Raw genomic sequence first — 53,320 nt, forward strand, 5'->3', positions numbered from 1 at the left:
CGGAAATCAAGCTCGGTGTCATCCCCGGCATCGGCGGTTCGCAGCGGCTGACCCGCGCGGTGGGTAAGGCCAAGGCCATGGAACTGTGCCTGACCGGCCGGAACATGGACGCCGAGGAGGCCGAACGTGCCGGGCTGGTGTCGCGGATCGTCCCTGCCGCGGAGCTGCTCGACGAGGCGCTGCAGACGGCGACCACCATCGCCGAGATGTCGCTTCCGGTCGCGATGATGGCGAAGGAAGCCGTGAACCGCTCGTTCGAGACCACCCTCACCGAGGGTGTCCGGTTCGAACGTCGGGTCTTCCATTCGACGTTCGCCACCGAGGATCAGAAGGAAGGCATGGCGGCGTTCGTCGAGAAGCGTGCGCCGGTGTTCAAGCACCGCTAGTTCGCCGCATGTCACTGTTGACCCGCACCGGAATCCGGTGCGGGTCAACAGTGGTTAGCCATTCCGAGCACTGGAGACTCCGAACAGGTAGCAGGTGGGCGGTGCGTTCACCCCGGACGCGATTGAGATCGTCCTCGAAGCCAGCGGCGGTTACCCGTACTTCCTGCAGGAGTTCGGCAAGGCGATCTGGCACACGGCTCCCGCCTCCCCCTTCGACACCGAGGACGCCCACCCCGCGGTCGAGGAGGGCCGTCGAGCGTTGGATGACGGGTTCATCCCATCCCGGTGGACCCAGGCCACCGACCGGGAGCGCCGGTACCTGCGCGCCATCGCCGAAACCGGGAACCCACTCCCCGGTCCGGGAAGGTCGCCGCGGCCATGGGGGTGGCGACGACCGCGGTCAGTGATGTCCGTGATTCCGGCATCAAAAAGGGGCTCGTCTGGTCACCCGAACCTGCCCATATCGCGGGCACCGATGATGCCCTTGCGCAGCGAGCGCCGACGCGCGAACGAGACCAGGCTCAGCTGGCGTTGATAAATCTATAGCGCTGCGCGCGAAACTCGCCTCACCGCATCGAATGGCAGGCCCGGATGCGCGGCGATACGCCCGTAGGTTCGGTTCTGCTGTGCGCGGCAGACCACATCCGACCGAACGCTTACAGCACTCGGTTACACTCCCTACTTCGCTGTATACATCGCTGCGCGTGCGGTATCGACCATGTCGTCGATTTCGGTGAACTTCACACGGGGGCGGCCTCGTTCACGTCCCCGGGACCGTTCCTCCGCATCGATTGCCAACCAGCCTTTCCGGTCGACGACCTCGGGGCGGCGCTCGTGGACCAACGTGGCCAGAGCCTCTCCGTCACCGAACTGCGGGTGCGGCAGCCGTCCCACGACCATGTCGTCGATCAACGCTGCCACGGTGTCGTGGGCGCATTGCCTGTTGGTGCCGATCACGCCCGACGGCCCGCGTTTGACCCATCCTGTGGTGTACAAGCCCGGAATCGTCGCCGCGGTGTTCGGATCGACGATCCTGCCGTCGACGTTGGGGATCCTCCCTGAGACGTCGTCGAAGGGCACATCCGGTACGGCGGTGCCGCGCAGACCGATCGACCTCAGTATCAGCCCGGCCTCCAGGACTTCCCGATGTTCGGTGGCCACGGCCGCGAGTGCACCATCCTCGGTCCGCACCAGCTCGTTACGGACAATCTCGACGCCCTCGACACGATCCTTTCCGAGAATCCGGGTCGGCGACGCCAGGTACCGCAGGACAATGCGCTTGTGCCCCGGCTTGGGAACGACCTCGGCGTACTCTCGGGCGATCCGAGTCTTGAGGTCCGCCGAAAAGGACCGGTCAGCGTCGGTCATGCCTCCGAGGTCGAACTCGCCTGTATCGGCCACGATGTCGACACCCGGGATGGAGCCGAGTGCCAGGAGTTCGGGCGTGGTGTACGCGGCGTGGGTGACCCCCCGCCTCCCCAGTACGACGACCTCTCGAATATTGCTCTTGCGCAAAGCTTCCACTGCGTGCTCGGCCATATCCGTTCGAACCAGCTCATCAGGATCCGTGACGAGAAGCCGGGCGACATCCAGGGCGACGTTCCCGTTCCCGACGATCACCGCACGCTCGCACCCCAAATCGAATGTCCGGTGCGCGAAATCGGGGTGCCCGTTGTACCAGGCAACGAACTCGGTGGCTCCTACACTGCCCGGCAGCTCCGTTCCAGGGATGTCGAGTTCGCGGTCCTCGAGTGCGCCGACGGCATAGATCACGGCATGGTGGTGGGCGAGCAGTTCGTCATTGGTCAGATGCCGGCCGATCTCCACGTTGAGGTGGAACCGGAACCCGGGCTTCGCAGCGATCTTGCGGAACACTTCGGTGATTGCCTTCGTGCCGAGATGATCGGGGGCGACCCCAGCGCGCACGAGACCCCACGGCGTGGGCAGACGATCGAACATCTCGATCTCGACGCCGCGGCTCGGCATTCTGCCGAGCAACTCGGCCGCGGCGTACACACCGGCCGGTCCCGAGCCGACGATGGCCACTCGCAGAGGCACCTTCGGCTTCGGCGCTTTTACCGGTGTCGGCTTGTCGAACGGTGGTACGGAGGAGTCGAGCGGATGGTAACGGAAGTACTCGGCGTTGATCTCGCGGTACCGCGACTGATGTTCCGGGAGTTCGTCCTCGTGGTAGATCGCCTCGACGGGGCACGCTTCCATGCACGCGCCGCAGTCGATGCAGGTCTGCGGATCGATGTAGAGCATTTCTGTCGTGCGAAAATCCGGATCGTCGGGGGTCGGGCGGATGCAGTTGACAGGGCACACCGGGACACAGCTGGCGTCGTTGCAGCATGGTTGTGTCACAACAAAAGACATGAAAACTCCTCAGACGAAAGCCACCGGATCGGTGACTCGGAATCCGGCACTCAGCGCACGCGCATCGCTACATCGGAAACCGAGAGGTAGGTCAACGCGTGATCTCGCGCGAAGTCGCTGACCTCTCCTTCGCTCGCCATCCTCGTCGCATCGATTGGGGAAACGAGTTCGCACATGGCGGCCATCGGTCGCATGCCGGCCGCTTGCACCAAGCGCACTATCGTTTCGGCGATGCCCGACCCGGCGTTTCGGGCAATGACCGGGGCCACGTGTCCCGGCCGGGACAGCCCGGACGGAACGGTACGCGGGTCTGCGATGGTCCTGATAGTGTGCGCTCGGTCGGCTGCCGAAATTCCGGTACCGATACCTTCCGCGGCGTCCACGGTCACCGCCGGGATCGAACTCACCACCGGTGCAACAAGTTGCCACATCTGGGGCAATTGGAGACGGACGCAGTCTTCCTCGGGTACCGCGACTTTCACGAACCCTGAGGTGTGCCGAATCATGAACGCCAGGGATTCGGTGGTCGCGAACTCGGCAGCAACGACAAGACTCGCTTCTCCGCAAGCGGGATCGAACAGAACGATCGATTCTCCCGCGGCGATATCGGCCACCGCCCGTTCGACGCGAGTCTGGACAGTGCACCGCGGATCGAGCCGGGGCATATAGATGATCTCAGCGATCGACATTGCCGCTCCTCTGGGTTTCGGAATCCGGCCGAGGGCGCTTGGCTGCGAAGGCCAGGATTGCGGAGCGGAAGTCGTCCCTGGTCGTCAATCTCATTTGGCCATCGCGCTCACGGGCAAACGCGTTCTCGAGTTCGCGCAGACTCGCATCGTTGATGGCGCGTTTGGTTTCGATGATCGAGTCGAAGGAGATTCCGCTCAGGCGTGTCGTGAGTTTTTCGAGTTCCGACTCGAACACGTCCTGCTCGTACACCGCCGCCACCAGTCCGGCCCGCTCGGCCTCCTGTGCGCTCAGGCGTTCTCCGAGCAGCGACATCCGCATCGAGATCGCGCGGCCGGCCGATGCGGCGACCAGTGCCGTCGCACCGCCGTCGGGCATCAACCCGATCGAGGTGAACGGCATCGAGAAGAAGGCGTCGGATCGGACGACAGTGAGATCGGCGGCGAGGGCAAGCGAGACCCCCACTCCTACAGCTGGTCCGCGGACGGCGGCGACGACCGGACGTGAGACTCGCGTGATCGCGGTGATGCACCGGGAAGCCGCGTCGGAGGTGCTGGCAGTGTTCTCGACCGACAGCGGGTCCTCGACATCGAGGTCTCCTCCGGCGCAGAAGGCCCGGCCGGACCCCGAGAGCACGATCACTCGCACGTCGGGATCCTCACCGGCACTCTGGACGGCATCGGAGACCTTGTGCAAGGTGTCCTTGTCGACGGCGTTCATGCGTTCGGGACGATCGATCAGGATGTGCCGCACCGATTTGTCGTCGACGATACTCACAGTCATGGAAGAACCTTCCGGAAGAAGTCAGCGATCTCGGCGACGCCGTCGCGTGCTCGAGGGAGAAAGTCGGTGAAGAGCGTCCACGCATGGCAGGTGTCCGGGTAGACGGACAGCGTGCTCGCGCCGCCCCCGGACTGCACCGCATGGTGGATCCGGACCGCATCGTCGAGCAGGATTTCGCTGTCGCTGGCCAGCAGCAGGATCGGAGGCAGGCCGGTGAGGTCGGCGAAGACCGGAGAGGCAAGGGGGTGGCCATGGTCGTGCCCGCGGAGGTATGTGGCGGCGAGCATGCCGAGCGAGCGTTCGGTGATGACCGGGTCGGTGTCCCGGTTGGTGGCCACGCTTTCTCCGGATACCGTGAAATCGGCGAGAGGAGACACCGCGACGGCGACCGCAGGCAGCGTGGCGCCGCGGTTGCGGGCGTCGACCAGGACGGACACCGTCAGGCCACCGCCGGCGGAATCACCGCCGACGGCCGTGTGCCCGGGTCCGTATTCGGCGATCAAGGCGTCCACCACGGCCGCCGCGTCCTCGAGTGCGGCGGGAAACGGATGTTCCGGAGCGAGCCGGTAGTCGGGCAGGATGACCGCGGACCCGAGCGCCCGGGACAGCGCTGCGGCGGCGTGGCGGTATCCGTGTGCGGAGCCCATGACGTAACCGCCACCATGGAACCAGACAAGGACGTTGTCGTCGATCGCGGATCCGGCCAGGACGCGCAAGGCCTCGACGCCGCCGACGACGAGTTCGTCGACCGAAACATCTTCGGCAAGATCGGATTCGAGCATCATGGCATCGAGGTTGTGCCGGAGTTGTTCGAGCGTGAGGCGGCCGTTGCCGAATACCGCGGCGAAGGAGTTTCGGGCACGTTCGAGCGCACCCTGGTGATCGACTGCGGAGTCGGCGATTTTCGAGTGAGTCATGCTTGCGCCCTGCCCGTGGTCGCGAGCGCCGCGTGGGTGCCGAAAGCCCTGCCGTGGTAGGTCAGGGGCGGAATCGTTTCGCTGGCGATGTCCACGACGCGCCCGAACACGACCGTGTGGTCGGCCACCTCCAGGGTTTCCATCACCTCGGCAGCGATCCAATGCGGGACATCGGCGATACGCGGCACTCCCCCGTCGACCCGCCACGCCACGTCCTGGAACTTGTCCTGCCCCTTGCGCGCGAACTGTCCGGCGAGCGCCGACTGCCCACTGCCGAGGACGTTCATCCCGAAGCGCCCCGATTCGAGGACCAGTGCGAGCAGATCCGATCCCCGATCGAGGGAGACCAGCACCGACGGCGGCGATATCGACAGCGACGCGAAGGCACTGACGGTCGTGCCGTGGGGACGGTCCCCGTCCATCGCGGTCACGACCGCGACCGGTGTGCACACCGCGGCCATGGCGTCGCGGAAGCGCGTTGCCAGTTCGTCGAGTTGCTGTGCGGGCATGTCGGATGCCTTTCGTACGTGGTGATGCCGGATGGAGGAGTGGAACGCGGGTGCCGCACCGCCGGTGCGGCACCCGCATGTCTGGTGGGACCCGACGAGGTGTCAGAGTCCGAGGTGCTTGCGGATGAAGGCTCCAGCTTCATCCGCGGCCTGAATGCCCTCCGGCAGGATCGACGAGAACAGCGGCCACACATGGACCATGTCGTCGTACGCCGAGACGCTCGCCGCTCCGCCCCTCGCCACGATCGCGGCGGCCGCTCGGCGGGAGTCGTCGAGGAGCACCTCGCCGGAACCGACCAGGAAGAGTGTCGGTGGCACGTCGTGCAGGTCGGCGAAGAGCGGAGATGCCAGCGGATCCTTCGGATCGTGACCCTGCAGGTACGCGTCGCCGACGTTGCCGATCGACCCGCGTGAGACCGCGACGTCTGTGCCGTCGAATTCGTCGATGCTGTCGCCGCTTGCCGTGAGGTCGAGGAGTGCTGAGATGAATACCGCTGCTGCGGGAAGCGAATCACCCTTGTCACGCACCGCGAGGAGAGCGGCGAGTCCGAGTCCGCCGCCGGCCGAGTCGCCACCGGCCGCGACATTGCCCGCACCATACTGCGAGACGAGTGCGGAGATCACGGCGATGCCGTCGTTGACGGCAGCGGGGAACGGATTCTCGGGTGCACGCCGGTAGTCGGGCAGGACGACGGTCACGCCGCTGGCGCGTGAGAGGTTGTGTCCGAGTTCCTGGAAGCCCCGCGCGCTGCCCATGATGTACCCGCCACCATGGAACCAGACGAGGACCTTGTCCTGCGCCGCTCCCTCAGCCGTGACGAACAGGACGGGGACGCCGCCGACCTCACTTTCGACCGGCTCGATGCCCTCGGGGAGGGGAAACTGCAGAAACAGCCGGTCGTATGCGTCGCGCAGATCGTCCACCGTCGCCGTCGCCGGGTCAGGGAAACCTTCCACCCACATCTTCTCGGCGCGCACGAGAGCTTCGGTCCTGGCCATGGGTCCTCCGAAAATCGAGTTCGAATCCCGACATCGCCTCGCGATGGGGTTGTGAGCGATGTTACATAGTTATCACTAACTGTGGAAGAGATTTCCCAGGAGTTTTTTCCGAAAGTACGAGGAACTGGCCATAACGAGGGTTCACAGGATAGATTTCAGCAGATAGTGGCACGGCTCGGTCACACCAGACCGTGCCGCAAAGACACCGCCGGTACCCGCACCCGCGGCCCCGGTCCTTTCCCCCGGCCTGATTTCTGGTCCGTCCCGACACATCCCGTGACGCGGACACATCGCCGGGCACTCGTCCAGACGTTCCCACTCTCGCCCGGAGGTCCACAACCATGACCCTCATCTCGGACGACGGTTCCTCCCGCACACAGGAGTCCGACGTTCGCCCCTCACCCTCTCTCGCACGCGTGCTGAACCCGTCGACCATCGCGGTTGTCGGGCTGAGCGACAAATCCCCCGTTGCGCCCTTCATCCAGCCGACGCTCGACAGCGACGCCGAGGTGTTCTTCGTCCACCCCACGGCACCCACCGTTCTGGGAAGACCGACCTACCGCTCCATCGCGGACATACCGGAACCCATCGATGCCGTCCTGTCCGTGATGTCGGCAGAACGGACGGTGACCCTGGCCGAGGAGTGCGCGACACTCGACTGCGGAGGACTCGTCATTTACGCCGCCGGCTTCTCCGAGGTAGGCGCCGACGGGGAGGACCTCCAGCGTCGACTCGCCGCCGCAGCGCAACGCGGCGGAATGGCCGTGATCGGACCGAACAGCCTGGGCTACATCAGTGTTCCCCGCAGTCTCAACCTGACCGCCTCGGCGGACTACCGGCCACCGGCGGGCGGGGTCTCGATCGTCTCCCACAGCGGCGCGATGATCGGCGGCATCGCCATCGCCGCCCGCGCCCGCACCGGCACGGGTATCTCACGATTGATCTCGGCCGGAAACGAAGTCACCACCGACATGGCCGACTACGTGGACTTCCTGGCCTCCGATCCGGAGACCGCCGCCGTGGGACTGATTGTGGAGGGCATCCGCCGGCCCGAGGAGTTCCTGCGCGCGGCCCGCCGATGCATCGCGGCAGGAAAGCCGATCGTGGCGCTCAAACTCGCACGCAACAGCCGGACCCAGCAGATGGCGGCCTCGCACACGGGAGCTCTTGCCGGGAACGCCTGGGCCTACGACGTGGCGTTCCGTCACGCAGGCATCCAACTCGCCCACGATCTCGAGGAACTCGTCGACCGGCTCTCGCTCGTCGGCCAACTCGACCCCGCCAAGTGGAACAAGGTCGAACGCCTCGGTGTCGTTGCCGGGACCGGAGGCTTCGCGTCCCTGGCCTACGACCTCGCCGAAGCGGAAGGTCTGGTCCTCCCGCCCCTGGACGACCTCGCTGACTGGGTACGCTCGACCATCCCGGGCATCACCGTCCCGAACCCCCTCGACACCACCGGCTTCGGCGCGACGTTCTGGACGGACATCGTCGACCGTTACGTCGGATCACCCGAACTCGACGCCGTCGTCTTCGTCAACATGTGGGGCGAGGGCGACGACTCCCCGATGTACCGCCGCCTCATTGACGACGTTGCCGTCGCTGCACGCCGATTCGGAAAGCCGGTGGCGATCGCGGCCGGCGCCGGCCCCGTCGGTGCCTATGCGGAGGAAGTCATCGGTTCCGATGGGAGCGTCGCACTCGGGTACGGGCTCCGCGGCACGCTGCGTGGACTGCACACGATGGGCACGTTCGTCCGCGACCGTGAGACGCCACGTCCGCCGGCCGACGTGATTACGCCCGTCCCGCGCCCGACCGGACCGCTCCCCGACGCCGGTGACGGCCGGAGTTTTCTGCCGTTCACCCAGGCCATGGCGCTGCTCGACCGGTTCGGCATACCCACAGCGCCGCATTGCACGGTCGACACCGGTGAGCAGGTCGAGCCCGGTTTCGCGGGACCGTACGCGGTGAAACTCGCCGATGTGCCCCACCGGACGGAGCTCGGAGCCGTCGCGCTGGACGTCGGTCGGGACGATCTCGAACGCGCCGTGGCCGACATGCGCGCGATCGCGCAGCAACACGGGCTGCCCGAGACCGTGGCCATCCAGCCGATGACGGCCGCGCGAGGTGAACTGCTGGTCGGCATCGAGGGGCGCAGCGAGCTCGGGCCGATGGTGGTCCTGGGTATCGGTGGCATCCTCGTCGAGGTACTCGAACGCGTCGGTGGTCGTCCGGCACCGTTGACCCGCACCGACGCCGTGGCTCTCATCGACGAGTTCCGCGACCTGCGCCTGATGCACGGTTATCGCGGATCCGATCCCTGGCACCTCGCGCAGCTCGCCGATCTTCTCGTCGGCTTCGGGCACCTGGCCGCCGCGTGCCACGGCTGGATCGAATCACTCGATGTCAATCCGCTCCTCGTCACCGAGGACGGTCTCGTCGCGGTCGACGCCCTCTGCATCGTGCGCGACACGGAAGGAATTCGATGACGACGACCGAAGCAGTCATCCGTTGCGGCAACGACGTCCGTACCCACTCGGAGATACGGGTGCGCGCCACTCGCCTGGCCTCGGCGTTGTCCGCGCTCGGTGTGGGGCACGGTGACCGATACGCGGTGGTGATGCGCAACGAGATCGGCTTCGTCGAGGCCACCCTCGCCGGTGCCGCGATCGGTGCGGTTCCGGTGCCTGCGAACTGGCACGGGAACTCCGACGACCTCGGTCACGTGCTCAGCGACAGCGCGGCCAAGGTGGTGCTGGTGCACACCGACCTGCTCCCGAAGGTCGAAGCGGTTCTCCCGCCGGGTACCACGATCGTCGAAGTGCGGACGCCGCAGGTCGTGGCGGACGCATACGGATTCGACCGTCCCGCCGCCTCGGGGCGATACCCGGACCTCGACGAACTACTCGACGTCCACGAGCCGCACACGGCCGGTATCACCGAACCGCCCATGAGCGTCATCTACACCTCCGGCACCACCGGGTTACCGAAGGGGATCCTGCGCAGCCCGACTGCTCTCCAGGACGTCACCGCGCTGCACGAGGTGGTGATCGCGGCGTTCGCGTTCGGCACTGCACATTCCACGCTCGTCGCCGCACCGATGTACCACACCGCCCCGAACACGCAGTTCCAGTTCGCGTTCGCGCTGGGTATGGATGTGGAGATCATGCCGCGCTTCGATCCGGAGGAACTCCTCCGGGTGATCGAGCAACGCCGGATCGAACACGTCCAGGCCGTTCCGACGATGTTCGTGCGCCTGCTGAAGTTGCCGGCACATGTCCGGGAGCGGTACGACCTGTCGTCGTTGACCGCCGTCGTCCACGCGGCCGCCCCGTGCCCACCCGACGTCAAGCGCGCGATCATCGACTGGTTCGGCCCGATCGTCCACGAGTACTACGGTGGTTCCGAATCCGGTGCCGCCGTGATCTGTTCGAGCGAGGAATGGCTCGCTCACCCCGGCACGGTAGGGAGACCGGTCTCCGACGCCGCCGTTCGGATCATCGCCGCAGACGGCAGCGAGGCCGCCGTCGGTGAGCCCGGCGACATCTACCTCCGGCCGTTCTCCGCATGGCCCGACTTCACGTACCTGGGGGACGACGCCAAACGCCGCGCCATGGAGAAGGACGGGTTCGTCACCGTCGGTGACATCGGCTATGTCGACGCGGACGGCTTCCTGCACCTGAGCGACCGCCGGAACGACATGATCATCTCCGGCGGGGTCAACATCTATCCGACCGAGATCGAATCGGTGGTACTCGGCCTCGACGGAGTGGCCGACGTCGCAGTGTTCGGCATTCCCGATCCGGATTTCGGTGAAGCCGTGGCGGCGCACGTTCAACCGGATCCCGGGGCGACCCTCGCCGAGGACGACGTCCGCGCGCACGTCGCCCGTCGCCTCGCCCGGTACAAGGTGCCCAAGGTTGTGGTGTTCGAGGACGTCCTGCCGCGGGAGGACACCGGCAAGTTGTTCAAGCGACGGTTGAAGGACCCGTACTGGGAGCAGCACACGTCCGAGGTGCCCACCGGACACGCATAACGCGGGTACCACACACGAGATGCGCGCCCGATCGATTCGATCGGGCGCGCATCTCGTTTCTCGGACGCTGTTGTCGTCAGAACGCGGCCTCGTCCAGGCCCATCACGGAATCGTCGACGGCACCGGCGATCCTGCCCTCGGCCACCACGACAGGAAGAACGTTGCGAGCGAAGAACCGCGCTGCCGCAACCTTGCCCTCGTAGAAGGACCTCTCGGCCGCGGGAAGCTCCGTGTCGAGCGCGCGGAGAGCGATTGCGGCACTGCGCAACAGCAGCCAGGCGACGAGGACGTCACCGAGCACGTAGAGCAGCCGGGTCGCGTTGAGCCCGACCTTGTAGACGTTCTTCTCGTCGCCGCCTTCGACAGTCGGACTCGACTTCTGCAAGTCGGCTGTCATCTTCGCGACGATCGACTTCACGCTGTCGGTCGCCTCGACGAGAAGGTCTCGTTCGAAGACAAGGTCTGTGACCGCGGCCGGATCGTCGGCGAATCCCGAGATCTCTCGCACGAGGTGCCCGAAAGCCACTCCCCGGTTCCGGGCGATCTTGCGGAAGAACAGGTCCTGCGCCTGGATGGCGGTCGTTCCCTCGTAGACGGTGTCGATCTTGGCGTCGCGCACGTACTGCTCGAGGGGATAGTCCTGGAGGTATCCCGATCCACCGAAGGTCTGCAGGGATTCTGTTCCCAGGATCGTCCACGAGCGTTCGGAGCCGTATCCCTTGACCACAGGCAGGAGCAGGTCGTTGACCGCCTCCGCGAGGGTCGTATCGGTGCCGGCAGCCTTCCCGATCGCGATCTCGTCCTGCCACGACGCGGTGTACAGCACCAGGGACCGGAGCCCCTCCGCAAACGACTTCTGTGTGAGCAGCGACCGGCGGATGTCGGGGTGGCGGGTGATGGGCACGCGGGGTGCCGCCTTGTCGGACGAACGCGTCAGGTCGGCACCCTGCAACCGGATCTTCGCGTACTCGAGCGCATTGAGATACCCGCTCGACAGGGTCGCGATCGCTTTGGAACCCACCATCATCCGGGCGTCTTCGATCACGTCGAACATCTGACCGATGCCGGCGTGGACCTCCCCGAGAAGCCAGCCGCGTGCCGGTTCGTTCTCACCCAACGTCATCTCACAGGTCGCGGAGACCTTCACGCCCATCTTCTTCTCGACGCCCGTGACGTAGACACCGTTGCGCTCGCCGGTGAGCTCACCGGTCTCGAGGTCGAAGTGGAACTTGGGGACGAGGAACAGACTGAGTCCCTTGGTGCCGGGCCCTCCGGCGCCCTCGACACCCGCGGGCCGGGCCAGAACCATGTGGATGATGTTGTCCGTCAGATCGTGTTCGCCCGCAGTGATGAACCGCTTGACACCCGTGATGTTCCAGGTGCCGTCGTCGTTGGGTGTGGCCTTGGTGCGACCGGCCCCGACGTCGGAACCGGCGTCCGGTTCGGTGAGCATCATCGTCGCGCCCCACTGCTTGTCCGCAGCGATTTCCGCGATCTTCTTGTCCCGGTCGGTGCCGTGACGCCACACCACCCGCGTGGCCGTCGGGAACCCCACATATGTCCACAGGGTCGGGTTCGAGCCCAGGACGAACTCGCCGAGAGCCCAGTTCAGGGAACTGGGCGCGTGGGTTCCGCCCAGTTCGGGAAGCACACGCAGGCGCCACCATTCGGCGTCCATCCAAGTCTTGTACGTCGCCGCATAGGACGGCGGGACGGTAACCGTGTGCGAAGCGGCATCGAAGACCGTAGGACTGCGATCGGAATCCTCGAACGATGCCGCGAGCTCCTCGCGAGCGAGACGATCGACCTCGCGCAGTGCGACCTTCGCGGTATCGAGGTCTACCTCCTCGAACGGCCCGGTCCCGAGTACACGGTCGCGCTCGAGAAGTTCGAACAGGTTGAACTCCACGTCGCGGAGATTGCTCTTGTAATGCCCCATGGTCGGGTACCTCTCACACTCGTCGGCCTGCCCCGGGCAGGCCGGAACACCGGCCGCGCCCGAAGGCGCGGCCGGACCGGAATCTCAGGATCGGGCCGGAATCTCGGATCAGGCTTCGGCTTCTGCGTAGATCGGGAGCAGAACCCCCGCGGCATTGACGAGCATGATCGGATCGACGAGCAGGTGCTGGGTTGCCACATTCATGTCGCGAACGAAACGGCCCAGCGTGCTCTTGCGGCCGATGCTCTGGCTGCCACCCCAACGATGGGCGAAAGTCACGACATCGGCCGCGACTTCGTGCACCCAGGACAGCATCTGGCTCACCCGGGCGATGTGTTCGGGGGTCACCGCCTGTCCGGAGTTCACGGCAGCTTCGGCAGCCTTGGTGACCTCGTAGCAGTACAAACGCGCGGCCTGGAGGTTGGCTTCCTTGCGCGCGAAGTCGATCCGGAAGATCTCGGCGTCCCCCACTGGGACAGTGTAGGTGGGACGGGTCTTGCCAGCCGTGATGCTCGCGACGATTTCCAATGCACGAGTTGCGATTCCGAGCGCGATCGGCGCATGCGGCAGGCCCCCGGCCAGTTCGTTCGTCAGCTTGTACATGGTTTCCGAGCGCGTCGGAGTACCACCGAAGGTGGGGGTGGTGTACTCGGCGGGAACGAACTGCTTCGAGATCGTGTAGTCGTTGCTGCCGGTGCCCGCCAGACCCCATACGTCCCAGTTCTTCTCGAATACGACCTGGTCCTTGTGCAGTAGTGCGATACGTGCCTGCGGCTGGCCGTTCTCACCCAGGATCGGGTTTCCCTGCTCATCGGCGACGAAGAACCCGGCGCCCACCCAGGTGGCGTGGTCGGAGCCGCTGGCGAAGGAGTACTTGCCGTCGATGATGTAACCGCCCTCGACCTGCACGCCCGGGTACCGCGGCAGGAGCTGACCGGCGACGATGAAGGGCTCGTCCTTGCTCATCAGTTCTTTCGTCACCGCGGGATCGAGGTAACCCACCACGCCGGCGGTGCCCCATTCGCTGGCCATCCATGCCCAGCCTGTCGAGGCGTCGGACTTGGTGATCTCCTCGAACACCCGCATCCCCTCGCTGGGGAGCAGGCCGCCACCGCCGAGTTCTGCGGGGACCAGCATTCCGTGCAGGCCCAATTCGACGAGCGCGTCCGCGACCGGTTTCGTGATCGTCCGGCCCTCTTCGATGGCGGCCGCTTCCTGCCTGATCAGCGGTGCGATGGAACGAGCGCGCTGCAGATAGTCGGCCCCCCTGTCGCTGCCGGCAACTGCGTCTCGGGTCAGCGTCTCGGTCATGTTCATGCCTTTCGTGGGGATGTCCGGAGGCGTGCCCAACATTCGAGTGTCTCCCACGCAACCGGTCTTCGTAGTCTCTACGGCGCTCCCGAAGCTGATCGAGAAGCATTCCGGTGTGAGTAAGCTAACATAGTTACCACTAATGTCAATACTCAATAGCGCAGGTCAATCGCCTCTGGTTCCTTGACCAGGGCCACAATGCTCATTTACAGACCTGCCCGAGACGAGGAAGTAGGCGCACCGGTGCGGGTTGCCCGACGGCGTCGGAAGAAAGATGCTCGTACGTCTCGGGGCGCACGCGACATCCAACTCCACCGCCACCCACCCCTCCGCAGTAGGGTACATAGTGACAACTAACTATTCGGCCATATATTGCAGTTCAGTATCCATTGACCGCCATGTCGATCCATAGTTAGCATTAACCCAGGCTCGATGAGCCACCTCGTCGAGCGGCTCACAGCGATCGATGTCCTTCGCTCTCCGATCGACCGAACCCCACCTACACACTCCGGAAGGAGAACCGTGAGCCTCACCGTCACCCCTAACCCGAATCTCGATCGTGCCACCGTGCACGCCGCAGTCACCGCAGGCAATATCCCCTGCCTGCTCCCCGTCCTCTATCAGTTGACCGGCGAAGAAAAGTGGCTGTCCTCACCGTATCTTCCAGCCTCCACCAAGGGATTCGAGGAGCTGAACGACGGCGGCCTCGACCCGGCGATCCAGGCGGAGATCCACAACGCGGTCACCGACGCGGTGCTCGACTGGTGCAACGGCAAGCCGATCGCACACCCCGCTCCCACCGGCAGCGAGCTGACCCGGTTGATGAGCACGGTCATGGGCGAACCGATCTCCGAGGTCTACGCACCGATGATCGCCGAACAACTCGGGTTCGCACCCTTCACCCCCGAGAACGTCGGTGACCTCGTCCGGACGTCGCGCCCCGACTTCGGTGTCGCGATCGTCGGCGCCGGAATCTCCGGCATAACCTGCGCTATCAACCTGGAGAAGGCCGGCATTCCCTACACCGTCCTCGAGCGTAACGACCACATCGGCGGTACCTGGTGGGAGAACCGGTACCCCGGCGCACGGGTCGACATCCCCAGCGACCTGTACTCGTTCTCGTTCCGACCCAAGAATTGGTCCGAGTACTTCGCCCGGCGCAACGAGATCTTCGACTACGTCTCCGATGTCGCCCGCGAGGCGGGAATCACCGATCGGATCCGGCTCGGTTACTCGGTCGACACCGCAGCATGGAACGCGGACGAGCAACTGTGGATCCTGTCGGTCACCGGACCCGATGGCACGCAACAGGAGTTGCGCGCTACCGCGTTGGTGACCGCCGCCGGTCTGCACAGCACGCCCAACGTCCCCGACTTCCCCGGCACGTCGGAGTTTCGCGGCGAGATCGTCCATTCCGCACAGTGGCCCGAGGATCTGGACCTGACCGGCAAGCGGGTCGCGGTGGTCGGCAGCGGCGCGAGCGCCATGCAGCTCGTCGTGGCGATCGCCGACCAGGTCGAGAGTATGGCAGTGCTGCAGCGCCAGCCGCAGTGGATCGCCCCCAACGAGCACTACTTCCAGCAGTCGGATGCCACCAAGCACTGGCTCTACGACAACATCCCGTTCTATCGGGGCTGGTACCGGTTCCGTCTGTACTGGCTCTACACCGAACGCACCTTCGCCGCGCTGCCGGTCGACCCGCGCCGCGAGGAGAAGGGCAAGCTCGTCAGCTCCCTCAACGACGCGTACCGGGCGCACTTCACCGCGTACCTGAAGCGCCAACTGGCCGGTGAGGAAGAACTGCAACGCAAGACGCTGCCCGACTACCCCCCGTTCGGCAAGCGGCTCCTCATCGACAACGGCTGGTTCGCCACACTCCGCAAGCCCCACGTCGAGCTCCTCACCGACAGCATCGAACGACTCACACCCGACGGAATCGTCACTGTCGACGGTGAACACCGCGACATCGACGTCCTCATCCTGTGCACCGGTTTCCAGCAGCAACGCTTCCTGTACCCGATGGACATTCGCGGGACCGACGGAACGTCGCTACGCGACATCTGGAACGACGACAACGGGCGCGCGTACCTCGGCATCACCACGCCGGGATTCCCGAATCTGTTCTTCCTCTACGGCCCGAACACGAACCCACCCGGCGGTAGTTACATCACCATCGCCGAAGCCCAGGTGCGGTACGTCGTCGAGTCGATCAGCCGGCTCGTCACCGAGGATCTCGCAGCCCTCGAATGCAAGCAGGAGCCGTATGAGCGCTACAACTCCGAGCTCGACGAGGCCAACGCCGCCATGGTGTACGCGATGGACGGCGTGAGCAGCTACTACCGTAACTCCAGCGGACGAGTGGTCACCAACTCGCCTTGGCCGGTACCCGAGTACTGGGCGCGCACCGCCAACCCCGAACCTGCGGACTTCACGGCGACGAAACGTCGCAGGGCCTGAAAGCCCACACGAGGCAATAGGAATTCGCCGGGTTTCCGAAGAAACCCGGCGAATTCCCTTGCCACTCGGTCAACCGTCGCTACTCAGTCGATCGTCGCGAAGACCTCCGACTCGAGGTCGGACTCGTCGAGGCAGATCGAGTTTCCGCCGTCACGGGCTTGCAGCTGCCCGTCTCGGACCTCACCGACGTAATAGCAGGTCGGGTAGGAACGGTCGGTGTCGGAGTACGTCAGCGGCGGAGCCAGCCCGCCGAGCGTGTCACCGTCGAGTTCGACCAGTCCCCGAGCGACATCGGCGGGTGTGGAGTCCGACGTCAGCCCTGCGCGATCGGCGGCGGCCTCGAAAAGCTTGCCGGCGATCCAGGAATCGAACGCGACGGCCGAGAACTGCGCCGAGTCCGTCAATCCCTCGTAGTACGAGTCGATCGTCTCCCGGGCCTCACCGACGACCGGGACGGACGGGTCGTAGTACGGGGCATTGGACTGCGTGAACAGCAATCCTTCGGCGGCCGGTGACTCCATGAATTCGTTACCGACCGCTCCGGCCGAACTGTAGAACTGGGGCTCGTAACCGATCTTGTTGCAGTCCTCCGCGATCCGGACGTCCACACTGGTGATGTGAGCCAGGAAGAGGCCGTCGACGCCCTCGTTCTTCATCGTCTGGCACACCGCGGTGTAGTTGGGGGCGGCCGCGGCGGCCTTGACCGAGAAGTACCCGATTCCGACATCGGCCGCCGACTTGCCCGCCAGCGCATCCGAATCCGCGCATACAGGTGATTCCGAGCAGTACACGACACCCAGCTTGGTCGTGCCCTCTTCACGGGCGAGCTTCGCCAGACCGTAGGTGATGACGGGGTTGGGAGAGCCCGCGAGGTAGAAGTTGTCGCTCGCGAGGAAGGTTGCGTCGGAGGGCACGCCCCCGAGTACGGGGATCCCCTTCTCCTCGACGTACTGCCGCCACGACCCGGTGGTACCGGTGATGGGACCGACGATCGCAACGACCCCTTCCTCCTCGACGAGGCTCTTGACCGCGGCCAGCGCCTTCGACGGCTCCTGGCCGATGTCCTTGACGATGACCTTTACCGGATGGCCGTTGATTCCACCGGAATCGTTTACGCTCGCGGCCCAGGCCTGCGCGACGTCGTCGACCCGGCCGTGGGTGGGTGCGGACACACCCGAGCACCCACAGACCGTGCCGACCACGATCGCAGGTTTGGTCAGTGTCGTCGACGGTGTCGGCGACTGCTCCTGTTCGGCGGAACAGCCGGACAGCACAAGTGCTCCCGCCACGGCCGCGAGCGCAGCCCGCCTCCACATCGTTCTCATCACACGTTCTCCTCAGCTGTAGATTCTTTCAACTCGGTAGCGATTTCGATTCCCAGGTATCGGCTCATGAGTTCGTCCTCGTTCAGCGAGGACGGATCGATCGGTCCTGATACCCGACCCCGGTCGATCAGGTGCACCACATCCGCATTGCCCAGTGCGCGACCGACATATTGTTCGACGAGCAGGATCGACTTCCCGGACTCCCGGAGAACGTCGAGGGCATCGAAGATCTGGTCGATCACCAGCGGCGCCAACCCCATCGACACCTCATCGAGGACGATCACGGAACTGCGGGGCAGGAAGGCGCGTGCCAGGGCGACCATCTGCTGCTGGCCACCGGACAGGCTTCCCGCCTTCGCGTCCATGCGCCGGCCGATCTCGGGAAAGGTTTCCAATGCCAGCGCGTACTGGTCGCTCAGAGAGCCGTCCACAGCAAGGAGGAGGTTCTCCCGCACGGACAGTCCCGGAAAGATCCCCCGCCCTTCGGGTATCAGGCAGATCCCGGCAGCGGCGCGTGTGGCCGGCCGGTGCGCGGTGATGTCCGTTTCCCCGAACCGAACGGAACCCGAAGTCGGTGTGAGCAAACCACCGATCGCCGCGAGCAAGGTGCTCTTTCCGGCACCGTTCGGACCGAGCAGCGCGACGACCGACCCCGGCTCCACGGTCACGTTCGCGTCCCGCAGCACGGTCAGTTTCCCGTAGCCGGCGGACAGTCCGGTCACCTGCAGGGTCGGCGTGGTCATTTGATCTCCTCCAGTTCCCGACCCGACTGCACCTCGTCGACCGGCTCCGTTGTTCCGAGATATGCCGCCTGCACGACACTCGAGCGACGCGCGTCGGCGGCAGAGCCGGAGAAGATGACGCGTCCGAATTCCAGGACGTACACCTCGTCGGAGACGCCGAGTACCAGCGAGACATCGTGTTCGACGAGGATCACGCCGATTCCGCGTTCGTCGACGACCCGCCGGATCAGCTCGCCGAGCCGCGCCGACTCGTTGTGGTCCAGACCCGCCGAGGGTTCGTCCAGGAGCAGGATCGTGTGGCCGCCGGCAAGACAGCGGGCAACCTCCACCAATCGTCGGGTACCGGTCGGAAGATTCATCACATGCTGGTCGGCGACGTCCTCGAGGCCGCACGCCGTGAGCGCGGATTCGGTCGCCGACCGGATATGGTCCCGTTCGGCTTTCGACGACCGCAGGTGGGTGGTCGGGTCGAGCCGGACGGTCCGTCCCTCGGCACCGACCGACACGTTGTCCCGCACCGTCATCGACTCGAACAGCTCGACGGTCTGGAACGTGCGGCCGATGCCCGCACGCGCCCGGGCGGACGGACTCTTCCCTCGAAGGTCGACTCCCCCGAAGGACACCGATCCGCCGGAGATGGCGACCAATCCGGTCACCGCGTTGAACAACGTCGATTTGCCCGCACCGTTGGGACCGATCAGCCCTGTCACTCGCCCCGGAGTGCACACGATGTCGGCACCATCGAGCGCCTTGACGCCTCCGAACGCGACACCGACCTTCGAAACCTCGAGTACTGCAGGGTCGATCGGTTCGACGTCCACCGGTTCGGTGCGCAGTGGCGGTGCGGTGTGCAGTGGCGGTTCGGTCCGATCGTCGCGACGGAACCACCGGTCGACGAGAGACGTCACCCGCACCGGGAGCTGCGCCGGCGGCAGCACGACGAGCGCGATCGCGCTGAGCCCGAACAGCAGTTGCAGGTAGGTCCCCACCTCGGTGCTCGGAAAATAGCTGGGAATGAGCGTGTATGCCGCCGCGGCGAGGACCGCGTTCCACGGCACCGCCGGACCGTTCAGGACGATGATGACGAAAACGGTCAGCGAGATGATCGGGGCGTAACTATCGGCCGAGATGCTCTGCTGGGCGGAGGCTGCCAGCGCTCCCCCGATCGCAGCGAGGAACGCCGCGATGCAGAAGATCAACACTCGCGTCATGGCCGCAGGAACTCCGTTGGCCTCCGCCGCTCGTGGCGACTGCTTGATATAGGTCAGCAGTCGGCCCAGCCGGCCACATTCGAGTGTGAACACCACGGCCACCGATACGACCGCGATCGCCAGAACGAGGTAGTAGTACCCGGCATCCGATGCGAAATCGACAATCATGGTGTCGGGCCGTCGTACCTCGAGACCCGACGACGCGGCACCGAACATGAAGTCCTGCGTGTAGAACATCTGCTGCAAAAAGATCCCGAACCCGAACGTCGCGATCGCCAGGTACAACCCACCGAGACGGATCGCCGGTACCGCCAGCACCGCACCGATCGGCACGGCGACCGCACCGGCGAGCAACAGCGCGGCGGGCCACGACATCCCGGTTCCATGCAGCAGGTGCGAGAACGTCGCGGCACCGATCGCCATGAACCCGATCTGGGCGAGCGACACCTGACCGGACGTGTGCACCAGCAGCGACAGCGATCCGAAGACCAGGATCATCGCCACCGCGACCGTCCAGTCGACCAGATGGATGCCGGCAAAGAGCGGGACGGTCACCAGGAAGGCGACGACCAGGGCGCCGCCCATGGCCTGGAGCCGGACCGGAGCCTTCCACGTCGGCCGGGGATGTATCCGGACGGCGGTCTTGTCGACGAGGTACTTCTTCGGGAAGAAAAGCAGTACGACGAACAGGATCGCGAAAGGCAGTGCCGCCGGGAGCGAGGCGAGGATGCCGTTCGTCAGCCATCGGGTCGACAGGGCAGCCAGTACACCGACGACGAGTCCGCCGGCGAACGTTCCCGGCAGGTTGCTGAAGGTGCCGATCGCGGCGGCGGCATAAGCTGCGACGACCAGCAACGTCAACTGGACCGGGTCCAGGGGCATGATCGGTGCGAGCAGGACACCCGACAGGGAGGCCATCACGGTGCCGAGAATCCAGGCCCACCGGCGCACCCGTGTTGCGCTGTGCCCGACCAGCTCGAGCAGTTCGGGGTTCTGCACCACAGCCTTCATCGCGATCCCGGTCCGGGTCCACCGGAGGAACGCCCACAGGCCCGCCGTCGCCGCGACAGCGATCACGAAGGTCAGGACATCGTCGTACTGGATGAGGGTGCCACCGACCTCGATGCGGCCCTTCGGCAGGAACGACGGTACCCGGCGCACCTCCTGGGCACCGAAGATCAGCAGCGTCCCGGCCTGGACGACCAGCAGAATTCCGACGACACCGGCGATCTGGAGCGGCAACGCGGCGCCTTGCAGTCGCCGGGCGAGCAATTCGAGGAGCAGCCCGACCGCGGGTCCGACTACGCACACGGTGACGAACGCCGCGATCGGCCACGACAGCTCGAGTTGAACGTTGAGCACGTAGAACGAGTAGGCGGCGAGAGCCGCCAGTGCGCCGTGCCCGAGGTTGAATACTCCGGAAGTCTTGTAGGTGAGAACGAGGCCGACGGCCGCCAGTCCGTAGACCGAACCGGCCACCAACCCGATGATGACGAACGAAACTATGTCCACTCTTGCTCCTTGGGCCAGGCCGCACTGACGCGCGCCGCCCGAAGTTCAGTTGATCCCGCGAGCCATCCCCTCCCAGTAGGGAGCCCGCAGGTCACGCTTGAGCACCTTGCCGACCGCGCTGCGCGGCAGCGAGTCGACGAACACCACCTCGGCCGGACACTTGAACCGGGCGAGATCGGCCCGGCAGTGCTCCAGTACGTCGTGTTCGGTGAGGTCTGCCCCCGGCCGGGGCACCACGAACGCGATCGGGCTCTCACCCCACCGCTCGCTCGGCACACCGATGACGGCGACGTCGGCGACACCCTCCACCGTGAAGAGCACTTCTTCGACCTCCCGCGGGTAGATGTTCTCCCCACCCGAGATGATGATGTCCTTCACTCGATCCGAAATATACAGGAACCCTTCGGAATCCAGGTATCCGGCGTCGCCTGTCCGGAGCCAGCCGTCGCCGAGGGCCGTGCGGGTGGCGTCCTCGAGAGCCCAGTACCCACTCATCAGCTGCGGCCCTCGCACGAGGACCTCGCCGACGGATCCGGCCGGGACGTCACTGCCGTCCTGCCCCGCCACGCGCAGCGCGGTTCCGACGACGGGCCGCCCCGCAGACATCAGGATTCCCGGGTCCGATTCGAGCGCCCGATGGTGGTCCTCCGGGGCAAGAATGGTTGCCACCGCGCAGGATTCGGTCATCCCGTATGCCTGCGCGAAGTCGCATCCGAACACGCCCATCGCTCTCTTCAGCACTTCCACCGCCATCGGCGCCGAGCCGTAGACCATCAGGTCCAGAGCGCTGAAGTCCAGTTCCGCGGTCAGCGGGTCGGCGACCATGTCCTGGATCATGGCCGGTGCCAGGGTGAGAAGCTGAATTCGCAGTTCCGACATCGACCGGAGCACGCTCGCCCGGTCGAAGTCGCGGACCACGCGGATCGAGCAGCCACCGGTCGTGTACGCGAGAACCTGCAGTGCCGCGCCGGCGTGGAACAGCGGCATCACGCACAGCGCTCGTTTCCTGCTCGCATCCAGGGCGAGCTGGATCTGAAGCGCGTTGGCACACGCCGCCCGGTGGGTCACCATGGCGCCCTTCGGTTTCCCTGTGGTCCCACTGGTGTACATCTGGTGATAAATCGCCTCGGCCGGCACGTTCCTGTCGATGCGATCGGCCGGGTATGCGACCACGTCGTCGGCGAACCTCAGAGGGGGGTCCCTGTCGTCCCGCATGACCGAGGCCATGACGCCCGGTACGACGGCGGTCAGCGTGTCGGCGTAATCCTCGTGGACGACGGCCAGTGTGCACCGCGCGTCCTCGACGATGTACTTCCACTCCTGGGGCGCCAGCCGGAAGTTGAGCGGCACCGGAACCACCCCGGCGCGTGAGGCGCCGAAGTACAGCGCGATCAGCTCCAGCGAGTTCCGATCGAGCACGCAGAACCGATCACCGGGCTGCAGTGTGTCGGCCAACCAGCTGCCGACCCGATGCGTCCACTCCCGCATCTCGTTCCAGGTCAGACTCCGATCGCCGTCGCTGACGTAGATCTCGTCCGGGAAGCGGTCGGCCCAATGGTCCAGCAGTTCGTGGACACGCATGTCCACCACCCTTTCCGATCAGCCGGGCAGGCCGGCACGCAGTGCGGTCGAAATCTGTTCCTGTACGTCTCGTTCGGAGAACTCGAGAACCGCGTCGACGAGACTCCTGTCCGGGGCACCGTCGCGGTAGGCAGCACGGAGGGTTTCGGAGATGTCTCGTCGACGCCTGCGCAGCGTGTCGACGTCGACGGCCGGCTCGGGGTCGGATGCGAGTCCGAGCCGCCCCGCGAGCTCCTCGGTGCGTTCGCAAGCCTGCCCCAGCCGCACCTCGTCCCACGCGAGACGTTCCGCCAGGTTGTCGAGCTGTTCGAGCACGGCCGCGAGTTCCAGCAGGGCAGGTCCGTCCTCGAGCGCCGGAGCGACGCGCCGGCCGAGCGTGTCGGTGATCGTGCTCAGCAACCTGGTCAGGTCGGTCGAATAGACGGTCATGTCAGTTTCCCCATTCTCCGTCGCGGAGCATCTTCGTCAGCCAGCCGATGCTGTAGTAGACGCTGTGCGCCATGTTCGAATACCGCAGCTCGTCGCGGTCCCCGCGTTGGTACACATCCACCGCCTGCAGACAGCCCACGGCGGTCTTGACCAGGGACTGGACCGACCACCAGGTGAGTGTCTCGGGGCTCGGCCGCCACCCGCCCGCCCTCTCGTACTCGTCGAGGAACGGCTCGAGTTCGATCAGCTTGCACAACAGCGGGGATCGGCCCCGCGAGGTGCGCTGTGCGAACCATGCGATGTCGGCGGTGGGATCGGAGAAGTGTGCGGTCTCCCAATCGAGGACGCCGGAAATCGTCCCGTCCTGCACGACGAGGTTTCCCACTCGGAAGTCGTTGTGGACCAGGCTCACCCGGCCTGACACCACATCGCTTTGGTGATCGAGCCAAGCGAAGGCGAGATCGAGAACCGGGATCGGGATGTCCGCGACCTCGCGGTACGCTCCGGCCCACTTGTCGTTCTCGATCCGGCCGGTGTCGGCGCCGTCGGGCACTTCCCCGAGCACGCTCAACCCCATCGTGCGCGGATCCACGCTGTGCAGACGCGCCATCTCCCGTGCGACCTCCCGCCCGAGCTCCGCACGCTGGGCAGTGTCCGGGATGAGCCGTGACACGGTGTTCGGCATGGGGATGATGCCAGGAACCTTCTCCATCGCGAAGAACCCACGCTCACCGTGTGTCTCACCGCGGTGTGTGATCACCGCCGGAACCCGCATCCGGGTGCGCGCTGCGGCCTCGAGGAGCGCCACTTCACGCACGACGTCGTAGTCGCCGGTAATACCGCTGACCGGTTGTCGCTTGACGGCGAAGGTGTCGGTGCGGCGGTCGTTGCCGTCTGCCCACTCCGCGGTGACCAGATAGGTCTCCCACGAATTGCCCTCTCCGCGCTGGTCGATGTCGGTCAATTGCAGGGTTCCGCCGGCAGACAACGCAGCGTCCAGCGATGCGGTCAGCTCGGCGAAGAAATCGTCGTGCTCGGTAGTTGGGGTGTCTGCCTCGGCCACGGTCGTCACGGAATGCCTCACTCGTGTGTGTCGGTCGTCAGAAGATGGTCGGATTCGGGCCACCGCCATCGACGACCAGGTGTTGTCCGGTCACGTACCCCGAGTCCGGGGAGACCAGGAACGCCACCGTGCCGGCGACATCCTCGGGCCTGCACACGCGCCCGAACGGCGAGTCGGCGTCGAGATCACCGATGTCCGTTCCACGCGAGGCGGAGACGAGACGCTTACCCATGTCGGTGGCAATGAGCCCGGGCGCGACGATGTTGGCGTGGATGCCGTAGTGGCGTTCCTCGCGCGCGAGCGTGCGCACGCACGTCTCCATCGCCGCCTTCGCCATCGTGTACGGCGCGGAGTTCGGCGGTGCGGAGAGCGTGGTGTTGGACGAGATCATGACGATGTCGCCGCGTCCGACCTCCCCCGCGGCCGCCTTGCGCATATCCGGAAGCACCTGCTGGACGAGCCCGATCGGACCGAATGCGTGCACCCGCATGAGCTGCAGGTAGTCGGCATACGGGGTCGACGCCACATCCTGACCGCGACTGGCCGACCCGGCGTTGCTCACGATCAGATCGACCGGACCGAGGTCGGACCGGATCGCCACCACCATGTCCGCGACGGCGGCCTCGTCGTCGATCGACGCGCAGTAGGCCGCCGCACGCCCTCCCGCTGCGACGATCTGCTCGACCACCTCGTCTGCGGCCGCCGCGTCGCGCCGGTAGTTCACGGCCACCGCGGCGCCGTCACGGGCCAGGCGCAGTGCGACGGCTCGGCCGACGCCGCGCGAGCCCCCCGTGACGAGCGCGGTACGTCCGGCGAGCGGGCCTGCGTTCGGTGTGCCGTTCATCGGGTCACCACCGTCCGACCGACCAGATCCTTCATCACTTCGTTCGCTCCTCCGTAGATTCGCTGGATGCGCGCGTCGCGCCAGATCCGTGCGATCGGATATTCCTCCATGTAGCCGTAGCCGCCGAACAGCTGCAGGCAGCGGTCGACCACATCCCATTGCAGGTCGGTGGCCTTGTACTTGGCGCCCGCGGCGTCGTCCGCGGTGAGGTCGCCGCGGACGAGTGCTTCCACGCATCCGTCGACGTAGTGCTGGAGGACCTGGATGTCGGTGTGCATCTCCGCAATCGCCATGCGGACCGACTGCAGATCCGCCAGGGGTGCACCGAAAGCCACCCGGGACCGGACATGGTCGAGTGCGAGACTCAACGCGTGTGCGGCGGACGCGACCCCGGAGACCGCGATCGACAGTCGCTCACGCGGGAGGTTGGCGATGGCCGAGCCGAACCCGCGGCCGGGTTCACCGATGATGTTCGCGGCCGGGACCCGGCAGTTGGTGAACACCAGCTCCGCGGTGTCCTGGGCCTTACGACCGATCTTGTGCATGGGCCGGCCACGTTCGAATCCGGGTGTTCCGGCTTCCACGGCGACGAACGACCTCCCGCGTCCGTCCCGCTCTCCGGTCCGCACCAGTACGATCGCCAGGTCGCAGGTGGCGCCGCTGGTGATGAACGTCTTGGTGCCGTTGATGATCAGATCGTCGCCGTCGCGGACCGCGCTCGTCCGGATCGACGCCAGATCCGAGCCGGCGCCGGGCTCGGTCATGCCGAGGGCCGTAACGCATTCGCCCCGAGTGAACTTCGGGAGCCAGCGCTGCTTCTGTTCATCGGTGGTGAGGTCGCGCAGATACGGGACGATGATGTCGTTCTGCATGCTGAAGGTGTCGCCGGCCATGCCGGAGCGCACCACCTCCTCGGTCATCACCGCGTTGTAGCGGAAGTCCGAGATTCCGAGGCCACCGAATTCCGGATCGAATTCGAAACCGAGGTAACCGGATTTGGCCGCCGCGGTGATGAAATCCCGGTCGACGGTCCCGGCCTGCTCCCACTTGTCGACGTTCGGCACGGCTTCCCGGTCGAGCAACGCCCGGAACGCCGACCGGAACGTTTCGTGTTCCGCGGTGTAGAGGGATCTGCGCACGCGTCAGCCCTCCAGCAGTGACGCGGGTGGGGTGAACCGCGGCCCGTACTTGTCGGCGATTTCCTGTGCGCGGCGGACGAACGCCTCGGTGCCACCGGGGTATCCGGTGACGAACTGGCTGGTGCCGCCGGTCCAGGTCGGGAATCCGATGCCCAGCAGCGACCCGACGTTCGCGTCGGCGGTCGAGCGGAGGATTCCGTCCTCGTGGCAGCGGACCGTCTCGAGCACCTCGGCGAACAGCAGACGATCGCGCAGGTCGGCCAGATCGGCACGTTCGCCGGTGACCGGGAAGCGTGCGGCCAGTCCCGGCCACAGCGCACCGCGCCGCCCCTCCGGGTACTCGTAGAAGCCGCCGCCGGCCACCCGGCTGGGACGGCCCAGTTCTTCGACCATCGCGGTGAGCACCGCGTCGCCCGGATGGTCGGCGAGTTCGGCGCCCTGCTGCTCCGCGACCTCGCGGAACTGGCCGCGGATCTTCAGCGGCAACGACAGGGTGAGTTCGTCGAGCAGCGCGAGGGTGCCGACGGGGTAGCCGGCCTGCAACGACGCCTGCTCGATCGACTGCGGGTCCACGCCCTCGCCGATCATCGCGGCCGCTTCCACGAGCCGCTGCAAGATGACCCGGCTGGTGAAGAAGCCACGTCCGTCTCCCACGACGATTGGGGTCTTGCGCATCTGCAACGCGATGTCGAAAGCCTTGGCGAGGGTCGCGTCGCTGGTCTTGTCGCCGACGATGATCTCGATCAGTTCCATGCGGTCGACTGGCGAGAAGAAGTGCAGGCCGATGAAGTCGTCGGGCCGCGGAAGTTCGCTCGCCAGGTCGGTGATGGGGAGAGTGGAGGTGTTCGAGGCGAGCACGGCATCCGGGGCCACCACCTCGAGGACCTCTGCGAAGACCTTCCGCTTGAGGCCCGGATCCTCGAACACTGCCTCGATCACCAGGTCGGCGCCGGCGAGGTCGGCGACCGATGTGGTCGGTGTGATGAGGGCCAGGATCGCGTCGGCGTCCTCACGGGTGCGCTTGCCGGCCTCGACCTGTTTGCCCAGCACCTTGCGGGCATAGTCCTTACCACGTTCCGCGGCTGCGATGTCGATGTCCTTGAGTGCCACCCGCATTCCCACGAGTGCACACGACAGGGCCACGCCGGCGCCCATCATGCCGGCACCGAGAACGGCGACGAAGTTCGCGCGGTGAACGGGGAAACCCGCCGGGCGGCTCGCGCCGGACTTGATGGTCTGCTTGTCGAAGAAGGTGCCCTGGATGATGTTCTTGGAGATCGGTCCGGTGGCCAGTTCGACGAAGTACCGGGTCTCGACCGCGGCCGCGGTATCGAAGTCGACCTGCGTGCTCTCGACGGCCGCGGCCAGGATGTTGGCCGGGGCGGGCATCGGTGCACCCTTGTGCCGGGTGCGCAGCACGGCACTGCGCAACGGCAGAACCGCCTCGATCTCGGGGGTGTATGCGGTGCCGCCGGGAATGGGCTCACCTCGGTCCCACGGCTGGGTGGCACCGGGATTGTCCGAGATCCATTGCGTTGCAGCCGCAATGAGGGAGTCGGCGTCGGGGACGATGCGGTCGATCAGTCCGAGGTCGAGCGCGTCCTGGACGCGGTAGGCGGTACCGGGCAGCAGGACCTTGTCGAGCGCGACGTCCAGCCCGAGCAGGCGCACCGTGCGCACGACCCCACCGCCGCCGGGCAGCAGACCGAGGGTGACCTCGGGAAGCCCGATCCGCAGCGCCGGAGAGTCCACGGCGATGCGATGGTGGCACGCGAGCGCGATCTCGTAGCCGCCGCCGAGTGCGCTGCCGCCGAGTGCGGCAACCACGGGGACACCGAGTGTCTCCAGCCGGCGCAGCATGGCCTTGGCACCGTCGGCGAATACTGTGAGTTCCCCAGCCTGTTCGGGTGTCGTCGCGAGCAGGTCGCCGAGATCGCCACCGGCGAAGAACGTCTTCTTGGCGGAGGTGAGGATCACCCCGGTCAGGTCGGGTCCGAGGGCGGCGAGCCGGTCGAGGGCCGCGGACAGGGACGCGGACCACGCCGCGGTCATCGTGTTGACCGACTGTGTGGGGTCGTCGAAGGTCAGGACGACGACACCGGATTCGGTCTGTTCCCAGGTGATGGTCTCGGTGGTGGTGTCTGTGGTGGTCACGGCGCTGGCCTCGCTCATGGTGCGGTCACGATTCTCTCGGTGCGATGTCTGTCGGGGGGAAATGTCGGTCACGTGCACTCACACCCGCTCGACGATCGTCGCGATACCCATGCCGCCGCCGACGCACAGCGTCACCAGTCCGCGGCGCAGATCACGACGCTCGAGTTCGTCGACCATCGTCGAGATCAGCATCGCGCCGGTCGCGCCGAGCGGATGCCCCATGGCGATCGCGCCCCCGTTGACATTGACCTTCTCGTGCGGAAGATCGAGGTCTCGCATGAAGCGCAGGGCGACCGAGGAGAACGCCTCGTTGATCTCGAACAGGTCGATGTCGTCGACGCTCAGTCCGGCGACCTCGAGGGCCTTGCGGCTGGCCGGGGCCGGGCCGGTCAGCATGATCGTCGGATCGGATCCGCTCACCGCACCCGCGACGATGCGCGCCCGCGGTGTCAGGCCGAGTTCGGTGCCGACCTGTTCGTTTCCGAGTGCGACGAGCGACGCGCCGTCGACGATGCCCGACGAGTTACCGCCGGTGTGCACGTGCTCGATCCGCTCGACCCAGTGGTACTTCTGCAGCGCCACCGCGTCGAAGCCGGCTGCGCCGAGCCCCGCGAACGCGGGCTTGATCCTGCCGAGCGACTCGAGAGTCGTGCCCCGGCGGATGTGCTCGTCGTGGTCGAGGATGGTCTGCCCGTTCCGGTCGAGCACCGGCACGATCGAACGAGCGAATCGGCGCTCGTCCCAGGCGGTCGCGGCGCGGCGCTGCGATTCGACGGCGAACCCGTCGACGTCCTCACGGGTGAAGCCTTCGAGGGTCGCGATGAGGTCGGCGCCGATGCCCTGTGGAACGAACCCGGTGGTCAGGTTGGTCTCCGGATCGTTGGCCCATGCACCGCCGTCCGATCCCATCGGAACCCGGGACATGCTTTCGACACCGCCGGCGAGGACCAGCGACTCCCACCCGGACGCCACCTTCTGCGATGCGGTGTTGACGGCCTCGAGACCGGACGCGCAGAATCGGTTCATCTGCACCCCGGCCACGGTCTCGGGCAGGCCGGCGGCGATCGCCGCGGTACGCGCGATGTCGGCTCCCTGATCGCGCAACGGTCCGACCACGCCGAGGATCAGATCGTCCACGCGCTTGGGGTCGAGGCCCGGGTTGCGGTCCTGAAGCGCCTGCAGCAGACCGACGACCAGAGAGATGGGCTTGACGCCGTGCAGGGCTCCGCCTCGTCCACGACCTCGCGGGGTGCGGAAGGCGTCGTACACGTACACGTCATGGGGCATTTCGAATCCTGTTCTTGAGGTGGTGCGCGGTCGCGCCGGAAGAAGTCCGGACGTCAAGCGCGCGATGCTGCGGCGTCCGCGGTCGTCCAGTACGCGTCGCGGAGCGACTTTTTGTAGAGCTTGCCGGTGGGCAGCCTGGGCATTTCGTCGGTGAAGTCGAATGATTTGGGGCACTTGAACTTCGCGAGATTCGCCCGACAGAACTCACTCAGTTCTGCCGCCAGGTCGGAATCGGCCTGCGCCGGGTCGACGGCTTGGATCACGGCCTTGACTGCCTCGCCGAAGTCCTCGTCCGGGACGCCGAAGACGGCGGCGTCCATGACTTTCGGGTGGGTGACGAGCAGATTTTCGATCTCCTGGGGATAGATGTTCACCCCGCCGGAGATGATGACGAACGCCTGACGGTCGGTGAGGTAGAGGAATCCGTCCTCGTCGAGGTAGCCGATGTCGCCGATCCTGGACATCGTTCCGGTGGGGTCCTTGGCCTCGGCCGTCTTGCCGGGGTCGTTGAAATATTCGAAACCGCTGCCCTCGCCGCGGAACCAGATGTTGCCGGCGACGCCGAGTGGGCACTCGTTGCCGTCGTCGTCGAGGATCACCGGTTCGCCCATGAACGGTCTGCCGACGGTTCCCTTGTGCGCCAGCCATTCTTCGGGGGTGCATCCGCACATGCCGTTGGCCTCGGTGCCGCCGTAGTACTCGTAGATCACCGGGCCCCACCAGTCCAGCATGGCCTCTTTCACCGCGACCGGGCAGGGAGCGGCTCCGTGCACCACGACTTCGATCGACGAGATGTCGTGGTTGCGCTTGTCCTCGTGCAGCTTGAGCATCCGGGAGAACATCGTCGGTACGACCATCGAGTGTGTGATGCGGTGCTGCTCGACGAGTTCGAGGTACTGCTCGGCGTCGAACTTCTCCATCACCACGATTGTCGCTCCCAGGCGCAGGCCGATCGCGACCGTCGACTGTGGACCCGAGTGGTACAGCGGGGCCGGCGAGAGGAACCGCATCCCCTCACGCAGATGGAACAGCTTGCGGCCGAAATCCTCGATCGCCAGGATTTCGCCAGGATGCGCGTCGGGCAGAGCGCGTTTGATCGCCTTGGGGCGACCTGTCGTTCCGGACGAGTAGAACATCGGCGTGCCGAGCCGCTCGTGCTCGCCGGCTTCCGTCCCGAAACCGGCGACGGCGGCACTGTAGGACTCGTACGGTCCCGTCAGAGCAATCGAGCCCAGATCGGCGTCGGCCATGAGCCAGCGGGTCACCTTCGGGCACAGCTCGGGAAAACCCTGGGCGACCGGCGCTTTTGCTGCTGTCGTGATGACCAGCCGGGACTGCGAGTCGTCGATGATGTACGCGGCCTCGGACGCCGACAGGAACGAGTTGACCGGGGTGTAGAACAGCCCCGAGCGCTCTGCTGCGGACATCGCCACGATCATCTCCATGTTGTTCTCCATGAACAACGCGATGTGATCGCCCGGACCGAGCCCCTCGGAGCGAAACAGCGCGGCCAGACGATTGGCGCGTGCGTCGAGGTCTGCGTAGGTCAGAACCTCACCGCGGGGGGCCATGATGATCGCCGGTCGGTCGGGATGTTCGGTGGCATAGCGCCCGGGGTACATGACGGACTCCTGTCGGACGGTCGTATGAGGGACGAGGTGGCGCAGTGTGTTCAGGGGCGGATGGGACGCAGGAACTCCGCGACCGCCCAGCCGCCGTGCCCACCGGCCAGGTCGACGGTCATCTGAGCCATCCGGACGGCGCGGTCCTCGGTTCGCTGGGTGACCGGTACGAAATGCCGGATGGCCCCGTCGACGACGATCGTCGGTAGTCCTTCTGCGGTGATGATGCCGACATGGCGTCCGTTGTAGGTGGATTCGCCCGCGTAGTCGGTGTGCACCGTGTAGTCGGTGATCGGGTGCGCCACGCCGTCGGTCGTGAGTACCGCGCCGGCGGACACCCGGATCCCGGACTTCTCGTATTCACCGTACGCACTGAACGCGGTGCCGTCTGCCAGCCAGCCGGCCAGCCACTCACCGGTGTACGACGCCCACTCCCGCGGACCCCACGAGTGGTCGCGGAACGAGGTGACCTTGTCGAGCACCCAGGTGCGGTTGCCGACCCGGATGGTGCCTGAAAGGTGTCCGAACTGTTCGTAGTGGTCGCTGGCGATGACGGAACTTCCCGGTGTGCAGTCGCCGTCACCGTCGCTGTTGATGACGAACATCGGGCTCGACGCCTCGTAGGACAGCGAGATCTCGCATTCCTCCGACGGCGCATTCTTGAGCGCGATGCGGCCGTTCTCCGCCATCAACGACGGATGCACCACGCGTGCAACGGTATCGCGATAGGTAATCTCCGCGGTCCGCGTGGGCTCCTTGATCGTGATCTCCAGACCCTGACCGGAGAAGCCGTCGTTCGTCTCACACGGGGTCCGCCCCGCCCGGAACGCGATGGCTCCGCCAGGAAGGGTCAGCTGCACCGAAGTCTCGCTGTACCCGAGATTCGGCCGGTTACCGATCCGGACGAGTCCACCGAGTTGCGAGATGGGGTCGACGAAGTTGAAGTAGACGCTCTCGTTGAAATTGGGGATGCCGGCGAAATCGTGCGTACCCTCCGCATCGGCGCCGTACTTGCACACGGTGAACGGTTCGGTCGTCATAGCACTCCTCAGGTCGATCAGCTTCGAGTTCAGAATTTTTCGGCAGGTGATGGATCCAGCGGCGGGAAGACCGCCGGTCGACGTTCGAGGAACGACAGGATCCCTTCCCGCGCGTCTTCCGAGTCGACTCGGCCGGCGTAGGTACGGGATTCGTCCGCCGCCGCCGGACCCGGATGTGCGTGCTGCCAACCCGAGGCCAGGAGCCGCTTGGACAGGGCCACCGAGGTCGGAGACGTCTCGTGGACGAACTGGTCCGCGTACGCCCGGGCCGCCGACATCACCTGATCCGCGGGCACCACCCGGGTGAGATACCCCGCCTCGTACCCCTCGGCGGCGTCGAAAACCCGTCCGGTCAGAATCCAGTCGGTCGCGCGCCCGACCCCGACGAGTCGAGGCAGGAACCACGACGACGCGCCCTCGGGGACCACGCCCCGACGGGTGAACACGAATCCGAATCGTGCGTCCTCGCTGGCGATACGAACATCCATCGCCGCGGCGATCGTCGCGCCACCCCCGATCGCGTGCCCGTTGAGCGCCGCGATCACGGGCTTCTGCATCGCGAAGAGCCGTTCACTGATTCGTCCCGCGGGTTCGCGGTAACCGGTGGGAGTGTGCCCGTCGGTGTCCTCGACCAGCGCCCGGGAAAGAGTTTCCGGACCGTCCAGGGCCGCACCGACGGAGAACGCGTCGCCGGCGCCGGTGACGATCACAGCGCGCACCTGGGGGTCGCGGTCGGCGTGATCGAGGATGCGCAGCAGGTCGACCAGCATCCGCACGCGCATCCCGTTGCGGCGCTCGGGGGCATCGAGGGTTACGACGGCCACGCCGTCGGACACCTCGTAGCGCACGTCCTCGTAGTCGTCCATATTGTCCCCCCGAGAGGGAAGGGTGTCCCTCACAGCCCGCCGCCGCAGACGAGAACCTGGCCCGTGATGTAGCTCGATTCGGGGCTGCACAGCAGATAGACCGCACCCGCGGCCTCTTCGACCGTGCCTGCCCGCCCGAGAGCGATCTGCTTGGTGGCCGCATCCATCACGGCGGGATCGACCCCGACCCTGATGTCGCGGTCCTCGACCTTGATGGTCTTCGCCTCGGTGGTCACCGACGTCAGCCGCGTGTTGATCACGCCATACGCGACCGCGTTGGAGGTGACGTTGTAGCGCCCCCACTCCTTGGCGATCGTCTTCGTCAGACCGACCATGCCGGCCTTCGCCGACGAGTAGTTCGCCTGGCCCGGATTACCCAGCAGCCCGGAAGTGGAGGAAATGTTCACGACCTTGCGGCACGGCACGAAGCCGGCCTCGCGCTCGCGCTTGACTGCGGCGCTGATGACCGGCTGGGCGGCGCGCAGGATCCGGAACGGAGCCGTGAGATGCACGTCAACGATGTCCGCCCACTGCTGGTCGGTCATCTTCTGGATCACGTTGTCCCAGGTGTACCCGGCGTTGTTGACGATGATGTCGATCCCGCCGAAGTTGTCCACTGCAGCAGAGACGAAGCGATCGGCGAACGCCGGGTCGGTGACGCTACCGACGCACGCTACGGCCTGGCCACCGAGAGCCTCGATCTCGGCAACCACTTCCTTGGCAGGTTCGGCATCGAGATCGTTGACCACGACCCGGGCACCCTCGGATGCCAGCTTCACGGCGACGGCACGCCCGATACCGCGACCCGATCCGGAGACCAGTGCCACTTTGTCCTGCAGTTTCTGGACGCTCACGTGCTTCCTCCTGAGATGTTTGCGTCGAGCGCTCGGCCGCCGTTCGCGGCGGCGTCGTTACGCCGAAAATCGTGTTGTGACCCCAGTCACTGGGGTGAATACTAACTTCACCACGTCTGTGCGTCAATGGGGACCTTCAACTGGTATTTTAGGGTGATTGTTAGTCGTGAATATGTATAGTCGTTGTGAGCTGGAACCATTGGAAACCCACTTCGAACGAAAGGCAGGCCCCATGAGGAACGTCTGCATCAGCGGCGTCGGAATGATGCCGTTCACCAAACCCGGCAGAAGCGAGACGTACGACCGGATGGGTGCCGCGGCAGCAGCAGCGGCGCTGAAGGACGCCGGTCTCGAATACACAGACGTACAGCAAGCTTTCGTCGGTTACGTGTACGGCGACTCGACGTCGGGTCAGAATTCTCTCTACGAGATCGGAATGACCGGCATCCCGGTCGTCAACGTCAACAACAACTGTTCGACGGGATCGAGCGCCCTGTGGCTCGCACGCCAGGCGGTAGCCTCGGGGTCGGCGGAATGTGTTCTTGCTCTGGGCTTCGAGCAGATGCAGCCCGGCGCTCTCGTCAACGCCTACGGTGATCGTCCGAGCCCCACCGCACGCGGGGAGAACGTCGCCGCGTCGATGCCCGGCGGCGACGAGAACGCCCCGATGGCCGCGAAGCTCTTCGGCGGCGCTGGACTCGAATACATGTCGCGCTACGGCGTATCCGCCGAATTGTTCGGCCGTGTATCGGTGAAGGCGCGCGCACACGCGGCCCAGAACCCACTTGCGGTGTTCCGCGATCCGATCGATCTGCCCACGGTGATGTCGTCGAAGCAGATCTGGGGACCGCTGACCCTCCTGATGTGCTGCCCGCCGACCAACGGTGCGGCCGCCGCCATCGTGTGCAGCGAAGAGTTCGCTCGCGCCCACGGCTTGGACGCGAGCATTCGCGTTCGTGCCCAATCCCTCGTCACCGACGTGGCCGGCACCTTCGATACCACCGACATGATGAAGGTGGCCGGATACGACATGACAGCCAAGGCCGCGGCCGAAGTCTATGAAAAGTCCGGCGTCGATCCGCTCGACATCCGGGTCGTCGAACTGCACGACTGCTTCAGCACCAATGAAGTGATCACGTACGAGGGCCTCGGCCTCACCCCCGAGGGAACCGCTGAGAAATTCGTGCTCGACGGCGACAACACCTACGGCGGCCGGGTCGTGACAAACCCCTCCGGCGGCCTCCTCTCCAAGGGCCATCCCCTCGGCGCCACCGGGCTGGCACAATGCGCCGAACTGGTGTGGCACCTGCGCGGGCAGGCCGGTGAGCGGCAGGTCGAAGGAGCACGAATCGCCCTGCAGCACAACCTCGGTCTCGGCGGCGCCTGCGTCGTCACCATGTACGAGAAGGTGGACTGATGTCACTCGACCACGCAATCCTCGATGTCACGGTTCCTCCGATCGTCACCGACGTCGAACGGGGCCGGATCCGGCAGTTCGCCCTCGCGATCGGCGAGGAGAACCCGATCTACCGTGATCGTGATGCCGCCGTCGCCGCCGGCCACCCGGACGTACTCGCACCCCCCACCTTCCTGTTCGGCCTCGAACTGGAGAACTCGGACGTCTTCGCCGATCTCGCAGCTCACGGAGTGGATCTCGGCAACGTCCTGCACGGCGAGCAGCAGTTCCGCTACTTCGCCGACGTCCACGCCGGCGACCGGGTCACCTTCGAATCCGCATATGTCGACGCCTACTCCAAGGCGAGCGGCGCCCTCGACTTCCTCGTGCGTCGCAGCACCGTGACCCGCGACGGCACCGTCGTGGCAGAACTCGAGAGCGTCAGCGTCATCAAGAATCCCGAGGGTAAGAAATGACCTCATCCACACCCACCGCCACCGCCGACGTCGTAGCCGAGTTGCGACCCGGTGCCATCTCGCGCACGACCCTGGCGTTGTTCGCCGGCGCATCCGGCGATCACAACCCGATCCACATCGACATCGACTCGGCGAAAGCCTCCGGCATGGAGGACGTCTTCGCACACGGCATGTTGTCGATGGCCTATCTGGGACGCTTGCTCACCGACTGGATACCGCAGAGCCGAATCCGGGAACTGTCCACACGGTTCACCGCCATCACCCCGGTCCACGCCGAGCCCGTGCTCACTGCAACGGTCAAGGAGATCGTCACGGTCGACGGCGAGCAGCGTGCCCACCTGGACCTGAACGTGGTACTCGCCGACGGAACCCGAACCCTGACGGGCACCGCGGTGGTGGCGTGGTCGGATCCTGGTGAGCTCGGAAATGCGACACTGGTTCCATGATCGAGCCGAGCGGGAAGAACTGAGATGTCACGATCGACAGCGGCACATACCTACGTCGAAGAGAAGGCAACGCCGTCATCTGCACGTGGGAGCGCTCGCACCGAGCAGATTGCGCGGGCCGCAGCGACCCTCTTTCAGGAATTGGGATACCAGAACGTCAGCATCGATCAGATCGGCGCCGCCGTCGGCCTGACAGGCCCCGCCGTCTACCGGCACTTCAAAGGCAAGCACGGCATTCTCGTGCATGCTCTGATGAGCCAAGTTCGGCTCGTGGACGAGCTCAACGCCCGCGCAGACCAGAAAGGCTCGACCGCGCAGGAACAGCTCGACCTGTTCCTCGAAGGACTCGCAGATCTCACCGCAAACGGAGACGAGGCGACGTTGTGGCGGCGCGAGCAACGGCATCTCGAACCCGCCGAACGCGAGCAGTTCCGTGGCCACTTCGCTGCTAATCAACACCGAATTGCCGCCAAGATCAGGGCGGCGAACTCCGCGATCGACGCACACAAGGCCGAATTGCTCGGCTTCGCGGTCCTGGCGGTGTACTCGAACACTCCCGACATCCGTGGCAATCTGTCGGCGGAACGGTTGATGGAGATCCAATCGGCGCTGGCCAAGTCGATCCTCGACTGCAACCTGCCCGCCCCCGATCCCGACGCCGGTTCGGCGCCGCGTCCCGTTCCCCGGCAGCCCGCAGGGCGCCGCGAACGGATCATCGATGCCTCGGCGAAGTTGTTCGACGAGCGCGGGTTCTACGACGTGCGGATCGACGACATCGCCAAGGCGTCGGAGATGTCGGTAGCGACGTTGTATCAGCACGTGACCGGTAAGGCGCAGGTGCTCCGCGCAGTGCTGGAGCGGGGCGCGGAAGGTCTTCTCTACGTGACCGCCGACGCGCTCGCGCTCGCTACCACCCCGGACGAGGTACTCGACGCCTTGATTCGCACCTACGTCCGTCAGGCGCTCGGTATCCACGGACGGATCATGCACATCCTCTCTACCGACCTGCTGTACCTGTCCGACGAGGAACAATCCGCACTCCGCGAGACCCAGCGCGAATACGTCGCCGAATGGATCGCTGCCATCTGCGCACTCTCCGACGAGCTGGCCACCTCCGACGCACGCGCACTCGCGCAGGCCGTCATCGGTGTCGTGACCGACGTGGCGCAAACACCCCAGCTCCGGGAACGCCCGGGACTCGCCGGGGAACTGACAGTCCTCGCGCGGGCAATGGCGCTGCCGCCGAGCCTCGTTCCGAAATAGCCACCCCCGAACCCTGAGAAGGGCACAAATCTCATGTCCGAAATTGAACCGCGCAGCGCGGTCGTGGTAGGCGGTGCCTCCGGCATCGGTGCTGCCATCGCACGAGCCCTCGCCGCCGACGGAGCAACCGTCACCGTGGCCGACCGAAACGTCGACCAGGCCAAAGAACTCGCCGCCGAACTCGGTCCCACCCACCACGCGGCGCAGGTCGACGTCACCGACGAAAACTCGATCCTAAGATTGTTCGAATCGGTACGCGCAGCACGCGGTCGAGTAGACATCGCCGTGAACAGCGCAGGCATCAGCGTCGCCGGATCCATCACAGATCTTCCCGTCGACAAGTTCCGTCTCGTCGTCGACGTCTGTCTCACAGGGGCATTCCTGGTAATCAAGCACGCAGCCCGAGCGATGGACGACGGCGGGGTGATCATCTCCCTGTCCTCACTCAACGCACGGCAACCCGGCACCGGGATGAGCGCGTACTGCTCGGCCAAGGCGGGGCTCGCGATGCTGACCGAGGTCGCCGCGCTCGAGCTGGCCCCCCGCGGGATCCGCGTCAACGCGATCGCGCCGGGCATCGTCATGACCCCGCTGACCACGCCGTCGATGTCCGTCCCCGGCCTCGAGGACGACTACCTCGCCAACACGCCGCTCGGCAGATCAGGCACCCCCGAGGAGATCGCCGACGCCGCCATCTACATGACCCACGCGTCATGGCTCACCGGTGAGAGCCTCGATCTGAACGGCGGGGCACACCTGGTGAAATACCCCGACCTGCTGACGCATTTCCGCCGAGCCACCGCCTGACACCACCCGGTGGCACGCGATCTCACCCGTGCACGACGTTCCGCCCTCCGCTCCGATCGCGCCCGGCGCCGATTGCAGCGGAGCGCGGATTCGTCGTGCGCGGCGGACGGCCTATTACTTACCGAAACTGACACATATTCAGAATTATCACTAACATTTGCTGCCAGAAGGACTGCGGCCGACACCTCTCCCTGACACGACTGCCCCTCCTCGTGGGAGATGAAACGACGGACCAAAGGGCCGGATGTGGTTCTTTCGCAGGCACATTGGTGCACACTCAAGGCGAAGACACCGTCGACTTCCATCTCACACCGGAGATCGACAAAGATTTCCATTGACGGCCGGACGACGGCATGTCACGATATGATCGTTCACAGACTATGTGCCGCCCGTCACACTCTCACGGGTCGCCTTTCCGGTTCGGTCGATTACAGCAGTCACCCGTTCATCGGCTGCACGAATCCCGGACCGAAGGTCACGGCACTTCCGCCGCTACCGAAGGAGCACACATGACAACCACACCGGCCGACGACGTACTCGGCACCGACACAGCCTCCGACACCGGGGGCCACCCCGCCTTTCCGTTCGGCCGTACGTGCCCGTTCGCGCCGAACGACAAGTATCAGTCCTTCAGCGACGACAATCTGCAGAAGGTGGACTTCAAGGGCACCCCCGGATGGCTCGTCACCGGGTACAACAACGTGCGCACGGTTCTCGCCGATCCCCGCATGAGCGTGCGCGGGATCGACGATTCCTCCCGCGGCGACGACGGCGAGCAGGCAGTTCCCGGATTCTTCGTCGCGATGGACCCACCGCAGCACGACGACCTGCGCAGGATCCTGGCGAAGGAGTTCACTCCGCGTCGCATGGCAGCGATGCGCCCGACGATCGAGCGGATCGCCAACGATTTGATCGACGAGATCCTCAAGTCCGACGAGCCCGTCGACATCATCGACGCACTCGCTCTGCCGCTCCCCTCGCTAGTCATCTGCGAGCTGCTCGGCGTCCCCTACGACAGGCACGACTTCTTCCAGGAACGCACCCGCGCCGTTCTCGCAGCCGGCAGCACCCCCGAACAGGTCGGCGCGGCCATCGGCGACGTCATGACCTACCTCGCCGAGCTGGTGACCATCAAGCAGACGAATCCCGGCGACGACCTGGTCAGCCTACTGGTCAAGCACATCGAGTCGGGCGACCTCGGCGTGATCGACGTCGCGGGCATGTCCACCTTCCTGCTCATGGCCGGCCACGAGACGACCGGCAACATGATTGGCCTCGGCCTGTTCGCGTTGCTCGAACACCCCGACCAACTCGCCGAGCTGCGCGAGGACCCCGAACTCATGCCGCAAGCTGTCGAAGAACTGCTGCGTCACCTCGACATCATCGGAAGCCTCCCCCGGACCGCGACCGAGGACCTCGAGGTCGAGGGCCAGCGGATCGCCAAGGGCGAACTGCTGATGTTCTCGACCGAGGCGGGCAACCGCGACCCGTCGGTGTTCGACGAGCCGGACCGCCTCGACTTCCATCGTGACGCAAGCCGACACCTGACGTTCGGACACGGGATTCACACCTGTCTGGGCGCTCCACTGGCGCGCCTCGAGCTGCAGGTCGTGTACTCGCTTCTCCTCGAACGTATCCCGACCCTGCGCCTGGCCGTTCCCGCATCGGACATCGGCCTCAAGAACGATGCCCGGATCTTTGGCGTCCACGAACTCCCCGTCACGTGGGACCGACCGTAACAGCCGACCACGAATCCGACGGAAAGGCGGGCACCACCATGGCGACCGACCATTCGCGCATCGACGACGAGTTCGATGCCATTGTCGAGACCGACGAATTCGACGTCGTCGTCGAGCGCGTCGAGTCCGCCGCCACCGAAGTCAAAACGCTCGTCCTGCGTCCGGTGACCGGCACGACGCTTCCCACATGGACGCCCGGATCGCATATCGATGTCCTCCTTCCGTCGGGACAGGTCCGCCAGTACTCACTGTGCGGTGATACATCGGATCGTCACGCGTGGCGGATCGCCGTGCTTCGGGAACCACCGGAGAGGAGTCGAGGCGGGTCCGAGTACATTCACACCGACCTGCATGCAGGTTCGAAGCTTCGAGTAAGCACACCGCGTAACAAATTTTCCCTCGTTGAGTCGACTCGATATCTGTTCATCGCGGGCGGCATCGGGATCACCCCCATCCTCCCGATGATCGCGCACGCCGACGAGCAGCACGCCGACTGGCGGCTCGTCTACGGTGGCCGGAACGCCGATTCGATGGCTTTTCGCGACGAACTCGTCCGGTACGGCGACCGGGTCGAGATTCTCCCCGAGGACCGCACCGGCCCGCTCGACCTGGACCATGTGCTCGGTATCCCGCGGTCCGACACCGCGGTGTACTGCTGCGGGCCGGCTGGACTGCTCGAGGCGGTCGAGAAAGGCTGCGGCTCGTGGCCGGAAGGTGCTCTGCACACGGAGCGGTTCGTTCCGGCTACCTCACACCCGGCGCCGGGTGACACTGCCTTCGAGGTCGTCCTCGCCAAGCAGAACCGCACGTTCGTCGTACCGTCGGACGAGACGATCCTCCGCACACTGGAATCGAACGGCGTCGACGTCCCGTCGTCCTGCCAGCAAGGAATGTGCGGACGCTGCGAGCAAACCGTACTCGAGGGAACTCCCGATCACCGAGACGAGATCCTCACCTCGGAGGAGCGAGCTGCGGGCGAATACATCCTGATCTGCGTATCCCGGTGCCACGACGATCGTCTGGTACTGGATCTGTGACTTCACAACATCATTCGACAAGGAGCAAGCAAATGGGCCGTGTAGAGGGAAAGGTCGCCATCGTCACCGGTGCAACCAGTGTCGAGCCCGGGGGCCTCAACATCGGTGGCGCTACCGCGACCGAACTGGCCGCCGAGGGAGCCCGCGTGGTTCTGGCCGATATCAATGTCGAAGGCGCCGAGCGACTTGCGGCGATCCTCAACGAGCGTCACGGGGACAAGACAGCGCTGGCGGTCGGCATCGACCTGCGGCACGAAGATCAGATCGAAAAGCTCGTGCAGCACACCGTCGACTATTTCGGCGCACCCGACATTGTTGTCAACAACGCCGGCATCTTTCCCGGCGACGACGGCGACGTCGCAACCATGGCCATCGAGGTGTGGGACAACGTGATGGCCGTCAACGTCCGAGCGGCGATGCTGCTCACCAAGCACGCGCTGCCCCACCTGCGCAAGAACGGCGGCGCAATCGTCAACACCTCGTCCACCCACGCCTTCGCGGGTGACAGCAGCCTGACCGGATACGGCGCTACCAAGGCCGCGCTCATCGCGCTGACGAAGTTCACCGCAACCCAGTACGGGAAGGAAGGGGTGCGCTGCAACGCCATCTGCCCGGGTACCACCACCACTCCCCCGGCGCAGGCACTACCCCAGGAGATCAAGGACATCTACGTCGGACACACGATGCGCCCGACACTCAACGGCCCGACCGAACTGGGCAAGGTCTTCCTGTTCCTCGCCTCCGACGACTCGCGCGGCATCAACGGCGAGGTGATCCGGGTGGACGGCGGTCTTCTCGCCCACCAGCCATTCGTCCCCGACATGCACAGGCTGGGCATGGTCACAGCACCGGATCAGTAACCGCTCACCACCACCCTCCCCTCGAACTTGCCCCTCACCCCTTCCTACGTGGGCAAACCGACTGCCGGTTCCGGCGTCGACTACTTCACGCGCGGAAGACGGTGTTTCCAGGATGAGCTCGACAATCCGGCAGGGACGTCCGTCGAATCGTCCACCGCGCATGTCACCGATGAGCAGGCGTTCCGAGCGTGTAGTGCCTCGCCGGGATCCGGGTAGGCCGTCACCCACGTCGTCCCTACCCGGATTCGGCCGACGAGGCTTCAACAGGTAACGATCGCCCCGCCCTGCGACTGACGAGCCCAACAGACCGCCCAAATTGAATTCAGGAAGCGAGATCTTCAGTATTGCGGGGCTGTTCACGAACTCCTGGTCGGCTACTCTCGCGGCCGCGACCGAAAATGCCGCGTCGGTACCCGACGGCGTCTCCGACATCGTGCCGGAGACTCGGTAGGGTCGCCAGTTCTGTTCCCTCCCAGTATGCTCGCATTCCTCTGCCGCATCCGAGTGAGTGCCTGCCTGGAGTGCGCCCAGCCCTGAAGTCAGGCCCGCCCTCGGCAATACAGATATCCACCGATCTCGAGGTGTTCTGCGTTACCCGGATCGATGTCAGCCCTCTCGCGTCCGCAAGGACCCCACGATCGACAGCCGCATCTCGTTGTGCTGCGCGTGACCTCGCGCGGCGCACGTCGACAAGCCCCATCAGTTGCCGTGTATCCCACAGCCACTCACTATCCGATTTGCCGACCGTGGCCGGACCCCTGCCGCGCGGTGCGATTGCAGTTTCCCTTTCCCCAAGGGGTTCGAAGCCCATCTGCCCGAGACACGAAGGAAACAAATGACGAAAATCCGAACGTCGTCGATCGTATGGCTCGCGATCGGCGTACTGATGATCGGCTCCGCCATGCTCGTCAGATGGATGGTAGTTCCCTCACTGAGCAAGTTGCCGGCCGACTTGGCTCAAAGCCAGAAGTACGAGGGCACGATGAGCGCGTTGAATCCTCAGGCATTCGCTGCCAACGATCTCACGAGTCTCATCACACCTGATCTGCCGATCACCGCGAACCGGTCACTGACCGTCGAAGCCACGGACGGCGACACTGCGATCGTCACCAGCAACTCCACGCTCACGCTGCCCGACGGGTCGACGCAGAAGGACGTCCACAGCTATGCCGTCAGTCGTGTGGACTATCGCCCCATCCAGTTGTCTGCTGAGCAACAGCAAACTCTGGTTCCCACGAACGCGCAGAACACCTTCGAGGACCACGAGGGCATTGCCTTCAGTTTCCCGATGAATCCTCAAACAGACGGTTACTTACTGTACGACTCCGTTACACGCAGCGGGCAGCAGGCAAAGTTCATCAGTGAGGGCACCCGCGAAGGTCGCTCGGTGTACAACTACGAGGTCAATGCTTCCGGGCCGATCACAAGTCCCAGCGTGATGGCGCAGTTCAAGGACTTCCCGCCACAGCTTCCGAAAGCGGTGATCGCGGGACTGCTTGGAGCCAACATCGTCCCTTTGGATGCACGAGCAATCTTGCACGACAATCTGGCAGGCCTGCCCGACACTGTCGACATCGGCTTCGGCAGTTCCAACGCAGTAAAGCTGGCAGTTGACACACAGTTCGGTGCGCCGCTGGACGTGGATCAAGTTCAGAGCATGTACGTAACGGTCCCGGTCAACGGCGTGAACGTTCCTGTGCTGCCGTTGTCGACGGTGCGGCTGCAGACCGCAGACAGTGAAGTCACCAAACTTGCCGACAACCTTTCGGAGAACGCCACGCTGCTGACAATCCTCGGAGTATGGCTGCCTGCCGTCATGGCGGTCGTCGGCCTCCTTCTGGTCGTACTCGGATGCAAACGATGGCGTCGCCCATTGGGCAAGGACACCGAACGACGCCTCGCGCACGTCTGAGGAGCGCGAAAGCTGACGCTGCCGCCGTATCGGACAACGCCAATGAGTCCGGGAAGCTTCGTAAAGACCTAAACCAAGTTGATCCGTAAGGCTCAATAGTCAGCGCTCGACCCTTCGATGCGCCGAACACATCAACCGGCCGGCCACCGAGTCGGAGCACCGGGGCGTCGACCCCGACACCCATCCAGACGCGTGAATCGACGACGGTACCGAGGGAAATTACTTAGCAAAAAGAGTTAGCACTCATGCCACTAGAGTGCTAAATTCTTATGGGGTCCAGGTCACAAGCTGGAGACCCTCGACCGAGTCGCGACCATCGACCACCGAAGCGGCCCTCGACAACGCCGCGCGAATTCGTGGACCGAACAGTCTCGAAGACGCTTCCGGTCCTGTAGAGCCGATTTGTTCCCGCCCACCCGACTCGTCAACCGTGAGAAGGAGGATCATGACCGCCGCCGTCCCCCACGGCCCCCGTGCCGACAACGGCGCGTGCTCCTCCGTCGACGGCAACGAGATAGGGAGGCAGCATGGTTCGCGGTTGCCCGCTGTGTCGATCGCCCTCGGCGCGCTGTCCGTTGCGTCGTTCTGGGTGGTCGGACTCGGCTTCCTTTGGGGAGTGGGCGCGGTGATCTGCGGCGCCGTCGCCACGTCGCGGTCCGCGGTGGCCGAGGACGAGGCGGCATCTTTGCGGGCCCTGCTGGGCGTCGTTATCGGCGTCGCAGGGATTACCGTCTCCGCGATCGCCCTGTTCCCCATGCTGGCGCAGCTGTGAGCCGCGATCGAGGGCTTATATCGCTGACGTCGAGCTCTTGATACTCGGCACGCCAGGAAGGGACCTGGGGGGCATTCGGCCGGACAGCGACCGACTTCGGGGCGAATCCGACCACCGATGCAACCGACCCGGATACACATCCGAGATGAGCTCCTGACCGGATACATCCGAGGGTCGTGGTGGCTTCAGTGACGCGATGCGACAACATCTTCGTCGAGAATCCCTTCGACGGGCGGACCCGCAGCGCGGCGAAGCGCGAGCGCATCGCCGCGGTCGGATTGGCCGGTCGGCCTTGCTGCCGCGCCGCCAGGTCACGGTCCGCAGGGCCTTACGTCCGGCCGCCAGGACCAGGTCCCTGCAGCTCGCGGCCGGGCCCGGATAGCGCGGGGTCGGTGGGCGTCCGCGGCCGCTGTAGGGCGGCGCCTCGAAGACCGCGTCGCCGGGATAGGCGCTGGCGGCGCCCCTGACGGCGACGACGTAGTCGATGCCGCGTTCGGTCAGCGCGAGCCGGAAGGCGGTGGCGTCGCCGTAGCTGGCGTCCGCGACCGCCGCCGGCACAATGCGACCCCACTCGATCAGCTCGTGATCATCTCGATCGCCATCTCCCACTTGGTGCGGTGATGCACGGCGAAAGGGGATCGCGGACTGCTTCCGGCGGGCGGCGATCGCCGGGATCGGCGACGAGGTGGCTTTCGCGACGAAACCCGAACTGGCGCATATGATGATCGGACGGTCCTCGATGCCTGTGTGCCGTTCGGGTGGTTGACCGGCGACGGGGCCTACGGGCAGGTCGGCAAGCTTCGGATGTGGCTCGAATCCCGTGGTGTGGACCATGTTCTCGCTCTTCCGAAGTCGCAGATGGTGATCTCGATGGAGTTGCGTCAACGCCGAGCCCACGCCGTGATCGCCGACCTGTCGGCGACCGGGTGGCAGCGGATGAACTGCGGCGACGGCGCCCACGGACCCAGGCTCTATGACTGGGCGGTCGTCGACATTCGGCCACTGCGCGAACGCGGTCGTGGCCACTGGTTGCTGGCCCGACGGTCGATCACCGAACCCGACGAGATTGCCTACTACATCTGCTACGGCCCTGCCGACACCGAACCCGCCGAGCTGGTCCGGGTGGCCGGCAGTCGCCGGGCGATCGAGGAGTGCTTTCAGACCACCAAGAACGAGACCGGACTCGATCACTACCAGGTGGGCGGGTTCCCGGCCTGGTACCGGCACGTCATCTTGTCGATGGCCGCGGCCGCCTTCCTGACGATCCTGCGTCGCGGCGCTCAAAAAGGGGATCTGAAACCGGTGTCCGAGAACTGATTCCTCTGACAATCAACGAGATCCGCCGATTGGTCAGCCGCGTCGCCTGTCCGTCGCGACACGCCCTCGTCCACGTCTGGCACTGGTCGAACTGGCGCCGCGCCAGCCAAGCCAGGGCCCGCGCCAGCCACTACAAACACCGACATCACGAACCCTCGTTGCAGTACTAATAGCTCGCGACGAATCTCACGCGGTCGCTGCGGCACGCACGGTTGATGTACACGGTGGGAGTGCCGTTCTCGTCGAGGTTGAGGCCGTCGCGCAGCAGTACCGGTGCACCCGCGGGCACACCGAGCTGTTCCGCCACGCGCGGCGAGGCCGCGGCCGCGGCGAACGACCGCCACGCCGCCTTGAGGCGCACGCCGTAGACGTCCCGCCATACCGTGTACAGCGGGACGCCGTCCTGCAGGTGCCGGTCGATGCCGGCGAACCGGCGATCGTCCATCCACACCGAGTTCGCGAACCAGGGTTCACCGTCGACCACGAGCACGCTGTCGACGCGACGTAGCCGGCGGCCTGGCAGATACTCCTCGGCCTGGGGTGCAGTGCCACCGAGCACGATCTCACTGCCCACGGGCGTCTCGCTCAACGTGCGGCCGACTGATATGAAGGCGGCGCCGAGTCCGTCGGGACCGCCGATGTAGCTGGCGGCGAGTTCGATGGGGAAGTGCTGGGGTGGCGGAGCCACGAAGGTGCCCGACCCCTGCCGCGCCACCAGTCGGCCCGCGCGGGTCAGCTCGCCGATCGCTTGGCGGACCGTGAGCCGGTTGACCCGGAGTTCGGCGGCTAGGTCGGTCTCGGGCGGCAGCCGATCGCCCGGCCCCAGCATGCCACTGTCGAGCCGCTGCAGCAGAACCTCCTGCACCTGACGATAGAGCGGCACGCGGGCCGGGGATCGTGTACTCGACATGAGGCAAAGTCTAGAGGACATTCTCGGGACCCCGCCCGTCGCGAAAGTCGCATCTGACCTGTTCAGAGCTCATTCATTTGCCGGACATCCGTGAGCGTGGTTTACGCTACTTGTCTAGATGAATATTCGGGCATCACTTCGAACACTTCTCGGAAAGGCCCCGCCCGTGAGCATCCACCCGACCCTGCGCCGCACCCTGGCCGCCGCCGCCTGCGCGGTCACGCTGTGCGGCGTCGCCGCCTGCGGCGACTCCTCCGCCCAGGACGGCGCACCCGATGTACTGAAGGTGGGGCTGCCGCCCGCGGAGGCCAACGCGGACCTGCAGGCGAAGTTCGCCCCGATCACCTCGCTGATCGCGGACGGGACGGGCACGTCGGTGGAAGTGAAGCCGACGAGCGATTACCTGTCGATCGTCGAGGCCATGCGGTCGGGCCTCATCGACGTTGCCGCATTCAGCCCCTTCCCCACCCCGCTCGCCGAGGCCGTCGCCGGTGTCGAGCCGCTCGTGGTGGCCAAGGGCGCCGCCTACAGTTCGGTGTTCGTGTGCCGCACCGGCACCGGCATCGACTCGATCGACGACCTCCGCGGCCGCAAGATCGCGTTCGTCGACGCCGGCTCCACCAGCGGCAACTACATTCCCAAGCTCCTGCTGAAGCGGGCGGGCATCGACCCCGACACCGACATCGAAGGCACCTACGCCGGCGGCCACGACACCGCCGAACTCGCGGTGAAGCAGGGCTCGGTCGACTGCGCCGCGGACGCCCGCTCCTCGTACCAGACGATGGTCGACAAGGGCGTCATCGACGGCACCGCTCAGAAGATCGTCGCCGAGTCCGACCCCATCCCGGTCTCACTGGTGATCATCGCGCGCAAGGGCCTCGACCCCGCGATCGAGCAGGGCATCGTCGACGCGTTCGTGGGCGGCGACAACACGGCGGCCCTCGGGGTGGTCGGCGCGACCAGCTTCGAGACGGCACAGGACAGCGATTTCGCGATCTTCCGCGACGCCGCAACCGAACTCGGTGTGAACCTCGAGGAGCTGTCGCGGAAATGACGACCACCCGACACGGAGTGCCTCGGGTGGAGGCCGACGCGGTGAGCTACCGGTATCCGGACGGCACCACGGCCCTGCACGAGGTGTCGGTGCGGGTGGCGCCCGGCGAGATCGTCGCGGTGCTCGGTCGCAGCGGCGCCGGGAAGTCGACGCTCATGCGCTGCCTCGCCGGTCTCGCGGCACCGACATCGGGGCGGGTGCTGCACGACGGAGTCGATCGCGGCGGGCTGCGTGTCCGCGCCAAGCGTCGTGCCCACGCGCGAGTCGGGTTGGTGTTCCAGGAGTTTCAACTCGTCGAACGCGCGACGGTGCTGTCCAACACGCTCATCGGGCGTCTCGCCTGTCAGCCGCTGCTGCCCAGCCTCGTGCACTTCGTCCGGCGCACCGACCGGGAGATCGCCGTCGAGGCCGTCCGCCGCCTCGGACTCGAGGAACAGCTCCGCAAGCGGGCCGACGCACTGTCGGGTGGGCAGCGTCAGCGGGTGGCCATCGCCCGCGCGCTCGCGCAGCAACCCGACATGCTGCTCGCCGACGAACCCGTCGCCAACCTCGATCCGGTTCTCGCCCGCGGCGTCGTCGACGACATCGTGCGACTCGCGCGCATCGAGGGACTCACCGCGGTACTGAACCTGCACGACGTCGACCTGGCCCGACACGTCGCAGACCGGCTGGTGGGATTGCGCGCCGGACGCCTCGTCTTCGACTGCCCCACCGCATCCGTCACGACCGCCGACCTCGACCTGCTCTACGCCGAACCCGACCGTGCGCTGGCGGGGGTGCGGTGACCATGACACTCGACACGAAGCCCGCCGAGCAGACCCCCTGGACCGCCGACCTCGCCGCGCTGCGACGGCCGTCCTGGAAGACCGGTGCCGGCGTCCTCGCCGCCGCCGTGCTGGTCCTCTGGTCGGGGCAGGCCACCGAGTTCTCCGCCGCTGCCCTGCTCGACGGGATCCCGAACATCACCGACTTCGTCGGCCGCATGTTCCCGCCCGACCTGTCCATCCTCCCGACCGCGATCACCCTGATGGGCGAGACCCTCGCGATCGCGGTCATCGGCACCACCATCGGTGTCGCCCTCGCACTGCCGTGGGCGCTGCTCGGCGCGCGTTCGGTCTTCGGTCAGGCCTGGCTCCACCACCCCGCACGAACGTCGATCAACATCACCCGGGCCATCCCCGAACTGATGTGGGCGCTACTGTTCGTCTCCGCGGTCGGCCTCGGTCCGCTCGCGGGCACCCTCGCCATCATCATCGGATCGGCGGCGGGCATGGCCCGGCTGTTCGCCGACATCTTCGAGACCATGGACATGCGGGCCTGGGAGGCGGCCGCCGCGGCCGGTGCCACCCGCTCCCAGCGCATCAGCTGGGTGCTGCTGCCGCAGTCCGTGCCGACCATCGCCAGCTACACCCTGCTCGTGCTCGACGGGAACGTGCGCGCCGCGTCTCTGCTCGGCATCGTCGGCGCCGGTGGCATCGGCATGGAACTCACCCAGCAACTCCGGCTCTTCGAGTACGGAAACGTCCTCACGATCGTCCTGGTCGTGCTCGTGGTCGTGGTGACCCTCGACCGCGCCGCCTCCTATCTCAGGAAGAAGCTCATATGACGGTGACAGACATCGATGTTCTCCCCAACCTCCGCGACCTGGGTGGGCTCCCAGCCGACGGCGGGCGCCGCACCCGTCCCGGAGTGCTCTACCGCAGCGCGCTGCCCGCGCCCGGTGACACACGCCCCACCGTCGTCGCCGAATGGCCGGTCCGGACCGTCGTCGATCTCCGCAGCCCCCGTGAGTTCGCCACCCGTGCACACCCGTTGCAGTCCGACGGCACCGCGGTGCATCTGATCTCCCTGCTCACCGACACCGAAGTCACCGCGCCCAGCCAGGGTGCCCGGCTCGCCGACATCTACCAGGGAATCCTGATCAACGCGGGGAAGCAACTCGCGGACGTCCTGCGGGTCGCGGCCACCGCTCCCGGACCGGTGCTGCTTCACTGTGCCGCGGGCAAGGACCGCACCGGAATCGCCGTGGCCCTCTTGCTGCGCATCGCAGGCGTCGAACCCGGCGACATCATCGCCGACTACGTCTTGACTAACGAACACATGCCGGCCGTCCTGGCGCGGATCACCCGCTTCGCTCCCGAACTCGGCCGGGCGCATCCCCACGACCGCGACCTCCGCGGCGCCGTACCCGACGCCATCGAAGGGGTCCTGTCGCACTGGGATACGCACCCCGGTGGGGTGCACACCTGGGTGCGCTCGCAGGGTGCCACCGACGAAACTATCCGGCTCTGGTCCGCGCGTTTCACCGAATGACAGGGCGACAGGTTCAACGCCGGTGATCTGGTCGCGGCGTCGTTTCCCATATTCAGGGATCAGCCGTCCCCGGGCAAGGCCGCACCGCCCTCTTCGAGACGTTGTCCGCGGGCCGTTGTATGGGCGAGAGGATTGCGTGCTGAACGACGGTGCCCGCATAGACCGCCGCCCACTTGTCGCGGTCAGGGTCTGTCGTCACTAGCGGTACTCGGGGCTCGATGTCCCAGGTTTCGGACCACCCAACACCGATCGTGAGATCGAACCGAATCTCCTTGGGAAGTACCGACCGGACTGGTTGATTGAGGTTGTCAGTCAGGCCGTCAGGACGGTGTAAGCCCATCGTTGGGGGCGAGAGCGGTAGTCAGCGCGGTCATCTGTGACTGGAGGTAGACCCGTGCGATGCCTGTCTTCTTTTCGACCAGATCGAAGCCGTGGTAGGCGCTGAGGTTGCCCCTCGGGAGTGGACACCGGATTTCATGCGGCGATTGACAGCGTAGACGACGCGATCAGTCGTTGTTCGAACTCCACCGGGGTGAGGTATCCGAGGGCGGAGTGACGGCGACGTCGATTGAAGTACGAGAGCCACTCGAACAGCTCCAGCCGTGCCTGCGACTTCGACCGGGAACACCGCTGTGGCGGGTGCACTGGACGCCATCGGCATATCCTCCGAATGCGTTTGGGCCGCAGCAACATTGCGCCTTGGGTCGATGCACGCACCCTCGATACCCGCGCGACTGTCATTTCGGCGCAGGGGCGTTTCGAGCCGGTCCACGACCGGGCGGTGTGCCCGGGTGGGGCCGCGCTGGGCGGTTACCTGTATCTCGGATTGTCGGTGGGTGCGGTGGTCGCCGAAGGGATTCTGCGTGGCCAGGACATTCCACCGGACTTGATCATCCGAAAGCGACTCTTGACCGGCAAGTCCTTGGCGCAGCTGGTGCTGGACGACGACGTCGACATCGCAGTCCTGGACGGGCAGCGGAACCTGATCCGACTCGGTCAGGATGCCTCCCTGACGGCGTGCACCTGGCGGGACTACGGGCAGACTCGTCGGACCGCGACCGATATTCTGACCAACACTCCCGCGGCGCAGGGGCTTCGATACGAGTGCCGACACGGACGAAACGAACTCGCGCTGATGCTGATCGACGGCCGAACGGCACCGGCGCTGACGGTGGTGCGCTCGGCGCCACTCGACGTTGACGGGTGGGCTCGGGATGCGGTGACTGCCTCGCTCCTTGATGACTTCGATCTGACGTTGGGGTAGTCGGCGGGAGATCCCGGCGAGGGCGGCGCGGGCGATCCTCGACACCCAGTCCGAGGCGTAGGCGCCGAACGCCCTCCTGGAGGCTGTACGCCCGGATCGGGACCAGGTCGACGAATCGGAGCCGCTGACCCCGGGGGTGGCCCGCCTGGGACCTGGAAATCGCCCTGTGAGCGCTGCCGGGGCTCGGCCGGACGAGGGCGACGAAGCTGATCGCCCGTGAACGTCCCCGGCTGTATCCGATCTGGGACTCGGTGGTCAGTGGGGTCCTGGGCACCGCCCGCGCACATCTGAACCCGGTCCGGGAGGCCCTCCGTGCCGATGACGGAGCGTTGCACCGCCGGTTGCTGTCGATCCGGGAGGAGGCCGGCTTCCCGACGAGGTCGCCGTGCTCCGCGTGTTTGATGTGATCGCCTGGATGGACGGGGAAGAACCGCGGCCTGGGAGAGCCTTCTGACCAGGGAAGGTGACACGTCCCGGCGCTGTCTTCGGCGGGTGCACGAGGATGATGGGTATGCGGATGAAGTTTCACGAGCAGCTGGACGAGCTGACGGACCGTCTGGCGTCGATGTGCCACCTGGCGGGGGATGCGGTCCGGGCGGCGACCGAGGCCCTGGTGCTATCGGACCTGCCGCTGGCGGAGCGGGTGTTCGACCTCAACGATCAGATCGAGGAGTTGCGCGGTCCGTGTGAGGACTTGGCGATGGCGTTGCTGGCGTTGCAGGGCCCGGTGGCGCGTGATCTCCGTCAGGTGGTCACCGGTGTGCACCTGTTGGCGGATCTGAGCCGGATGGGCGGGTTGGTGCAGCATGTGGCCGAAAGTGTCCGCCGGCGTCATCCCGAGCGCGTCGCTTCGGGTGTGGCGGAGGAGTTGCTCTCCGAGATGGGCGGGTGGCGGCCGAGTTGGCCGGTCTCGCCGAGCGGGTTCTGCGCACGCATGGTCCCGAACTGGCTGCCGAGATCGGTAGACGCGACGACGTCCTCGACGATCTGCATCGACGGTTGCTCACCTTGATCGAGGATCCGGCCTGGATCGGTACCATCCCGGCTGCGGTCGATGTGACCTTGTTGGGGCGTTTCTATGAGCGCTTCGGTGACCATGCCGTGGTGGTCGGGCGCCGGGTGATTTTCCTCGTCACGGGGGAACAGATGACCCGGTAGGTCGTCGCCGTCACGGGCCGCGTCGCCGCGGCCGATCCGAGTGTGGGCTTCGCCCTGCGGTTGGTGTGCGCGTTCCTGCGGTTGGTGCCGATGGCGGCGTTGGTGGTGTGGTTCTTGATGGCGATGGCGCTGTTCTTGGCGCTGTTCTTCACCTCCGATTGAACCTGCTATTCGGGTTGTTCGGTGTCGAGGGCGGCGGTGATGAGGTCGTGGACCGGAGGTTTCGAGGTTCTGGCCGGCTGTGCGGGCGGCGGCGTGGGCGCGGGTGTATTCGTCGTCGCTGAGCTGAATGTGGTGCGGTGGGGTCTGGTGTGGGCCTGTGGGCGAGTTCGCGCCTGGGGTGCTCGCGCATCTCGCTGATGCACCGCGGGTGTTCGTGCCGGCCGAGGCCCGGTCGCAAGCATCCGCTCCCCGGATCCTGCTGGGGGAAGGTCAGGTTCGGCGACGCTCGGCTGGCGTGGGTGGCGTGTTTGGTGCTTCGGCAGGAACATTATGCGGCACAATGAATGTCGGTGGCGGTGTGCTTGGG

Annotated in this window: 45 protein-coding genes and 3 pseudogenes; 23 read left to right on the forward strand and 25 right to left on the reverse strand. The window is 65.8% G+C overall.

Annotated features, from left to right (window positions below; translation table 11 throughout):
- Positions 1–386: enoyl-CoA hydratase-related protein (locus tag G9373_RS27130; RefSeq protein ID WP_240960752.1), on the forward strand; the 386-nt coding region annotated here is incomplete at its 5' end.
- Positions 387–480: 94 nt separating this feature from the next.
- Positions 481–921, forward strand: coding sequence for a hypothetical protein (locus tag G9373_RS27135; RefSeq protein ID WP_240960753.1), 441 nt, complete (start codon positions 481–483; stop codon positions 919–921).
- Between the two features lie 143 nt (positions 922–1,064).
- Here G9373_RS27135 and G9373_RS27140 read toward each other — a convergent pair whose 3' ends face one another.
- The 6 genes from G9373_RS27140 to G9373_RS27165 form a co-directional block, all read right to left on the reverse strand.
- Positions 1,065–2,762: an FAD-dependent oxidoreductase gene (locus G9373_RS27140; RefSeq protein WP_167117654.1), complete on the reverse strand. Its 1,698-nt coding sequence runs from the start codon at positions 2,760–2,762 to the stop codon at positions 1,065–1,067.
- Positions 2,763–2,812: 50 nt separating this feature from the next.
- Positions 2,813–3,376, reverse strand: coding sequence for a 3,4-dihydroxy-2-butanone-4-phosphate synthase (locus G9373_RS27145; protein ID WP_167117657.1), 564 nt, complete (start codon positions 3,374–3,376; stop codon positions 2,813–2,815).
- Positions 3,377–3,437: 61 nt separating this feature from the next.
- Positions 3,438–4,232, reverse strand: a complete 795-nt coding sequence (locus tag G9373_RS27150) for an enoyl-CoA hydratase-related protein (RefSeq protein WP_167117660.1) — start codon at positions 4,230–4,232, stop codon at positions 3,438–3,440.
- Complete coding sequence (locus G9373_RS27155; RefSeq protein WP_167117663.1) at positions 4,229–5,149, reverse strand: alpha/beta hydrolase; 921 nt, start codon at positions 5,147–5,149, stop codon at positions 4,229–4,231. The genes G9373_RS27150 and G9373_RS27155 overlap by 4 nt, the downstream gene beginning before the upstream one ends.
- Positions 5,146–5,658, reverse strand: a complete 513-nt coding sequence (locus G9373_RS27160) for a flavin reductase family protein (protein WP_167117666.1) — start codon at positions 5,656–5,658, stop codon at positions 5,146–5,148. Before G9373_RS27160 ends, G9373_RS27155 begins: the two co-directional genes overlap by 4 nt.
- A 102-nt stretch (positions 5,659–5,760) precedes the next feature.
- The gene (locus G9373_RS27165; protein ID WP_167117669.1) at positions 5,761–6,657 is read right to left on the reverse strand and encodes an alpha/beta hydrolase fold domain-containing protein; all 897 of its coding nucleotides are present in this window, start codon (positions 6,655–6,657) and stop codon (positions 5,761–5,763) included.
- Between the two features lie 341 nt (positions 6,658–6,998).
- Between G9373_RS27165 and G9373_RS27170 the strand changes: the two genes are divergently transcribed.
- A complete protein-coding gene (locus G9373_RS27170) occupies positions 6,999–9,143 on the forward strand; it encodes an acetate--CoA ligase family protein (RefSeq protein WP_167117672.1) in 2,145 nt (714 codons plus the stop codon).
- Positions 9,140–10,690: an AMP-binding protein gene (locus tag G9373_RS27175; protein ID WP_167117675.1), complete on the forward strand. Its 1,551-nt coding sequence runs from the start codon at positions 9,140–9,142 to the stop codon at positions 10,688–10,690. The genes G9373_RS27170 and G9373_RS27175 overlap by 4 nt, the downstream gene beginning before the upstream one ends.
- 76 nt (positions 10,691–10,766) lie before the next feature.
- Here the strand turns inward: G9373_RS27175 and G9373_RS27180 are convergent, their stop codons facing one another.
- Both G9373_RS27180 and G9373_RS27185 read right to left on the reverse strand, forming a co-directional pair.
- Entirely contained in the window at positions 10,767–12,629 is a 1,863-nt protein-coding gene (locus G9373_RS27180) for an acyl-CoA dehydrogenase (RefSeq protein ID WP_167117678.1), read from the reverse strand.
- 108 nt (positions 12,630–12,737) lie between these two features.
- Positions 12,738–13,940, reverse strand: coding sequence for an acyl-CoA dehydrogenase family protein (locus tag G9373_RS27185; protein ID WP_167117681.1), 1,203 nt, complete (start codon positions 13,938–13,940; stop codon positions 12,738–12,740).
- 522 nt (positions 13,941–14,462) lie between these two features.
- On the opposite strand from G9373_RS27185, the gene G9373_RS27190 reads away from it, so the two are divergent.
- Positions 14,463–16,397, forward strand: a complete 1,935-nt coding sequence (locus tag G9373_RS27190; protein WP_265147704.1) for an NAD(P)/FAD-dependent oxidoreductase — start codon at positions 14,463–14,465, stop codon at positions 16,395–16,397.
- A gap of 83 nt (positions 16,398–16,480) precedes the next feature.
- On the opposite strand, the gene G9373_RS27195 is transcribed toward G9373_RS27190, so the two are convergent.
- From G9373_RS27195 to G9373_RS27260, 14 genes are all read right to left on the reverse strand, one after another.
- Positions 16,481–17,722 carry an ABC transporter substrate-binding protein gene (locus tag G9373_RS27195; RefSeq protein ID WP_167117687.1) on the reverse strand — a complete coding sequence of 414 codons (1,242 nt, stop codon included), beginning with the start codon at positions 17,720–17,722 and terminating at the stop codon, positions 16,481–16,483.
- Complete coding sequence (locus G9373_RS27200) at positions 17,722–18,465, reverse strand: ABC transporter ATP-binding protein (protein WP_141471588.1); 744 nt, start codon at positions 18,463–18,465, stop codon at positions 17,722–17,724. Before G9373_RS27200 ends, G9373_RS27195 begins: the two co-directional genes overlap by 1 nt.
- Positions 18,462–21,188, reverse strand: coding sequence for an ATP-binding cassette domain-containing protein (locus G9373_RS27205; protein ID WP_167117691.1), 2,727 nt, complete (start codon positions 21,186–21,188; stop codon positions 18,462–18,464). The genes G9373_RS27200 and G9373_RS27205 overlap by 4 nt, the downstream gene beginning before the upstream one ends.
- 45 nt (positions 21,189–21,233) lie before the next feature.
- Positions 21,234–22,769, reverse strand: a complete 1,536-nt coding sequence (locus G9373_RS27210) for a long-chain-fatty-acid--CoA ligase (protein ID WP_167117694.1) — start codon at positions 22,767–22,769, stop codon at positions 21,234–21,236.
- A gap of 18 nt (positions 22,770–22,787) precedes the next feature.
- The gene (locus tag G9373_RS27215) at positions 22,788–23,198 is read right to left on the reverse strand and encodes a hypothetical protein (RefSeq protein WP_141471585.1); all 411 of its coding nucleotides are present in this window, start codon (positions 23,196–23,198) and stop codon (positions 22,788–22,790) included.
- A gap of 1 nt (position 23,199) precedes the next feature.
- Positions 23,200–24,270, reverse strand: a complete 1,071-nt coding sequence (locus G9373_RS27220) for a phosphotransferase family protein (protein ID WP_265147706.1) — start codon at positions 24,268–24,270, stop codon at positions 23,200–23,202.
- Between the two features lie 28 nt (positions 24,271–24,298).
- Entirely contained in the window at positions 24,299–25,105 is an 807-nt protein-coding gene (locus G9373_RS27225) for an SDR family oxidoreductase (protein ID WP_167117696.1), read from the reverse strand.
- Positions 25,102–26,244, reverse strand: a complete 1,143-nt coding sequence (locus G9373_RS27230; protein ID WP_167117699.1) for an acyl-CoA dehydrogenase family protein — start codon at positions 26,242–26,244, stop codon at positions 25,102–25,104. Before G9373_RS27230 ends, G9373_RS27225 begins: the two co-directional genes overlap by 4 nt.
- A gap of 3 nt (positions 26,245–26,247) precedes the next feature.
- Positions 26,248–28,398, reverse strand: coding sequence for a 3-hydroxyacyl-CoA dehydrogenase NAD-binding domain-containing protein (locus G9373_RS27235; protein WP_346842850.1), 2,151 nt, complete (start codon positions 28,396–28,398; stop codon positions 26,248–26,250).
- A 78-nt stretch (positions 28,399–28,476) separates the two neighbouring features.
- Positions 28,477–29,685 (reverse strand): acetyl-CoA C-acetyltransferase, encoded by a 1,209-nt coding sequence (locus G9373_RS27240; RefSeq protein ID WP_141471580.1) that lies wholly within the window; start codon positions 29,683–29,685, stop codon positions 28,477–28,479.
- A 53-nt stretch (positions 29,686–29,738) separates the two neighbouring features.
- A complete protein-coding gene (locus G9373_RS27245; protein WP_167117705.1) occupies positions 29,739–31,307 on the reverse strand; it encodes an AMP-binding protein in 1,569 nt (522 codons plus the stop codon).
- Positions 31,308–31,357: 50 nt separating this feature from the next.
- Positions 31,358–32,347, reverse strand: coding sequence for a hypothetical protein (locus G9373_RS27250; RefSeq protein ID WP_167117708.1), 990 nt, complete (start codon positions 32,345–32,347; stop codon positions 31,358–31,360).
- Positions 32,348–32,376: 29 nt separating this feature from the next.
- A complete protein-coding gene (locus G9373_RS27255) occupies positions 32,377–33,213 on the reverse strand; it encodes an enoyl-CoA hydratase-related protein (protein WP_167117711.1) in 837 nt (278 codons plus the stop codon).
- 29 nt (positions 33,214–33,242) lie between these two features.
- Entirely contained in the window at positions 33,243–34,067 is an 825-nt protein-coding gene (locus G9373_RS27260) for an SDR family oxidoreductase (RefSeq protein ID WP_167117714.1), read from the reverse strand.
- A 232-nt stretch (positions 34,068–34,299) separates the two neighbouring features.
- Here G9373_RS27260 and G9373_RS27265 point away from each other — a divergent pair, with 232 nt between their 5' ends.
- From G9373_RS27265 to G9373_RS27310, 10 genes are all read left to right on the forward strand, one after another.
- Positions 34,300–35,484 (forward strand): lipid-transfer protein, encoded by a 1,185-nt coding sequence (locus G9373_RS27265; RefSeq protein WP_167117716.1) that lies wholly within the window; start codon positions 34,300–34,302, stop codon positions 35,482–35,484.
- Positions 35,484–35,939, forward strand: coding sequence for a MaoC family dehydratase N-terminal domain-containing protein (locus G9373_RS27270; RefSeq protein ID WP_167117719.1), 456 nt, complete (start codon positions 35,484–35,486; stop codon positions 35,937–35,939). The genes G9373_RS27265 and G9373_RS27270 overlap by 1 nt, the downstream gene beginning before the upstream one ends.
- A complete protein-coding gene (locus G9373_RS27275; protein WP_141471575.1) occupies positions 35,936–36,385 on the forward strand; it encodes a MaoC/PaaZ C-terminal domain-containing protein in 450 nt (149 codons plus the stop codon). Before G9373_RS27270 ends, G9373_RS27275 begins: the two co-directional genes overlap by 4 nt.
- Positions 36,386–36,409: 24 nt before the next feature.
- Entirely contained in the window at positions 36,410–37,648 is a 1,239-nt protein-coding gene (locus tag G9373_RS27280; protein WP_167117722.1) for a TetR/AcrR family transcriptional regulator, read from the forward strand.
- A 33-nt stretch (positions 37,649–37,681) separates the two neighbouring features.
- Positions 37,682–38,455 (forward strand): SDR family oxidoreductase, encoded by a 774-nt coding sequence (locus G9373_RS27285; protein WP_167117725.1) that lies wholly within the window; start codon positions 37,682–37,684, stop codon positions 38,453–38,455.
- Positions 38,456–38,964: 509 nt separating this feature from the next.
- Positions 38,965–40,194: a cytochrome P450 gene (locus G9373_RS27290; RefSeq protein ID WP_167117728.1), complete on the forward strand. Its 1,230-nt coding sequence runs from the start codon at positions 38,965–38,967 to the stop codon at positions 40,192–40,194.
- A gap of 38 nt (positions 40,195–40,232) precedes the next feature.
- Entirely contained in the window at positions 40,233–41,231 is a 999-nt protein-coding gene (locus tag G9373_RS27295) for a PDR/VanB family oxidoreductase (protein ID WP_167117732.1), read from the forward strand.
- 32 nt (positions 41,232–41,263) lie between these two features.
- Positions 41,264–42,091, forward strand: coding sequence for an SDR family oxidoreductase (locus G9373_RS27300; protein WP_141471570.1), 828 nt, complete (start codon positions 41,264–41,266; stop codon positions 42,089–42,091).
- A gap of 835 nt (positions 42,092–42,926) precedes the next feature.
- The gene (locus G9373_RS27305; protein WP_167117734.1) at positions 42,927–44,003 is read left to right on the forward strand and encodes a porin PorA family protein; all 1,077 of its coding nucleotides are present in this window, start codon (positions 42,927–42,929) and stop codon (positions 44,001–44,003) included.
- A gap of 445 nt (positions 44,004–44,448) precedes the next feature.
- Positions 44,449–44,775 carry a hypothetical protein gene (locus G9373_RS27310; protein ID WP_206032677.1) on the forward strand — a complete coding sequence of 109 codons (327 nt, stop codon included), beginning with the start codon at positions 44,449–44,451 and terminating at the stop codon, positions 44,773–44,775.
- Positions 44,776–44,790: 15 nt separating this feature from the next.
- Here G9373_RS27310 and G9373_RS46700 read toward each other — a convergent pair whose 3' ends face one another.
- On the reverse strand, positions 44,791–45,384 hold the full coding sequence (locus G9373_RS46700) for a transposase (RefSeq protein ID WP_346842851.1): 594 nt from the start codon (positions 45,382–45,384) through the stop codon (positions 44,791–44,793).
- A gap of 58 nt (positions 45,385–45,442) precedes the next feature.
- Between G9373_RS46700 and G9373_RS27320 the strand changes: the two are divergent.
- A pseudogene (locus G9373_RS27320) lies at positions 45,443–46,092 on the forward strand (IS701 family transposase); the annotation flags it as partial.
- Between the two features lie 166 nt (positions 46,093–46,258).
- Here G9373_RS27320 and G9373_RS27325 read toward each other — a convergent pair.
- Positions 46,259–47,002: a GntR family transcriptional regulator gene (locus tag G9373_RS27325; RefSeq protein WP_167117737.1), complete on the reverse strand. Its 744-nt coding sequence runs from the start codon at positions 47,000–47,002 to the stop codon at positions 46,259–46,261.
- A 166-nt stretch (positions 47,003–47,168) separates the two neighbouring features.
- Between G9373_RS27325 and G9373_RS27330 the strand changes: the two genes are divergently transcribed.
- The 4 genes from G9373_RS27330 to G9373_RS27345 are packed head-to-tail and all read left to right on the forward strand — an operon-like array spanning position 47,169 to position 50,369.
- Positions 47,169–48,056 (forward strand): phosphate/phosphite/phosphonate ABC transporter substrate-binding protein, encoded by an 888-nt coding sequence (locus tag G9373_RS27330; protein WP_167117740.1) that lies wholly within the window; start codon positions 47,169–47,171, stop codon positions 48,054–48,056.
- Entirely contained in the window at positions 48,053–48,841 is a 789-nt protein-coding gene (phnC, locus tag G9373_RS27335) for a phosphonate ABC transporter ATP-binding protein (RefSeq protein ID WP_167117743.1), read from the forward strand. The genes G9373_RS27330 and phnC overlap by 4 nt, the downstream gene beginning before the upstream one ends.
- Before the next feature lie 2 nt (positions 48,842–48,843).
- The gene (gene phnE / locus G9373_RS27340; protein WP_167117746.1) at positions 48,844–49,662 is read left to right on the forward strand and encodes a phosphonate ABC transporter, permease protein PhnE; all 819 of its coding nucleotides are present in this window, start codon (positions 48,844–48,846) and stop codon (positions 49,660–49,662) included.
- Positions 49,659–50,369, forward strand: coding sequence for a tyrosine-protein phosphatase (locus G9373_RS27345; protein ID WP_167117749.1), 711 nt, complete (start codon positions 49,659–49,661; stop codon positions 50,367–50,369). Before phnE ends, G9373_RS27345 begins: the two co-directional genes overlap by 4 nt.
- 474 nt (positions 50,370–50,843) lie before the next feature.
- Here G9373_RS27345 and G9373_RS27350 read toward each other — a convergent pair.
- A pseudogene (locus tag G9373_RS27350) lies at positions 50,844–50,987 on the reverse strand (integrase core domain-containing protein); the annotation flags it as partial.
- Positions 50,988–51,039: 52 nt separating this feature from the next.
- On the opposite strand from G9373_RS27350, the gene G9373_RS27355 reads away from it, so the two are divergent.
- The 3 genes and pseudogenes from G9373_RS27355 to phoU all read left to right on the forward strand — a co-directional run bounded on the left by G9373_RS27355 (position 51,040) and on the right by phoU (position 52,791).
- The gene (locus G9373_RS27355; protein ID WP_167117752.1) at positions 51,040–51,633 is read left to right on the forward strand and encodes a hypothetical protein; all 594 of its coding nucleotides are present in this window, start codon (positions 51,040–51,042) and stop codon (positions 51,631–51,633) included.
- Positions 51,634–51,863: 230 nt separating this feature from the next.
- Positions 51,864–52,040, forward strand: a complete 177-nt coding sequence (locus tag G9373_RS46705) for a DUF6308 family protein (protein WP_240960760.1) — start codon at positions 51,864–51,866, stop codon at positions 52,038–52,040.
- 104 nt (positions 52,041–52,144) lie between these two features.
- Positions 52,145–52,791, forward strand: a pseudogene (gene phoU, locus G9373_RS27360) (phosphate signaling complex protein PhoU).
- Positions 52,792–53,320 lie beyond the last annotated feature (529 nt).

Origin of the sequence: Rhodococcus sp. A14 (assembly GCF_011603105.1) — a bacterium.
GTDB classification, from domain to species: Bacteria; Actinomycetota; Actinomycetes; order Mycobacteriales; family Mycobacteriaceae; genus Rhodococcus_F; species Rhodococcus_F opacus.

What these genes read in the sequence shown, in the direction of transcription:
- G9373_RS27215 (WP_141471585.1), bottom strand. Translation starts at nt 23,198, where the DNA reads ATGACCGTCTATTCGACCGACCTGACCAGGTTGCTGAGCACGATCACC.
- G9373_RS27250 (WP_167117708.1), bottom strand. Translation starts at nt 32,347, where the DNA reads ATGACGACCGAACCGTTCACCGTGTGCAAGTACGGCGCCGATGCGGAG.
- G9373_RS27270 (WP_167117719.1), top strand. Translation starts at nt 35,484, where the DNA reads ATGTCACTCGACCACGCAATCCTCGATGTCACGGTTCCTCCGATCGTC.
- G9373_RS27140 (WP_167117654.1), bottom strand. Translation starts at nt 2,762, where the DNA reads ATGTCTTTTGTTGTGACACAACCATGCTGCAACGACGCCAGCTGTGTC.
- G9373_RS27155 (WP_167117663.1), bottom strand. Translation starts at nt 5,149, where the DNA reads ATGACTCACTCGAAAATCGCCGACTCCGCAGTCGATCACCAGGGTGCG.
- G9373_RS27170 (WP_167117672.1), top strand. Translation starts at nt 6,999, where the DNA reads ATGACCCTCATCTCGGACGACGGTTCCTCCCGCACACAGGAGTCCGAC.
- G9373_RS27280 (WP_167117722.1), top strand. Translation starts at nt 36,410, where the DNA reads ATGTCACGATCGACAGCGGCACATACCTACGTCGAAGAGAAGGCAACG.
- G9373_RS27255 (WP_167117711.1), bottom strand. Translation starts at nt 33,213, where the DNA reads ATGGACGACTACGAGGACGTGCGCTACGAGGTGTCCGACGGCGTGGCC.
- G9373_RS27305 (WP_167117734.1), top strand. Translation starts at nt 42,927, where the DNA reads ATGACGAAAATCCGAACGTCGTCGATCGTATGGCTCGCGATCGGCGTA.
- phnE (WP_167117746.1), top strand. Translation starts at nt 48,844, where the DNA reads ATGACACTCGACACGAAGCCCGCCGAGCAGACCCCCTGGACCGCCGAC.
- G9373_RS27345 (WP_167117749.1), top strand. Translation starts at nt 49,659, where the DNA reads ATGACGGTGACAGACATCGATGTTCTCCCCAACCTCCGCGACCTGGGT.
- G9373_RS27195 (WP_167117687.1), bottom strand. Translation starts at nt 17,722, where the DNA reads ATGAGAACGATGTGGAGGCGGGCTGCGCTCGCGGCCGTGGCGGGAGCA.
- G9373_RS27275 (WP_141471575.1), top strand. Translation starts at nt 35,936, where the DNA reads ATGACCTCATCCACACCCACCGCCACCGCCGACGTCGTAGCCGAGTTG.
- G9373_RS27160 (WP_167117666.1), bottom strand. Translation starts at nt 5,658, where the DNA reads ATGCCCGCACAGCAACTCGACGAACTGGCAACGCGCTTCCGCGACGCC.
- G9373_RS27165 (WP_167117669.1), bottom strand. Translation starts at nt 6,657, where the DNA reads ATGGCCAGGACCGAAGCTCTCGTGCGCGCCGAGAAGATGTGGGTGGAA.
- G9373_RS27200 (WP_141471588.1), bottom strand. Translation starts at nt 18,465, where the DNA reads ATGACCACGCCGACCCTGCAGGTGACCGGACTGTCCGCCGGCTACGGG.
- phnC (WP_167117743.1), top strand. Translation starts at nt 48,053, where the DNA reads ATGACGACCACCCGACACGGAGTGCCTCGGGTGGAGGCCGACGCGGTG.
- G9373_RS27245 (WP_167117705.1), bottom strand. Translation starts at nt 31,307, where the DNA reads ATGTACCCCGGGCGCTATGCCACCGAACATCCCGACCGACCGGCGATC.
- G9373_RS27210 (WP_167117694.1), bottom strand. Translation starts at nt 22,769, where the DNA reads ATGCGTGTCCACGAACTGCTGGACCATTGGGCCGACCGCTTCCCGGAC.
- G9373_RS27175 (WP_167117675.1), top strand. Translation starts at nt 9,140, where the DNA reads ATGACGACGACCGAAGCAGTCATCCGTTGCGGCAACGACGTCCGTACC.
- G9373_RS27265 (WP_167117716.1), top strand. Translation starts at nt 34,300, where the DNA reads ATGAGGAACGTCTGCATCAGCGGCGTCGGAATGATGCCGTTCACCAAA.
- G9373_RS27355 (WP_167117752.1), top strand. Translation starts at nt 51,040, where the DNA reads ATGCGTTTGGGCCGCAGCAACATTGCGCCTTGGGTCGATGCACGCACC.
- G9373_RS27300 (WP_141471570.1), top strand. Translation starts at nt 41,264, where the DNA reads ATGGGCCGTGTAGAGGGAAAGGTCGCCATCGTCACCGGTGCAACCAGT.
- G9373_RS27325 (WP_167117737.1), bottom strand. Translation starts at nt 47,002, where the DNA reads ATGTCGAGTACACGATCCCCGGCCCGCGTGCCGCTCTATCGTCAGGTG.
- G9373_RS27240 (WP_141471580.1), bottom strand. Translation starts at nt 29,685, where the DNA reads ATGCCCCATGACGTGTACGTGTACGACGCCTTCCGCACCCCGCGAGGT.
- G9373_RS27225 (WP_167117696.1), bottom strand. Translation starts at nt 25,105, where the DNA reads ATGAACGGCACACCGAACGCAGGCCCGCTCGCCGGACGTACCGCGCTC.
- G9373_RS27285 (WP_167117725.1), top strand. Translation starts at nt 37,682, where the DNA reads ATGTCCGAAATTGAACCGCGCAGCGCGGTCGTGGTAGGCGGTGCCTCC.
- G9373_RS27185 (WP_167117681.1), bottom strand. Translation starts at nt 13,940, where the DNA reads ATGACCGAGACGCTGACCCGAGACGCAGTTGCCGGCAGCGACAGGGGG.
- G9373_RS27310 (WP_206032677.1), top strand. Translation starts at nt 44,449, where the DNA reads ATGACCGCCGCCGTCCCCCACGGCCCCCGTGCCGACAACGGCGCGTGC.
- G9373_RS27295 (WP_167117732.1), top strand. Translation starts at nt 40,233, where the DNA reads ATGGCGACCGACCATTCGCGCATCGACGACGAGTTCGATGCCATTGTC.
- G9373_RS27290 (WP_167117728.1), top strand. Translation starts at nt 38,965, where the DNA reads ATGACAACCACACCGGCCGACGACGTACTCGGCACCGACACAGCCTCC.
- G9373_RS27150 (WP_167117660.1), bottom strand. Translation starts at nt 4,232, where the DNA reads ATGACTGTGAGTATCGTCGACGACAAATCGGTGCGGCACATCCTGATC.
- G9373_RS27180 (WP_167117678.1), bottom strand. Translation starts at nt 12,629, where the DNA reads ATGGGGCATTACAAGAGCAATCTCCGCGACGTGGAGTTCAACCTGTTC.